This is a genomic window from Kitasatospora sp. NPDC059827 (assembly GCF_042731675.1).
Taxonomy (GTDB): Bacteria; Actinomycetota; Actinomycetes; order Streptomycetales; family Streptomycetaceae; genus Kitasatospora.
Map to the genome: position 1 here is coordinate 23,902 of NZ_JBHWIV010000032.1, position 57,671 is coordinate 81,572.

Genomic DNA, 57,671 nt, shown 5'->3' on the forward strand with positions numbered 1-57,671 from the left:
GACCAACCCACCCTCCCGAGAGCCCACCCCCGAACCAAAGCCCCGCGCAGCGGCCCCCGCCACTCGGCGCCCCCGCCACCCCCCGCTCGGCGGGGTCCCCGCAGCCGTTCGCGTCCCGGAGCCGGATTGTCACCCGGGCGGAGTAGGCGCAGGCTGGCAGGAGGGCCAGGGAAGCGGCCCGCCCCGGTCGGCCGCGGAACAGATGACGGCCGCCGGTCAGGCACGAGGGGCAGGGCAATGGCACGCGGGAAGCTCTGGGGCTACGTCGCGTCGGGGGCCCGGGCGCTCGGCGCGCTCGGCGGCGCGAACGGCGCGGGCGGCGCCGAACGCAAGGGCGGCGGGGGCACTGCGGAGGGGCTCGGCCCGTATCCGCCGATCTCGATGGCCGGCCCCCGGCCGCTGTCCCGTACGGAGCTGGACCGGCTGAGCTGGACCGGCCGCCAGGCCGGGTGCGAGCCCCAGGCGCGGCACGTGCAGGTCTCCGAGGTGGTGCGCCGGGTGGTGCGCGGCGGCGGCCGGGCGGCGGCCGTCACGCTGCGGCTGGCGCCGGGCCTGCCGGTGGTGGCCGGGGACGCCCGCCGGATGGAGGCCGCGATCGCCGGGCTGCTGGACCACGCGATCCGGCGCAGCCCGCTGGGCGGCCGGGTGCTGGTCCGCGCGGACGTCAAGCGCTCGGGCCCGTCGGCACCGCGCACCGCAACCGGGCGCACCGCAACCAGCCACGGCGCGACCGGACACGGCACAGCCGGACACGGCCGGGAGCGAGTGGAGATACGAATATCCGATCGCGGTTCGTACGAGCCGCCCGAGGCCCGCGAGTGGCTGCTGGCGGGCGTGCGGAGCACCGGACCGGTGGGACCGGCGCTGCACAGCCTGGTGCTGGCGGCCGGCGGCCGGCTCGCGGTGGAGCCGACCCCCGGTGGCGGCATGACCGTCGTCCTGCTGCTCGGGGTCGCCTACGACTGAGCCACGCCCCGGCCACCGCTCCGGCGACCGCCCCGACCGCCCCCAGGCGCCCACCGCACGGCGAACGGCGCGCTCCGAACCTAGACTTGCCCCATGCCCCGGCTCAACGACCAGGTCAGGGAGCTGCTCCAGGAGTACGCCGACCTGATCAACATCACCGGCGGGGACGCCTTCCGGGCCCGCGCCTACGAGAAGGCCGCCCGGGCCGTCGGCGGCCACCCCGAGGACCTGGCCGGTCTGGACGTCAAGGGGCTCCAGCAGATCCCCGGCGTCGGCAGGTCCACCGCCGAGAAGATCGCCGAATACCTCGCCGACGGGAAGATCTCCGCGCTGGAGGCCCTGCGCGCCGAGATCCCGTCCGGCGTACGGGAGATGATGGCCGTCCCCAGCGTCGACCCCAAGCGTGCCCTCTCCCTCTACCGGGACCTCGGGATCGGCTCGGTGGACGAACTCGCCGACGCGATCCGCGCCGACCGGCTGTCCGGTGTGGCGGGCTTCGGCGAGCGCAGCGGCGAGAAGATCCTGCACGGCATCGAGCTGATGCGGCAGTCCGGCGGCCGCACCCTGCTCGACGCCGCCACCGAGCTGGCCGAGCAGTTGGTCGAAGCGCTGTCCGCCGTTCCCGGCTGCACCCGCTGCACGTACGCGGGTTCGCTGCGCCGGATGCGCGAGACGGTGGGCGACATCGACGTGCTGGCGACCGCCGCCGACTCGGCCCCGCTGATGGCCGCCCTCACCGAACTCCCGTACGTGGCCGAGGTGATCGGCAGCGGGCCGACCAAGACCTCGGTCCGCACCACCGGGGGGATCCAGGTGGACCTGCGGGTCGTGCCCGAGGAGGACTGGGGCGCCGCGCTGGTCTACTTCACCGGGTCGAAGGCGCACAACATCAAGCTGCGCACGAGGGCGGTTCGGGCCGGCCTCAAGCTCTCCGAGTACGGGCTGTTCGAGGCCGCCGGCGACACCGGCAAGGGCCCGGAGAACGGAAAGGGCCCGGAGAACGGAAAGACTCCGAGGAAGAAGGACGAGGGCGCAAAGGTGGTGTCCGCGACCGAGGAGGAGGTGTACGCCGCGCTCGGGCTGCCCTGGATCCCGCCGCCGCTGCGCGAGGACCGGGGCGAGATCGAGGCCGCGCTGAACGGTGAACTCCCGGAGCTGATCCAGGAGTCGGACCTGCGCGGCGACCTCCACACCCACACCGACCTGACCGACGGCCTGGCCACCCTCACCGAGATGGTCGACACGGCGGCGGCCCGCGGCTACTCCTACTACGCCGTCACCGACCACGCGCCGGACCTGGTGATGCAGCGGATGACGGACGAGAAGATGCTGGCCCAGCGCGAGGAGCTGCGCCGACTCGCCGACCGTCACAAGAAGTTGCGCCTGCTGCACGGCACCGAGCTGAACATCGGCCCGGACGGCGGGGTGGACTGGCCGCCCGAGTTCCTGGCCGGCTTCGACGTCTGCGTGGCCTCCGTCCACTCGCACTTCACCCTGGACCGCGCCGCCCAGACCCGCCGGCTGGTCCGGGCCTGCGAGAACCCGTACGTCCACGTCATCGGCCACCTCACCACCCGGCGGATCGGCCGGCGCGGGCCGATCGACGTCGACCTGGACGCGGTGTTCGCGGCCGCCGCCCGCACCGGCACCGCGATCGAGATCAACAGCTCCCCGCAGCGGCTCGACCTGCGGGACGAGGACGTGCTGCGGGCCAAACGGCACGGTGTGCGCTTCGCGATCGACAGCGACGCCCACGCCACCGGCCAGCTCGGCTACCCGCGCTTCGGCATCGGCACGGCGCAGCGCGGGTGGCTCACCGTCGACGACGTGGTCAACGCCTGGACGTGGCAACGGTTGAAGCACTTCCTCCGCAAGGACGCACTACGGAAGTAGTGCCCCGCACTACGACCGTAGTTGCCGAGCCCTCGGCGCACCGCCCGCACACCCCCGCCCTCACACCCCCCGAGTGATGCCCCCGGTCGAAGCCCCCGGCGAGGCCAGCACCCGCGCCGCGCTGCGGTGCCCGAGCCCGGCCGCCAGGTGGAGGTCCCCGGTGTCCAGGAACCCGGCCAGGAAGCCCGCCGCGAAGGCGTCCCCGGCCCCGGTGAGGTCCCGCACCTCGGCGACCGGCGGCACCGGCACGGTGAACAGCCCGTCCCCCGGCACGTCCACGGTGGTCGGCTCCGCGCCCGCCTTGGTGACCACCGTCGAGGCCGCCAGCCGGGCCCGCTCCGGCCCGGGCAGGCCGTCCACCAGCAGCCCGAGGTAGGCGGACTCGGAGCGGTTGGCGAACACGAAGGTGGGCGCCAACTCGGCCAGCAGGGCGAGGAAGCGCTCCCGCCCGTACTGCTCCAGCATCCCGGTGGAGGAGGCGTCCACCGAGGTGGTGCCGCCCGCCTCCCGGACCCGGTCGAGCGCGTCAACCGCCGTCCGGCCGACCGGCTCGCCGTCGAAGGAGTAGGCGGGCACGTGCAGGTGGGTCAGTCCGCCCAACCAGTCGTCCGGGACGCGTTCCAGCAGCTTGGCGGCGCCGCGGTCGGGCAGCATGGTCCGTTCGCCGTCGCGGTCGATCAGCACCACGATGCTGCCGGTCCGACCGTGCCGCTGCACCCGGACGTCCACGCCGTGGCCGCCGAGTTCGGCCACGACGCCGTCCCCGATGGCGTCCGCGCCGACGCAGCCGAGGAAGCGGGCCGGGTACTGTCCGGCGGCGAAGCAGGCGACGTTGGCCGCGCTGCCGCCGCGCCGCCGGAAGACCTGGGCGCCGGAGTCGGTGCCGTGGCGCAGCGGCCCGTCGACCCAGACCACGATGTCCTCGACGAGGTCGCCGAGCACCCCGAGCACGGGTCAGGCCCCGGCGGTCGCGGCGGCGGACCCGTCGGCCCGATCAGCCCCACCAGACCTACCGGCCCCACCAGCCCCACCACCCAGGGCTGCCAGCGCCGCCGCGATCTCCCCGCCGAGGCGGACGTTGCCGCGGTAGACCTCGACGTTGACCTCCAGGCTGCGCCCGCCGGTGTCGCGCTGGATGTGGTCGAGCAGGAACGGGGTGGAGGCGTTGCCGGTGATGCCCCGGCGCTCGGCCTCGGCCCAGGCCCGGGCCAGGATGCCGTCCAGCTCCTCCGGCGGCAGCTGCTTGGCCGGGTCGACCGGGTTGGCGATCAGCACGGCCTGCGGCAGGTCGAGCCGGTCGCGGGCGTCGATCACCGCGGCCGCCTCCGCGGCGGACTGCACGGCGAAGTTGATCTCGTGGCCGGAGTCGGTGACGTAGAAGCCGGGGTACTTGGTGGTTCGGTAGCCGATGACCGGGATGTTGAGGGTCTCGAAGCGCTCCAGGGTGGCCCGGATGTCGAGGATGGACTTCACTCCGGCGCTGATCACGGTGACCGGGGTGGCGGCCAGGGTGGTCATGTCGGCGGACTCGTCGAAGCTCTCGGCGGCACCGAAGTGGACGCCGCCGAGGCCACCGGTGGAGAAGACCCGTACGCCCGCGCGGTGGGCGAGGAAGGCGGTGGCGGCGACGGTGGTGCCGCCGTGCCGGCCGAGCGCGGCGACCACCGGCAGGTCGCGCAGGCTGACCTTGTCCAGGCCGTCGGTGGCGGCGAGTTCGGTGATCTGCTCGGTGCTCAGGCCGACGGTGGGGACGCCCGCGTGCACGCCGATGGTGGCGGGGACGACGCCCGCCGCCCGCAGCTGCTGCTCGGCCTCCAGCGCGACCGCCAGGTTGCGGGGTCGCGGCAGGCCGTGGGTGAAGATCGTCGACTCCAGGGCGACCACGGGCCGGCCGTCGGCGACGGCCCGGGCGACCTCCTCGGAGATCTGGATGGCGGGGGTGCTGGCGGGCTGTCCGGTCATGGCGGGAGCTTCCTGTGAGATGCCACTGCGGTGGGGCAACGTGACGCTCAGCGTATGGACGGTTCGGATCGGAAACCAGAATGAGTCCTGGGGTTTCCGATAGCTGGTCAGCTATTGGTTCGCACTAGGATGACCCGCATGGGCTTCACCTTGCGGCAGCTGGAGGTCTTCCTGACCGTCGCCGAGACGCTGCACTTCGGCCGGGCCGCCGAGCGGCTGCACATCTCGCAGCCGACGGTCAGCCAGGAGGTCGCCCGACTGGAGCGGACGGTCGGCGTCGAGCTGTTCGACCGCAGCCGCCGCTCGGTCGCGCTGACCGAGGCGGGCGAGGTGATGGCGACCGAGAGCGCGAGACTGCTGGAGCAGGCCGGCGCGATGCTGGCCCGGGTCCGGCTGCACGAGGAGTCCCGGCTGGGGACGGCCCGGATCGTCGCCTCCCCGAGCGTGGCGAACCGGCTGCTGCCCGCCGTGGTCAGCCGGGCCGAACAGGAGCTGCCCGCGCTCGACACCGCCGAACTCGCCGTCGACACCGGCCAGGTCTCCGCCACCCTGGCCGGCGAACTCGCCGACATCGGACTCGGCCGCTTCCTGGAGGACGTCCCCGGCTACCGGCTGGAGCGGATCGCCGACGAGCCGGTCCGGGTCGCCCTCGGCCGGGACCACCCGCTGGCCGCCCGGACGACCCTGCGGCTGGCCGAACTGCGCGACCTACCCCTGCTGTTGTGGCCGCGCGAACAGCACCCCCGGTACTACGACCACGTGCTCGGCCTGTGCGCGGAGCACGGCGTCGACCCGCCGGTGCTGGTCAGCCCGCCACGGATCGTCGGCTCGCGGCTCTACCTGCTCGCCCGCAACCGCGCCTTCTCCCTGGTGCCCGGCTCGATGACCGGCCACCTCACCGAGGACGTGGCCACCGTGCGGCTGGACGGCCGGGCCACCCTGCCGCTGGAGATGCAGTGGCGCACGGACGACCGCCGCCCCCCGCTGGCGACGCTGCGCAACCTGATCCGCCAGGAGGCCGCGGCCCTGGAGGAGTGGTAGCGGCAACGGCCCGCCCACGGTCCGGGAGGGCGGACCGACGCCCCGCCGGAGGGCCCGAAAGCGACTCTTGACGGTCACATGCCAGCGCCGGAAGGATGCCCGGATCACCCACTCGGCCCGTCGCGCGCCGACGGGCCGCCCGACCCCGGGGACCCACCTTGGCCCTGTTCCCCCGGCGCTCCCCGCGCCACCTGCTGCGCCGCCTCGCCGGACTGCTCGGCGCCACCGCCCTCACCCTCGCCGGCACCCTGACCGCCGCCGCCCCGGCCCACGCCGACTTCGGCAGCGACTACCACGACCCGGTCACCGCCACCAAGCCGCTCACCCGCCCCGACACCCGCTCCTGCACCGTCGAGGTGATGCACGACCGGGAGTTCCGCAACGGCTACGGCAACCCGCCCGACACCCCGTACACCGCCACCCTCACCCCGCCCGCCGACTGCGCCGGCCCCTGGTCCGCCGTGGTCCTGGACCTCCACGGGCAGGTCGCCGGGCGGCAGTTCGACCGGATGTTCAGCGTCCGCGTCGGCGGTGTCGAGGTCCTGCTGTCCTCCACCCCGGAGCCGTCCCCGGACGGCATCCAGTGGAACGTCGAACGCGATCTCACCCGCTACGCCCCGCTGTTCGCGGCCGGACCGCAGCCGTTCTCGCTCGACCTCGCCAACGTCACCGATGCCACCTACACCGGCGTCTACAAGGTCTCGGTCGGCCTGACCTTCTACACCGCGAACGACCGCTGGCCCGCCGCCCACGGCGCCGACCAGGTCCTCACCACCGGCCCGTTCTCGCTCACCCAGGCCGCCCCGGGCACCGCCGAGGACCTCACCTTCCCGCAGAACCTGCAACGGCTGACCGCCGAGGTGTACGCGCGGGGCGGCGGCGCCTGCGAGGAGTTCGCCTACGCCTCCGCGCCGGACGCCTTCGTCACCGCGAACCCGTCGATCGGCGCCTGCGGCAAGGGCCCGTTCCGCGAACTGAGGCTGACCGTGGACGGCCGGGTGGCCGGCGCCGTCTGGCCGTACCCGGTGATCTACACCGGTGGTTGGGACCCGCTGCTGTGGCGGCCGGTCCCCGGTGTCTTCGCCTTCGACCTGCCCGCCTACCGGCTCGACCTCACCCCGTACGTCGGTCTGCTGCTCGACGGGCGCCCGCACAGCGTCGGCATCGCGGTGAACGCCTCCGAGGCGCAGAGCAACGACGTCTGGACCGGCCAGGTCAACCTGTTCGCCGAGGTCGACCACGACACCGCCCGCACCTCCGGGCAGCTCACCGACTACCGGGTCGCCCCCGAGGCCGCCGTCACCACCCGGCTCACCGACCACGGCGGCGGCAGCGGCGACTGGACCGTCACCGCCGCCCGGCACGACCTGGCCCGCGGCTGGGTGCAGACCTCGCACGGCCGGATCACCACCGAGGTCCGCGACGACCTCGCGTTCAGCTCCGCCCAGCAACTGCGCGACAGCGGCAACGACGTGACGCTGCACAACGGCACCGACCTCACCCGCACCACCGCCACCTGGGGCGGCGGACCGCACCGCACCACCACCGTGCACGAGGGCGAACCGCTGGACGTCACCTACAAGGTGACCCACGACGCGGCCGGGAACACCGACCAGAACACCGCGATGGACCTCGGCTACCACCGCGAGGCCACCACCGCGACCGGCGGCCACGTCACCGGGCGCAGCACCGTGGACCACACCCTGCGGCCCACCGCGACCCGCCACGACGGCGACCGCACCGTCCGGACCGGCAGCAGCACCGAGGACTACCGCAGCACCGGACCGGACGGGCCGTACCACCGGACGCTGAGCTTCGTCGACGGGTGGCCGAAGCCCTGAGGCACTCCCCCCGAGGCCCCTGGGGCCCCCGGAGGCACGACTTGCGAAATTCGCCCGATTTCGGACTGTTCACCCCTGGTGCACGGCTCGTAGGAAGCGCATGATGGGAGGTGGACCTGCGAGGTAGCTGAAGGAAGTTCGACCGCAGGAGGCAGTGGCGACAGGTCGAGACGGATCAGGGTCTGCCGCTGGTACTACCTCGGTCGACGATCGAACTACCGGCCGGAGGACGTGATGTCCGGAGGCCACCCCCACCTCGCAGGTTCCACGCGTCCACGGAGCATCCCCTCGGCCCCGTGGACGCGCCCTCGCGCGCTGCCGCCCTCGCGCCCTGCCGCGCGCTACCGCGGCACCGGGTACCCCATCTCCCAGGCGTGCACGGCGATCCCGACCCGGTTGGGCACGCCCAGCTTGCGCTGGATGCTGGCCACGTGGGTCTTCACCGTCCCCGCGGAGATGAACAGTTCGGCCGCGATGTCGGCGTTGGTGCGGCCCGCCGCGACATGACCGGCGATCTCCACCTCCCGTTCGGTCAGCGGCACCGCCACCCCCGCCGCGGCCGGACGCGCGGGCCGCCGCGGCGCCGTCACGTGCTGGAGCAGCCGCACCGTGACCGACGGGCTGATCAGGCTCTCCCCGTCCGCCGCCGCCCGTACCGCCTCGGCCAGCAGGGCCGGGCCGGAGCGCTTCAACAGGAACCCGGAAGCGCCGTGCCGCAGCGCCGGGTAGACGTACTCGTCCAGGTCGAAGGTGGTCAGCACCACCACCCGCACCGATCCGGACAGCCGCCTGGTCACCTCCAGCCCGTCCAGCCGCGGCATCCGGATGTCCACCAGGGCGACGTCCGGCCGCAGTTGGGCCGCCAGCTCCAGTGCGGCGACGCCGTCCACGGCCTCGCCCACCACCTCGATGTCCGGCTGGGCGTCGAGGATCCGGCGCACACCGCGCCGGACGGCCTCCTGGTCGTCCGCGACCAACACCCGGATCACCCGCGGGCACTCACCGTTCGCACTCGTCACACCGGGCAGTCTCCCGCACCGACCGGCGGGCGGGAAAGGCCGGGAGAGGCCGGGAGAACCTGGTAGACGGCGGGAAGGACGGGAGGGCGGGAGAGGGCGCCGGGAAAGTTCACGCGGCCGGTCCGGCGCGGTTCACCTCCGCCCGGTGAAGCTGACCGCCATGAACGCTTCCAGTGGACGTCCGCCCGTCACCCCCTCCGTCAGCCGGCGCGGGCTCCTGGCCGGGGCGACCGGCCTGAGCCTCGGCGGCGCCGTCTCCCTCTCCGGCGTCGCGGCCACCCCCGCCGCCGCCTCCCCGCTGCTGTGGGAGCGGCCGGAGCGCTCCGGCGCGCCGCGGGTCGGCGGGCTGCACCTGCAGTTCGGCTCGGACGCCTCGCGCGAGGTCACGGTCTCCTGGCACACCACCGCGTCCGTCTCCAACCCCCGGGTGATGTACGGGACTTCGCACGGCGGCTTCGGGCGCACCGAGCAGGCCGAGACCCGCACCTACCGGGACGCCAACTCCGGTACCGAGGTCCAGGTGCACCACGCCCGGATCGGCGACCTGCACCCCGACACGGACTACGTCTACGCGGCCGTCCACGACGGCGCCACCCCCGAACTCGGCACCGTCCGCACCGCCCCGCGCGGCCGGGCCGCCTTCACCTTCACCAGCTTCGGCGACCAGGGCACCCCGACCCTCGGTAAGCAGACCGCCAACGGCTACGCCAACGACAACCTCGGCAGCCCGGCCGCGGGCGACACCACCGCCGGGGTCGAGCGGGTCGCCCCGCTGTTCCACCTGCTCAACGGGGACCTCTGCTACGCCAACCTCTCCACCGACCGGGTCCGCACCTGGTCCGACTGGTTCGAGAACAACACCCGCTCGGCCCGCCACCGCCCCTGGATGCCCGCCGCCGGCAACCACGAGAACGAGAAGGGCAACGGCCCGATCGGCTACGGCGCCTACCAGGCCTACTTCGACCTCCCGGACTCCGACGCCGACGACGAACTACGCGGCCTCTGGTACGCGTTCACCGCCGGCTCGGTGCGCGTCATCAGCCTCAACAACGACGACGTCGCCTACCAGGACGGCGGCAACAGCTATGTGCACGGCTACTCCGGCGGCGCCCAGCAGCGCTGGCTGGAGCGGGAGTTGATCGCCGCCAACGCCGACCCGGGGATCGACTGGATCGTGGTCTGCATGCACCAGGTGGTGATCTCCACCGCCGACAAGTTCAACGGCGCCGACCTCGGCGTCCGCGAGGCCTGGGTGCCGCTGTTCGACAAGTACGGTGTCGACCTGGTGGTCTGCGGCCACGAGCACCACTACGAGCGCTCCCACCCGATCCGCGGCCAGCAGCCCACCGACACCCGCACCCCGATCCCGGTCGCCACCGGCACCGAGACCGTCGACACCACCAAGGGCACCGTCCACATGGTCATCGGCGGCGGCGGCACCTCCGCCCCCTCCAACCACCTCTTCTTCACCCCGCCCAAGGCCCGGGTGATCACCGGCGTCGGCCCGGTCGACCAGGCCACCGGCAAGCGGCCCCCGGTCTACGTGATCGAGGACGCCCCCTGGTCCGCCTTCCGCGACGCCCAGAACCCGTACGGCTTCGCCGCCTTCGAGGTCGACCCGGGCGAGCGCGGCGGCCGCACCAGCATCGCCGTCACGTACTACTCCGTGAGCGGCCCGTACGGCGACCTCGTCCCGGTCGACCGCTTCACCCTCACCCGCCCGCGCGGCCTGCGCGGCGGCGGCCGGGGGCGCTGACCCCCGCCCACGCCCGGGGGCGCGGGTCGGCGCCCCCGGGCCCCCGGGGGCGCCCGGGCACCCCCGGACACCCCCGGGCACTCCTAGATGTGGGTCCACCCGCCGTTCGCGAAGAGTCCGAGCGGGCCCGCGAGGAGCAGGGCGGCGAATGCCGTCCCCACCCGGCCGCGGTTGCGCCGACCGGTGAGCAGCAGCATGACACCGGACGGGAAGGCGAAGACGAACACCGGCAACGGGAGCAGCAGCATCGGCACCGAGCACACGGCCTGGACGCCGAGCTGCAACCAGCCGACCGTGAGGCAGGCACGCCGGAAGCCCGGCTCGCGCGGTACGGCCAGGGGCAGCACCGTCATCCCGAGGAATCCGACGTACAGGCCCCAGAACCAGGCGTTGCCGTCCCCCCACCACACCCCGCCGACGGCCCACGGCATCCAGGCGACACCGGCCAGCGCGACGAGGACGCGCCCACTCCTCCGGACCCGACCGCGGACCAGGGTGGCACGCGGCCCCCTCGGCCGGTCGGTGAACGCGGCCTCGGCCGCGAAACCGGGCTGCGCCGGCAGTGACTCGCTCATCCCTACCCCCGTGAGAACGATCCCGCGAACGATTTGAACGTGTTCAACATAGCGCGCCGACCGTCACCCGGAAAGCCGGGGGGCACCCCCGCGTCACCGCCCCGGCAGGGTGCAGCACACCTCCCAGCCCGAGGGACCGGACGGGCCGGCGGTCAGGGCGCCCCCGTGGGCGGCGGCCCGGGCCGTCAGGCCCGCCAGGCCGGTGCCGCCCGCGCCCGGGCGGCGGCGCAGCCGGGGCCGTCGGGCGGCCGGCCCGCCGGTGTCGCCGACGGTCACCCGTACCGCCCGGCCGTCCGACTCGGCGGCCACCCGGACCGTCACCGCGGTGGCCTGCGGAGCATGCCGGCGGACGTTGGTCAGGGCCTCCAGGACGACGGCGTACGCGGTGGCCCCGGCCTCGACGGCGAGCAGTCCGACGGCCTCCGGGGCGAGCTCCACGGTGGCGCGCGGGCCACCCGTCGTACCGAAGCGCTCCACCAGCTCCGGCAGGTCGGCCAGGCCGACCCGGCGGGTGGTTCCGGCCGCCGCCCGGCCTTCGCGCAGCGCCCCGACCATCTCGTCCATCGAGTCCAGCGCCCGCAGCCCCGCCTCCTCCAGGCGGCGCAACAGGGCGGCCGTCTCCTCCGCTTCCTGGCCCGGGAGCCGGCCGGCCTGGGCCTCCAGCACGATGCCGGTGATCTCGTGGGCGACGAAGTCGTGCAGCCCGCGGGCGACGTCCAGCCGCTGCTCGCGCCGCGCCCGCTCGACGGCGCGCTCCCGCCGGACGTCCAGCACCCGCAGGTAGAGGCCCGCCCCGGCCACCCCGAGCACCGGCAGCAGCGAGAACAGCACGCCGCCCACCGGCCCGGCCGCACCGCCCTGCGGCATCCGGAGCACGAACCGCAACGGGAGCAGCACGGCCGCGAGGGAGACCAGCCCGCCGACCGGCCAGGCCCGGCGCTCGGGCAACCGGCGGACGGCCCGGTACAGCACGCCCAGGAGCGCGAGCCACTCCAGCGGCAGCCAGAACGCGGGCAGCCGGTACGACCCCGGGTAGCCCAGGTCGACCAGCAGCGAGACCCCGGCCGCGCCGGCCGCCGCGGCGGCGAGCGTGACGCGGCCGAGCGGCCAGGGCAGCAGCGCCACCGCGGCTGCGAACGCGGCCGTCAGGGCGAGCAGCAGGGCCGCCCCGCGGTCCCCCGGATGGGCGAGCACGACGGGCGCGAGCAGCAGCAGAGCGGTGGCGACGGCGGGCCAACGGCGGCGCCGGGCGGGGCGGGACTGACGGTCGGTGCGCACTCCGCCGAGCCTACGGGCCGCTCTTCCGGGGGAGGCCCGCTCCTCCCCGCGCAGGAGGCGACTCCCCTCCGCAGCGGGAGGTCAGGGCGGCCCGGACGGGACAGACTCGATGCCGTCGGAACAACCCCCGCAGCGGAGGACGGATCACCGTGGATCTCCGAGCGCCAGGGCGCGGTAGCGTTCATCCGCACGACCGGCCCGGCCCTCTGGAGAAGCAGATGCACCCCGACCGCCCGATCCCGACCGGGCCGACCGAAGCCGGCGCGGGGTTCAACGACCCTACCGGGGAGGGCCGTTGAACCCCGCGCCCGAACAGCCGCAAACCGCACAGCCACAGCCCGAACAGCCTCGGCCCGACCGACCGCAGGCCGACCGGCAGCAGTCCGACTACGCCCGACTCGCCGTCCTCGGGCCGTACTTCGCCCTCGACACCACCCCCGACACCGACCCCGCCGGCCCCCCGCCGCCCGGCTTCCGCCCGCTGCCGGAGCTGTACGGCACCGGCCCGGACGCGCCACTCGCCGCCCGGATCCGGGTGGTGGCGCAGCGCCTGGGCACGGCCGAACTCCGGGTCGCCGCCTCGATCCTGCACCTCGGCCTGGCCGCCCGCTTCTGGTCGGTGGGCATCGGCTCGGCCGTCCTGCTGGGGACGGTCCCGACCCTGGACCACGCCTGGGTGCGGATCCCGGACCAGGGACCGATCCACCTCTGGACGCCGCCGGAACCGGTCCGCCCGGAGCCCGGGGACCTCGTCGATCAGCTCCACCGGTCCGTCCTGATCGGGCAGTTGGAGCCACTGGCCGCAGCAGTGCGCGCCGCCGTGCCGCTCTCGGCACGCCTGCTGCGCGGCAACGCGGCCTCCGCGCTGGCCGGGACGCTCCGGGTACTGAGCCCCCGGGCGTCGCTGCCGGCCCGGGAGTTGGTCACGCGGCTGCTGGACCGTCCACCACTGGCGGGCTCCGGCACGCTGCACACCGGCCCGCGCGGGGCCGCGTTCCGACGGACGAGCTGCTGCCTCTACTACCGGACCGCACCGGGCGCCGGGCTCTGCGGGGACTGCTGCTTCACCCGCCCGCCGGCCCGGCGCGGGCCGCAGGAAGCGGCCTGAGGCCCGCGCCCGGCTTGTCCGGAGCCGGGTGCGGGCCACTTGTTCCCCACCCGGTTCCGATGCCCTCGCACCGGGTGAAGTCCCTTCGGGCGGACGGTCCTCAGACCGCGACCGCCGCCTCCATCTCCTCCTCGGCCTCGGCCGCCGCCTCGGCCCGCGCCGCCACCGCGCGGCGCCCGCGGCCCTCGTACACCGCCGCGGCGGCCAGGGCCGCCCCGCCCAGCAGCAGCCAGACCACCAGGGTCAGCACGTGCCCGCCGAGGCCGGCGCCGCCGTCGAAGTACAGGAGGTCCCGCGCGCCCTCCAGGTAGCCGGCTCCGGTCCAGAAGCCGTGCAGGGCCCCGAAGAACCCGTTCTGCAGTTCGGGCCGGTAGATGCCGCCGGAGGAGGTGAAGTTGAGCATCACGAACAGCACCATCAGGGCCAGCGTGGTCCACTTCTTCAAGAAGCTGTGCAGGCCGATGCCGATCAGCACGATGCCTGCGGAGTAGAGCCAGCCGAGCGCCCAGACGGCGGCGTAGTCGTGATCGACCACGTGGAAGAGCGGACCGGCGGTGGCGATCCCGATCACACTGACCACCAGCGAGACGGCCGCGCCCACCAGGGCCCGGATCCGCATCGGCAGCCCGGCGCCGGCCGCGCCGATCACCGCGACGCTGGCATAGGAACCGATGCTCAGCGCGACCAGCAGGAAGAACAGGCCCTGGCCGGTCGGGTCGCCCTCGGCGGGGGTGGTGAGGTCGGTGACGTGCAGCGGGACGCCCTGCCGGTCCGTGACGTTGGTGAACACCGCCGTGGCGGCCACCACCGAGGTGTCGGAGTTGCCCTTGGCCACGATCAGCTCCGGGTTCCGGGCGTCCGGGACGAAGGCGCCGACCAGGCCGCGGTCGCGCAGCAGCTGCTCGGCGGCGGAGCGGTCGGCGACGGTCCGCACGTCCAGCGCGGCACCGGCCTTGCCCTGGATGGTCTGCGCCAGCCCCTGGGCCTGCGGTCCGGCGCCGACCACGGCGACCTTGAGGTGGTGGGGCTCGGGCTGGTGGAAGGCGCCCTGGTAGGCGAGGGCCATGCCGAGGCACATCAGCAGCGGGGTGAGCAGGTGGACGGCGAGGTGCTTGAGCGCGTGCCCCGGGGTGGGCGCCGCGGTGGGGGTCTGGGGTGTGCTCATGGCGTTCGTACCGTCCTCCGGCGATCTCTTCGACGATGGTGGCAAATACAACCAATGCAGGTGGTAAATGCAACCATCTATGGATGTAGCTTACAACCATTTGACGTCGATCGGAAGCCGCCCGGAAGCCGGGCCGCCCGGAGCACGCCCCCGACGGCCCGACGACCGGCAACCGACAACCCGGCTCAGCCCGGCTCAGCCCCGCTCAGCCCAGCTCGAACACCCCGTACGAGAAGCCCTCGGCCCGCAGCTCACCGTCCACGAACCGCACCCCCTGCACCTCCAGCGGCCGCACCGCACCCCCGCCCGGGAGGCCCGCCGGCCGGACCACCCCCGGCTCCCGACGCGGGTTCACCGCCACCAGGTACCGCCCGGACCGCACGTACACCAGCGGGTACCCGGCCTGCCGCACCTCCACCCCGCCGGCGGCGCCCAGCCCGGGATGGGCGCGGCGCAACGCGATCAGGCGCCGGACGGTGTGCAGCAGCGAGGTCGGGTCGGCGCGCTGGGAGAGCACGTCCGGGCGGTGCGGGTCAGGGTCCGGCGGCAGGTAGCACCGCTCGGGCGCGGCCGTCGAGAATCCGGCCGACGGACCCGGCGTCCACTGCATCGGGGTCCGCGACCCCGCCCGGTTGAAGCGCGGGCCGAGCACGCTGCCCTCGACGTCCGGCAGTCCCGGCAGGTAGCGCATGCCGATCTCGTCCCCGTAGTACACGGCGGGCAGGGTCGGCCAGGTGAGCAGGAAGGCGAAGGCGGGGGCGAGTTGCTCCCCGGAGCGCGGGGCGGTGGCCAGCCGGGAGAAGTCGTGGTTGGCGGTGGGCAGCACGATGTGCCCGTTGCCCTCGGTGAGTTCGGCGGCGGAGCGCCAGGCGTCCAGGAAGGTCTGCGGGGTGCCGCGCCCCTCGGCCTCGAAGTAGCACGGGCCCTGGTGCCAGAACTCCTCGACCGTCCCGCCGCCGTTGTTCCACAGCGAGCGCAGGGGCAGGCCGTGGTCGTCCCCGCCGAAGTGCAGGAAGAAGTCGGCGTGGAACCCGGCCGCGACGGCGGCGGCCGGTTCGCCCCACTCCGCGAGCAGCGCGGCCTCGGGGTGGGCGCGGTCCAGCCAGTCGCGCAGCTCGGTCCAGAGCTTGGCGGTCTCCACCCGGCCCGGGTCGTCCTTGACCAGCGAGTACGCCATGTCCACCCGGAAGCCGGCCACGCCGAGGCCCAGCCAGTGCGCCATGATGTCGCGCAGTGCCGCCCGGTTGGCGCGCGGGCCCTCGGCGTCCACCGGCTGCCGCCAGGGCTCCGACGAACTCGTGCGCGCGTAGCCGAAGTTGAGGGCGGGCTGACAGTCGAAGAAGTTCGGCCGGTACCAGCCCGGCCGGCTCCCGGGCGAGGCGACGAAGCCGTCCACCGGCCGGTCGGACCAGATGTAGCGCTGGTCGGCCGGGTCCTCCGCGGAGGCCAGGAACCAGGGGTGGCGGTCGGAGGTGTGCCCGGCGACCAGGTCCAGCAGGATCCGGATGCCCTTGCCGCGCGCGGCCTCGACCAGCGCGACCAGGTCCTCGGTGCGGCCGTAACGCGGGGCCGGGGTGAGGTAGTCGGTGACGTCGTACCCGGCGTCGCGGAACGGCGAGGCGAAGCAGGGGTTGAGCCAGACGGTGTCCACTCCCAGCCAGGCGAGGTGGTCGAGGTGCTCGGTGATGCCGGCGAAGTCGCCGATGCCGTCGCCGTCGGAGTCCGCGAAGGACTGCGGGTAGATCTGGTAGAGGACGGCGTCGGCCAACCAGTCGGGGCCGGGGCGGGTCGAGGTCATGGGGCGGGTCCTCCTGTCGGGTCCGGGGGCCGCCCGGGCCGGGGGCCGAGGGGCCCGGGGTGGGCCGGGTGCCACCGATTCTCGTCCGATCCCGGCCGTCCCGACAGCCCGCCGCGCACCTTCACCGAACCGCCGCCGGACCGAACCGCACCGCACCGCCGCCGGACCAGCGCGACGCGGGGCCGGCGCCGCGCCGCGCGAACCCCACTCCCCGGAAAGCCGCTACGCCCCCGCCGCGCAGGCCAGGGTGAACGCCCGGGCCCGCCTGGTGATCTCCGCCCAGTCCCCCGCCTCCACCACCGCCGGCGGCACCACATCCGTCCCCGCGCACACCGCGAGCGCCCCCTGCGCCAGGAACTCGGCCGCGTTGCCCGCGTTCACCCCGCCCGAGGCCACCAACGGCACGTCGGGGTACGGGCCGCGCAGGTCCTTGAAGTAGCCCGGGCCGAACGACCGGGCCGGGAAGATCTTGACGGCGGCCGCCCCCAGGTCGACCGCCCGGGCCACCTCGGTCGGGGTCAGCGCCCCCAGCACCACCGGCACCCCGCGCGCCCGTCCGACCTCGGCGACCTCGGGCCGGCAGCCGGGGGTGACCAGGAAGGAGGCCCCGGCGTCGATCCCCCGCCCGGCCTGCTCGGCGGTCAGCACCGTGCCCACCCCGACCCGCCACCCCGCCGCCGAGGCACGTTCCAGATGGTCCGTCACATGCGGTGTGGTGTAGGTGAATTCGGTGAAGTTGATGCCGCCTTCGGCGAGTGCGGCGCACAGCGCGGCGGCGTCCGGGATCCGGGGTGCGCGGACCACCGCGATCACCGGGTCGTTCCGCAACTCGGAGAGCGCGTTCACGGCGTTCGTGCTGTTCACAGCATTCGTGGCGTTCATCGGGCCAACATTCATCGGGCCAGCGTTCATCGGGCCAGCGTTCATCGGGCCTGCGTTCATCGGGCCTGCGTTCCTCGATCGGTGCGGCGCAGGGCGCGCCCGGGCCGGGCGCCGGTGGTGCGACCCTGCCGGACGACGGCGGTGCCGTTGACGTACACGTACTCGATCCCCTCGGCGGGCAGCCGGGGTTGCTCGAAGGTGGCGGTGTCCCGGACCCGTTCGGGGTCCAGCAGCACCAGGTCGGCGTGGTGGCCGGGGGCGATCCGGCCGCGCCGGTCCAGCCCCAGTCTGGCGGCGGGCCGGCCGGTCATCCGGGTGATCGCCTGTTCCAGGGTGAGCACGCCCAACTCCCTTCCGTAGTGGCCGAGGTAGCGCGGGAAGGTGCCCCAGGCGCGCGGGTGCGGCCGGGCCCCGACGAGCAGGCCGTCACTGCCCGCGGTGTGGGCGGGGTGGCGCATCACCGCCCGGACGTTCTCCTCGTGCCCGACGTGCTGGAGGACGGTGGTGGCCAACTCGTCGCGGCGCAGCAGGTCGAGGAAGACCTCCGTCCCGCCGGTCCCCCGCTCGGCGGCCAGGTCGGCGACCGTCCGGCCGACCGTCGGCGCGAGGTCGGCCGAGCGGACGCCGGAGATCTGGACGGTCGCCCAGTCGGCGACCACGCCGTGGCAGCCGTCGCTGCCGGTCCGCTCCATCGCGTACCGGATCCGCTCGCACGCGGCCGGGTCGGCGAGCCGCGCCAGGGTGGCGCCGGGGCCGCCCTCAGTGGCCCAACTCGGCAGCAGGGCGGCCAGGGTGGTGGAGCCGGGCAGGTAGGGGTAGCTGTCCAGGGTGAGGTCGACGCCGTCCGCGAGCGCCTGGTCGACCAGTTCCAGGAACTCGCCAGCCCGGCCCCGGTTGACGCCGAAGTTCATCGTGGCGTGGGTCAGGTGCAGCGCGCAGCCGGACCGCCGGGCGATCTCCACCATCTCCGCGTAGCCCTCCAACGCACCCTTCCCGTACGAGCGTTGGTGCGGCGCGTGGAAGCCGCCGTAGGCCGCGACCACGGTGCACAGCGCGGCCAGCTCGGCGGTGTCCGCGTACATCCCGGGGGTGTAGCTGAGACCGCTGGACATGCCGACCGCGCCGTGCAGCAGGCCCTGCGCCAACACCTGCCGCATCCGGTCGAGTTCGGCCGGGGTGGGCGGGCGGTTGTCCCAGCCCATGGCGAGCATCCGCAGCGAGCCGTGCGGGACCAGGTAGCAGGCGTTGACGGCGACCCGGGTGCGGTCGATCCGGTCCAGGTACCCGCCGACGTCGCGCCAGTCCCAGTCGAAGCCCGCCGGATCGCCGTTCCATCCGGCCAGTTGCCGGCGCAGCGCGGGCAGGGTGGTGTCGTCCACCGGGGCGTAGGACAGGCCGTCCTGGCCGAGCACCTCGCAGGTGACGCCCTGGGTGACCTTGGCCGGGTGCTCGGGTTCGAGCAGCAGGGCGAGGTCGGAGTGGGCGTGCATGTCGATGAAGCCGGGGGCGAGCACCAGGCCGTCGGCGTCCACCACGGTGCCCCCGTCGAGGCCGGCGCCGATCTCGGTGATCACGCCGTCGGCGATCCGCACGTCCGCCCGGTAGCGGTCGGCGCCCGTCCCGTCGACGACCGTGACCCCCTTGAAGACGGTCGCCCCCGGGAAGGCGGTGGTTCTCTCCCCCGCCGTCATCAGAAGAACGTCCTGATCAGCCCGGTGACCTTCGGCTCGGCCGCGTCCGCGCAGTCCAGCACCGGGATCGCGGTCCACTTGTCGAAGGCCGTGCACGGGTGCGAGACGCCGAGCCGCAGCACCGCGCCGATCGGTGCGAGGTCGCCCGCGTCGCGGAGGAAGGCGTGCTGGTCGTTGAGGGCGGTGATCCGGGCGGCCGTGCCGGTCAACGCCGCACCGCCACGCACCAGTTGCGGCTCGGGCAGCCCCTCGTCGAAGGGCAGGTCGCGCTTGCCCGCGTCCAGCAGCGCGAGTTGGGGCTCGGGCCGGGAGGCCACCCGGGCCCAGCCGTGCAGCGCACCGCGGAACGGGGTCGGCCCGCCGCCCCGGGCGAGCGGGGAGATGCCCCGGTAGAAGCCGTCGTCGTGGGCGATGTACGCACCCGAGCGGAGCACCACCAGCGCCTCCGGCAGGGCGGCCAACTCCTCGACCACCAGGTCGAAGTAGGCGCTTCCGCCGGCCGACACCACCGGTGGCGCGCCGTCCGGGTAGGCCCCGGCGAGCCGGCCGTGCAGTTCGCCGAGCGCGTTCAGGTAGCCGCGGACGGCGGCCAGTCCTTCGGCGGTGGCGTCGTGCGCGAGGGCGCCCTCGTACCCGCCGACGCCGGCCAGCCGCAGGGTGGGGGCGCGCAGCACGGCGGCGGCGACCTCGACGGCGGCGTCCACGCCGCGCACGCCGGTCCGCCCGCCCGGGCCGCCGAGTTCGACCAGCACCTCGACCGGCCGCTCGGCCCCGGCGGCGCGCAGCGCCTCGTCCATCAGCCGTACGCCCTCGGTGGAGTCGGTCCAGCAGAGGAAGCCGAAGCCCGGGTCGGCGGTCAGCTCGGCGGCGAGCCAGGCGAGTCCGGCCGGGTCGAGCAGGGTGTTGGCGAGCAGGATCCGCTGGACGCCGAAGGCGCGGGCGACCCGCACCTGGGGCAGGTTGGCGAGGGTGATCCCGTGGCTGCCGGCGGCGAGTTGGGCCTGCCAGAGCTGGGGCGCCATGGTGGTCTTGCCGTGCGGGGCGAGCGCGACGCCCGCCTCGGCGCACCAGTCGGCCATGGTACGGACGTTGTGGTCGAGCGCGGCGCCGTCGAGGGTGAGCAGCGGGGTACCGAGCGAGGAGAGGGTCGGCCCGGTGGCGAGCCAGTCGCGCGTGGTGCGACCCCAGCTCTCCGGCGGGGCGGCCTTGAACCGCCAGTCGAGGGTCTCGTCGGCCAGTGCCGCGACCGCCCCCTCGGCGATGCCGGGCCCGTCCGCGCCGCTCGCGAAGGCGCCACTGCCCGCGAGGGTGCCACTGCCCGCGAAAGTCTGCTCCACCGTCTTCCTCCATCCGCCATGTTGCAACATGTGCAACGAGGGTTGCACATGTTGGCAACACGGTTCTAGCATCGGCGCCGGATCACGGTCAACGGAGTCGAACCCCACCGTCAGAGGTCGACACACCGCCGCCGCAGACGAGGAGCCCAGCAGATGCCGCCACAGGACCACCCGGGGCCCGACCGCCCCGGCCCTCCCCCGACGGCCGTGTGCGTGGGCGAGTCGATGGCCGTACTCCTGCCCGACCGCCCCGGCCCGCTGGAGTCCGTGGACACCTTCCGGCTGTCCGTCGGCGGCGCCGAGTCCAACGTGGCCGGGGCCCTGGCCGCGCTCGGCGTGCCGACCGCCTGGATCAGCCGAGTCGGCGACGACGGCTTCGGCCGCCGCCTGCTCGCCGAGGTCGCCGCCCGCGGCGTGGACGTCTCCGGCGTCACCGTCGACCCGCACCGCCCGACCGGCCTCTACCTCAAGGAGGTCGGCGGCACCACCGGCCACCGGCACGACCTCGGCCCCGGCCGCAGCCGGCTGCACTACCACCGGCGCGGCTCCGCGGCCGCCGCCCTCTCCCCCGCGCTGCTCACCGACCCGGCCGCCGCCGGCCTGCTGGCCGGCGCCCGCCTGCTGCACCTGTCCGGCATCACCGCCGCGCTCTCCGACGACTGCCTGGCCCTGCTGCGCGCGCTGCTCGCCGACCGCCGCCCGGGGCGGCTGGTCAGCTTCGACCTCAACTGGCGCCCCGCGCTCTGGCGGGACCGCGACCCGGCCGTGCTGCCGCCGCTGCTGGACGCCGCCGACCTGCTGCTGCTCGGCGCCGACGAGGCCCGGGCCGCCTTCGGCACCGACGAGCCCGCCGCGCTGCGCCGCCGCTTCCCCGCACCCGCCACCGTGGTGATCAAGGACGCCGCCCGGCTGGTCACCGCGCTGGACCGGGACGGCACGGCCGTCGCCGAACCGGCCCTGACCGTCGAGGTGGTGGAGGCGACCGGCGCGGGCGACGCCTTCGCCGCCGGCTACCTGGCCGGCACCCTCCACGCCCTGGACCAGCGCCGTCGGCTGCGGCTGGGCCACCTGAGCGCGGCCTGCGCGCTGACCGCGCACGGCGACCAGGCCGAACTGCCGCCGGCCCCGGTGCTGACCGCCCTGCTCGACGCCTCCCCCGCCGACTGGGCCGCCACCCGGGTCAGCGCCGAGGGCATCGACTCCCCGGCCCTGCCCGCCGCCCGCCCCTGGCTGCGGACCGGCGCGGACGCACTGGCCCTGACACCGGCCCAGGAGGAGGCGCGGGCGGCGACCCAGGCGGTGGCCGGGACGGCCGCCGGGGCGCGCGCCGACCGGGCCCGGGCACAATGAGCACCGACCCCCGCCACCCGACCGGAGCACGAGCCCGATGAGTCAGACCGTCACCCGCGCCCTGCGCATCCTCGCCGAGCTCGGCGAGGGCGAGCGCTCCCTCGACCAGTTGGCCGAGGTCCTCGGCGTGCACAAGACCACCGTGCTCCGGCTGCTCCAGAGTCTGGAGGAGGAACGGTTCGTCTACCGCGACGCGGCCTACCGCTACCACCTCGGCGCCGGCCTGTTCGCCCTGTCCGGCCTCGCCCTGGAGCAGCGCGGCATCCGCCGGATCGCCGCCCCGCACCTCGCCGAGCTGAACTCCGCCACCGGCCAGACCGTGCACCTGGCGGCCTACGAGGGCGGTGAGGTGGTCTACATCGACAAGTTCGACTCCCGCCACCCGGTCAGGATGTACTCCCGGATCGGCCTGCGCGCCGCCCTGCACAGCGCCGCCGTCTCCAAAGTCCTGCTGGCCGATCTCCCGCTGCCCGAGCGCCGCCGGGTGGTGGCCGGGATCGACTTCACCCCGCACACCGAACGCACCCTCACCACGCCCGAGGCGCTGCTCGCCGAGCTGGAGAAGGTCGCGGCCCAGGGCTGGGCGCAGGACCACGCCGAGCACGAGGCCTTCATCAACTGCGTCGCCGCCCCGATCCGGGACGCCAGCGGCCGGGTGGTCGCCGCCGCCTCCATCTCCGTCCCGGACGTCCTCCTCCCGTACGAGCAGGTGCTGGACCTGCTCCCGCAGCTGCTCGCGACCGCCCGGGCCGTTTCGGCCGACTGCGGCCGCCCCGACCACAACTGACGAACCGTCACCGAACCTTCCCCGATCGCAAGGAGTCCCGACCCCGATGTCCTCCGACAAGACCGAGATCCGCACCGACGGCGCCCCTGCCCCGGCCTGGATGTTCTCCCAGGGCGTCCGCAAGGGCCCGATCCTCCAGGTCTCCGGCCAGGGCCCGCAGGATCCGGCGACCGGCGAGTACCTCCACCACGGCGACGTGAAGGCGCAGACCCGCCGCACCCTGGAGAACGTCAAGGCCATCGTCGAGGCCGGCGGCGCCACCATCGAGGACGTGGTGATGTTCCGCGTCTACCTCACCAAGCGCGCCGACTTCCCGCTGATGAACGAGGTCTACGCCGAGTTCATCGAGGAGAACGTCAAGCCCGGCGGGGTGAAGCCGTGCCGCACCACGATCTTCGTCGAACTGCCGCAGGAGCCGATGCTGGTGGAGATCGACGCCCAGGCCGTCATCGCCTGACCACTTGGCGGCCCGACCGCCTGACGGCCTGAGCGCCCGAGCGCCCGACCCGCCGCCGCGACACCCCGAGGGCCCGGACGCCACCCACGCGTCCGGGCCCTCGGCGCATCCGCACCCCGCCACGCCACCACCCGCCCGCTTGCCCACTTGCCACACCCCCAGGGGGACATTAGGTTAGCCTCACCTAACCAACAGGAGGTCCGTTCATGAGCATCACCGCCGGTGACGCCGAGGTGCCCGAGCCCACCACCGCCGAGCGGGTCCGCAGCCTGCTCAACGCGACCTCCTCGCTCACCGTCCGCGCCCTCGGCGAGCACCACGACCTGGACACCCCGGTCTCCGTCCACGGCTCCCGGCTGCGCCTGCGCGCCCCGCTGGACGCCCCGCTCGTCGCGGCCCTCGCCGCCACCACCGACGGACTGGCCGTCGTGCTCGACGTCACCGACGTCTCCCCCGTGGCGGTCCGCGACCGCATCCGCGGCCGACTCACCCTGGCCGGCCGGCTGCACCTGGCCCACCTCGCCGACGACGGCCTCAGCGTCCACCTGCGGGTCGACGTCGCCCACGCCGTCCTCGCCACCCCGTACGGCACCGGCGCGCTCACCGCCGCCGACCTCTCCCTCGCCGCCCCCGACCCGCTGGCCCGTCACGAGGCCGCCCTGCTCACCCACCTGGCCGACGACCACGCCGACGCCCTCGACCTGCTCACCCGGCTGCTCGACCCGGCACTGCTCACCCACGGCCCGGCCGTCCGCCCGCTCGCCCTGGACCGCCACGGCCTGGTGCTGCGCCTGGACCACTCGCACGGCCACCGCGACGTCCGCCTGGTCTTCCCCGAACCCGCCCGCGACACCGAGGACTTCGGCCACCGGATGCACGACCTGATGGCCGCCGCCGAACACGGCCTCCCGGCCCGCCGCCCCTGACCGCCGCAGTCGGCGCAGTCGGCGCAGTCGGCGTCCGCCCCCGAACTCCCCACCCCCCTCGGCGCGTTCGGCCGAGCACCGAGGGCTCGAAAACGACGCACGGAAAACGGCAGCGGCCGGACCGGCCGTACGAGAGGTTGTCCCGTACGGCCGGGCCGGCCTTGGGCGTGTCCCGCGCCCAGGTCCACCGGTGCGGCGATCACCCGGTCGAGCGGTCACCCGACATGACCATCCCGGGCGTCGATTCGCCCCGCACCAGCGGTGGTTCACACGTTCCTGCGGAAGGACCCGGAGAGTCAGAGCGCGACGCCGTGCGCCCGCAGGTAGGCGACCGGGTCGATGTCCGAGCCGTACTCGGAACCGGTACGGATCTCGAAGTGCAGGTGCGGGCCGGTCACGTTGCCGGTCGCACCGGAGAGGCCGAGCTGCTGGCCGGCGGTGACGGTCTGACCGACGCTCACGCCGATCGAGGACAGGTGCGCGTACTGGGCGTACTTGCCGTCGGCGAGCTTGATCTCGACCTCGTTGCCGTAGGCGCCGTCGCTGCCGGCCTTCACCACGACACCGTTGGCGACGGCGCGCAGCGGGGTGCCGGTGGAGGCGACGAAGTCCTGGCCGGTGTGGTGGCCGGAGGCCCACATCGAGCCGGCCACGCCGTAGGCCTCGCCCAGCACGGGGTTGGCGAGCGGGGCGACGTAGCCGGAGGTGGCGGCGACCGGGGCGGCGGTCACGGCCTGGGCCGGGGCGGCGGTCTGAACCTGGGTCTGCACCTGGGCGCCGGGCTTGGCGGCCTCGGTCCGGACCTGCACCTGGGAGTCCGCGGCAGCGGAGGCGTCCTGGGTGACCGGAGCGGCGGACTTCGCCGGAGCGGCGGGCTTCGCCGGGGCAGCGGGCTTCGCCGGGGCGGCGGCGTGACCGGCGAGGGCCAGCTGCTGACCGGGGAAGATCAGGTTCGGGTCGGCGCCGACCACCGAGCGGTTCTGCTCGTACAGCGCGTGCCAGCCGCCCTCGACGTTCTTGGCGTCGGCGATCTTCGACAGGGTGTCACCGCTGACGACGCGGTAGCTCTGCTGGGCGGCCGGGGCGGCAGCCGGAGCGGCGGCCCGGGAAGCGGCCGGGGCGGTGGTGGCCGCCGGGGCGGTGTGCGCCTGGGCGCTCATCGCGGTCACGAGCGGCAGGACGAACGAGGCCCCGGTGACGGCGGTGGCGATGCCGATGCGGGCGGCACGGGGCAGGGCGATACGACGAGCCTGTGCAGGCATGGAATTTTCCTCTCCGACGCCTGCGAGGTGAGCTGTCGGGTTCGGGCTGGAGTTGCCCGGCCGCATGTGCGGCTTCACCCCAAGCCGGCCCTGGTGGTCCGCGCCCGAAAAGGCGCGAACTCCGGTCCGGCGACTTACCTGTGGGTCCCCCGCTCCTGCCGTACAGAGTTCGGTGCGAGCCACCGGGCAGCGGCAGGACTCGGCGTTCCACCCGGTGGATCCGTCCGGACTGGCCGGGCGGTCGCTGAACTAAAACTCATCCGTTCGGGTGAAGCAATGTCGATCTCTTGAATCGGCAACAACCCCCGCGGCCCCGTCACCCTCCGAATGATCCCTTGCACACTCCGTGCACGATCCATTCACCCGGTGCCACTGATCCACCACCCTGCGCCGCCGGTACCACCCCCGTGCGACCGTCCGTTCACGCACCGCCACCGACCGACACACCACCCGGTGACCCTTGTCACGTGCGCCCCGGCGGGCGCAGGATTCGGCCCGTGGCCACCTCTCAAGCCGGCACTCTGCGCCTGGGCACCGCGCAGGGCCGCTGGGTACTCCTCGCGACAGTGCTCGGCTCCAGCATGGCGATGCTCGACGGCACCGTCGTCAACGTCGCCCTGCCCCGGATCGGCGCCGACCTCGGCGCCTCCCTCGCCTCCCTGCAATGGACCCTGAACGCCTATCTGCTCACCCTGGCCGGCCTGATCCTGCTCGGCGGCGCCCTCGGCGACCGCTACGGACGGCGCCGGGTCTTCCTGATCGGCGTGGTCTGGTTCGCCGTCGCCTCCGCGGCCTGCGCCGCGGCCCCGACCATCCATGTGCTGATCGCCGCCCGTGCCGTCCAGGGCATCGGCGGCGCGCTGCTCACCCCGGGCTCGCTCGCCATGCTCCAGGCGGTCTTCCACCCGGACGACCGCTCGGCGGCGGTCGGCCTCTGGTCCGGCCTGGGCGGGGTGTCGGCGGCCGTCGGCCCCTTCCTCGGCGGCTGGCTGGTGGACGGCCCGGGCTGGCGCTGGATCTTCCTGCTGAACCTGCCGCTGGCCGCGGCCGTAATCGCGGTGACCTCCCGTTACGTCCCGGAGAGCCGGGACGAGTCCGCCACCGGCCGCTTCGACGTACCCGGCGCCCTGCTCGCCGCCCTCGCGCTCGGCGCCGTCACCTACGCGCTCACCGCCGCCGGGGAGGGACTGTCCGCCGTCGTCTGGGTCACCGGTGCGATCGGCCTGCTGCTGGCCGCCGCCTTCGTGGCCGTCGAGCGGCGCACGCCCGACCCGATGCTGCCGCTCGGCCTGTTCTCCTCCCGGCTGTTCACCGCCGTGAACCTGGTCACCCTCTGCGTCTACGCGGCCTTCAGCGGGGTGTTCTTCCTGCTGGTGGTGCAGCTGCAGATCGTCTCGGGCTTCTCCCCGCTGGTCTCCGGCTTCGCCCTGGTGCCGATCACGGTGCTGATGCTGACCCTGTCCGCACGCGCCGGGCGGCTCGGCAAGCGGATCGGCCCGCGCGTCCCGCTCACCGTCGGCCCGCTGCTGTGCGCCGCCGGGGTGCTGCTGATGCTGCGCACCGGCCCCGGCTCCTCCTACTGGGCGGACGTGCTGCCCGCGGTCGCGGTGATGGGCTCCGGGATGACGCTGCTGGTCGCCCCGCTGACCGCCACCGTGCTGGCCGCCGTCGAGGTGCGGCACGCGGGCATCGCCAGCGGCGTCAACAACGCCGCCGCCCGCGCGGCCGGCCTGCTCGCGGTCGCCGCCCTGCCGGCCCTGGCCGGACTGAGCGGCGACGCCTACCGGGTGCCCTCCGCGGTGGACTCCGCCTTCCACACCGCGATGCTGATCTGCGCGGGGCTGCTGGTCGCCGGCGGGCTGATCGCCTTCGCCACCGTCCGGGGCAACGTGCTGGCGCCGGAGGAGGAGCACCCGGTGGCCGAGCCGAACTGCGACTGGCCGTGCGCCACCACCACCCCGCCGCTCGACCCGGGCCGCCCCCGGACGCACGAGGGCCCCGCCACCGGATCGGCGGCAGGGCCCTCGTCGGACAGCTGACGCTACGTCAGAGGATGTCGCCGGGGGCGTACTTGGCCGCCTCCGGGTAGGCCGCCGCGACGGCCTCCACCTGGCGGACGACCTCGGCGACCTGCGCCCCGGCCGCACCGGTGAAGGACAGCCGGTCGGCGAGCAGCGCGTCCAGCCCGGCCCGGTCCAGCGGGATCCGCTCGTCGGCGGCGAGACGGTCCAGCAGCTCGTTCTCCCGGGCACCGGCGCGCATCGCCAGCGCCGAGGCGACGGCGTGCTCCTTGATGACCTCGTGGCCGGTCTCCCGGCCGACGCCCGCACGCACCGCGCCCATCAGCACCTTGGTCGTGGCCAGGAACGGCAGGTAGCGGTCCAGCTCGGCCTCGACCACGGCCGGGAAGGCGCCGAACTCGTCCAGGACGGTGAGGAAGGTCTCCAGCAGGCCGTCGAAGGCGAAGAAGGCGTCCGGCAGCGCGACCCGGCGCACCACGGAGCAGGAGACGTCGCCCTCGTTCCACTGGTCGCCGGCCAGCTCGCCGGTCATCGACGCGTAACCGCGCAGGATGACGGCCAGGCCGTTGACGCGCTCGCAGGAGCGGGTGTTCATCTTGTGCGGCATCGCGGAGGAGCCGACCTGGCCCTCCTTGAAGCCCTCCGTGACCAGCTCGTGGCCGGCCATCAGGCGGATGGTCTTGGCCAGGCTGGACGGCGCGGCGGCCAGCTGGACGAGGGCGGTGAGCACCTCGAAGTCCAGCGAGCGCGGGTAGACCTGGCCGACGCTGGTCAGCACGTGGTCGAAGCCGAGGTGGCCGGCGACCCGGCGCTCCAGCTCCGCCAGCTTCTCGGTGTCGCCGCCGAGCAGGTCCAGCATGTCCTGGGCGGTGCCGACCGGGCCCTTGATCCCGCGCAGCGGGTAGCGGGCGATCAGCTCCTCCAGACGGCGGAAGGCGACCAGCAGCTCGTCGGTGATCGACGCGAAGCGCTTGCCCAGGGTGGTGGCCTGCGCGGCCACGTTGTGCGACCGGCCGGCCATGACCAGCTCGGAGTGCTGGGCGGACAGCTTGGCCAGGCGCACCAGGACGGCGACCGTACGGTCCCGGACGTGCTCCAGGGACTGGCGGATCTGCAGCTGCTCGACGTTCTCGGTCAGGTCCCGGGACGTCATGCCCTTGTGGATCTGCTCGTGGCCGGCGAGCTCGCTGAACTCCTCGATCCGCGCCTTCACGTCGTGGCGGGTGACCCGCTCACGGGCGGCGATCGAGCCGAGGTCGACCTGGTCGACCACCCGCTCGTAGTCGGCGACGGCATTCGCGGGCACCTCGACGCCGAGGTCCTGCTGGGCCTTCAGGACGGCGAGCCACAGGTGGCGCTCGAGGACCACCTTGTGCTCGGGGGACCACAGCTGGGCCAGGGTCGCCGAGGCGTACCGGGAGGCCAGGACATTGGGGATCTGGGGCTTCGCGCTCACGCTTCGCAAGCCTAACAGCCGAGGTCACGCCGAACGTCGGCGGATGGCGCGAGGCCGCACCGACCCGGCCGGCGGGCCCGACGGGCGGGCCCTGCGGTCGCTACTGAGGCGCGGCGCCCGTCCGGCCGGTCAGCACCGGGAGGACCTGCCCGCAGATCGAGTGCAGGGCGATCCGCTGCTCGTCGGTCATCGCCGAGAAGGCCTGGTGGGTGCGGGCCATCTCGCCGCGGATCCGGTTGAGGATCTCCCGGCCCTCGGCCGTGATCACCACGATCTTCACCCGGCGGTCACCGGCGGCCGCCTCCCGGTTGGCCAGGCCCAGCGTCTCCAGCCGGTCCACGATCCCGGTCACGTTCGACGCGTCGCAGCCCAGTCGCCCGGCCAGCGCGCGCATCGGCACCGGCTCCTGCACCGAGCCCAGCGCCTTGGCCTGGGAGGAGGACAGCCCGTGCCGGGCCGCGGCCGCCGCGAAGTCCTGGAAGTACGCGGCACCGACGGCGGCCAACGCCTCCATCAGCTCGGCGTTGGTCGGTACGGTCGTCGTCGAGATCGAACCCATGGGGTCAGCGTACGGCCGAGTGCTTCACTAACTCAAGCTTTGACCACGGCAAACGTCGGCGAGCCGCCTCACAGTACCCCCGTTCGGGGCACAAGGGACACGAGGGACAGGAGGCACAGGCCCGGACCGGCAGGATCAGAGCACCAGCTGGTCGAACAGCCGCCGCAGCTCGACCTCCGGGTCCGCGGTCAGCCCGGTGTGCACCGGCCCCGGCTGGACGACCGCGCTGCGCGGCGCCGTCAGCCAGCGGAACCGCTGCCCGGGGCTGTCCGAGGCCGCCGGACCGGCCTGCGGCCCGCCCAGGCAGACCGCCTCGATCCCCTGCAACGCCCGGCGCACCCCCTGCACGTCCGCGACCGGGTCCAGCGCCAGCAGCCGGGCCTGGTCCAGGTGGGTCCGCGCGGCCAGGTGGGCGCTCTGCCGGCAGTACAGCAGCACCCCGACGTTCACGCACTCACCCCGCTCGACCCGCGGCACCGCCCGGATCACGGCGTACTCGTAGTCGTGCAGCTCCACGACGGCCGGCAGCGCGGCCGACAGCGGCCCGGTCATGCGGACACCTCCGGCAGCCAGTCCCGCGGACCGGCCAGTCGCCCGGTCAGCTGGGCGCGGTACGCGGCGCGTACGTCCTCGGGCGAGTCGAAGCCGAACTCGTCCACCAGCCACACCTCGGGAATCTGCGCCACCGCCGCCTCGACGGCCTCCTCCGCGATCGGCGCGAGTGCCTTGTCGGCCGCCGCCAGGTCCGGCCGGGCGCGCAGCAGCGCGTGGTCGGAGGCGTCGTACGGGCGGCGCACCCAGGCCGCGGCGCCGGGCCAGTTGTGGTGGAAGATCAGGCTCGCGCCGTGGTCGATCAGGCGCAGCCCGCCGGTCGCCACCAGCAGGTTGGGGTTGCGCCAGGACCGGTCGACGTTGCCGATCAGCGCGTCGAACCAGAGCACCTGCCCGGCCAGTTCCGGGTCCACCTCGAAGCAGAGCGGGTCGAAGTTCAGCGCCCCGCTGACGAAGGCCATCCCGAGGTTGGTCCCGCCGCTGGCCCGCATCTGGTCCTGGACCTGGTGGTCCGGCTCGCTGCGTGCGAGCACCGGATCCAGGTCGACGGTCACCAGCTCCGGCACCGGCAGCCCCAGCCGCCGCCCCAGCTCGCCGGCCAGCACCTCCGCGACCAGCGCCTTCCGGCCCTGCGCGGCGCCGACCCATTTCAGCGCGTACAGCCGCCGGTCGTCGGCCTCGACCAGGCCCGGCATCGAGCCGCCTTCTCGCAGTGGCGTCACGTACCGGATCGCCGTCACCTCGGGGAGCACGCCCGACAGCTTATCGGTGCCCCGCCCCGCCCCGGCCCCGACAGGAACCCCTCTTCAGGAACCCCTCTTCCCCCTCCTCCCCCCTGCGCCCCATCCCGGTGGCAGCCCCCGCTGCTCCGTGCGAGTGTGGCGGACAGTAATGGGGGCCTTCCGGTACGACCTGTACGGCAAAGGGATGAGCGATGGAACGACCTCGGATCCTGATCGTGGGCGGCGGCTTCGCAGGCCTGGAGTGCGCCCGCCGCCTCGAACGCAAGCTCTCGCCGTCGGAGGCCGAGATCACGCTGGTCACGCCGTTCAGCTACCAGCTCTACCTCCCCCTCCTCCCCCACGTCGCGGCCGGCGTCCTCACCCCCCAGTCCGTGGCGGTCTCCCTGCGCCGGAGCCTGCGCCGCACCCACATCGTCCCCGGCGGCGCCATCGGCGTGGACCCGGCCTCCCGGGTGTGCGTGGTCCGCAAGATCACCGACGAGGTGGTCGCGCAGAAGTACGACGTCCTGGTGCTCGCCCCCGGCAGCGTCACCCGCACCTTCGACATCCCCGGCCTGACCGACTACGCCCGCGGCATGAAGACGCTCGCCGAGGCGGCCTACGTCCGCGACCACGTGATCGCCCAACTCGACCTGGCCTCGGCCACCCTGGACCAGCGGGAGCGCGAGTCCCGGCTGCAGTTCGTGGTCGTCGGCGGCGGCTACGCGGGCACCGAGACGGCCGCCTGCCTGCAGCGCCTCACCACCGCCGCCGCCCGCCGCTACCCGCGCCTGGACGCCCAGCAGATCAAGTGGCACCTGATCGACATCGCCCCCAAGCTGATGCCCGAACTGGGCGACGCCCTCGGCACGGCGGCCCTGGAGGTGCTGCGCGGCCGCGGCATCGAGGTGTCGCTCGGCGTGTCGGTGGCCGAGGTCGGCGCCGAGACGGTCAAGTTCACCGACGGCCGGGTGATCCCCTGCCGCACCCTGATCTGGACGGCCGGGGTGGCCGCGAGCCCGCTGATCGCCACCCTGGACGCGGAGACGGTCCGCGGCCGGCTCGCGGTGACGGCGGAGATGCGGGTGCCGCAGTTCGAGGGCGTGTTCGCGCTCGGCGACGCGGCCGCCGTCCCCGACCTGGCCAAGGGCGACGGCGCGGTCTGCCCGCCGACCGCCCAGCACTCGGCCCGCCAGGGCCGCGCGGTGGCCGACAACGTGATCGCCTCGCTGCGCAGCCAGCCGCTGGAGCCGTACTACCACAAGGACCTCGGCCTGGTGGTCGACCTCGGCGGCAAGGACGCGGTCTCCAAGCCGGTGGGTGTCGAACTGCGCGGTGTTCCGGCCCAGTTGGTGGCCCGCAGCTACCACCTGATGGCGATGCGCACCAATGCGGCGAAGTTCCGGGTGGGGGCGAACTGGCTGCTCAACGCGACCGCCGGGGACGACTTCGTCCGCACCGGCTTCCTGGCCCGCCAGCCCGCCCGACTGCAGGACTTCGAGTACACCGACGCCTATCTGACGAAGGATCAGGTACGCGCCCACGCCCAGTCCCTACTCGCCAAGGGCTGAACCCGAAAGCCGAGCCGAGCGCCGAGCCGAGCGCCGCACCGCCGCCCCCGCCCGCACACTCCGGGCGAGGGGCGGCGGCACGTCCGCCTCACTCCGCCGTCAGGTACATCCCGCTCGCGTCCCGCCCGGCCGTGTTGTTGCACGCGTAGTTGCCGGTCGGCCGGGTCCACAGCTGCCCCAGACACGCGCCCAGCGCCTGCTGCCCGTAGTAGTTCGGGTGCATCGACTCCTGGACCGCGCCCTGGCTGGTGTTGAGACCGCCGTCCAGGAAGCGCGCCCACTCGCTGGTGGTCGCGGACGGGCCGGAGCCCGCGCTCGGCTGCTGCGCGGAGGTGGAGCACACCTCACGGCCCTGGAGCATGTTGGAGAGGTCCAGGAACTGCGCCCCCTTGGTGGCCGCGACCCCCGCCAGCGCCTTGGAGATCTGCGGCACCATCGAGTCGCGCGCCCAGTCGGCGTCGCCGTCCCAGAACGGGCAGCCGCCGGTGTCCGACCGGCTCCAGCCGCTCTCCGGGTAGCGCATCTCGGCGCTGCGCGGGATCGGCGAGGGGTACGACTGGAGCACCAGCCGGTAGTCGGAGCGCGCGTAGCCCGCGTTGGTCATGACGGCCCGGATCTCGTCGATCGCCTTGCTCACCCCGGCCATCGCGGTGGGCATCTTGGAGTCGATCTGGGACTGCGCCGAGCTGTGGCAGTAGGAGTACCAGACCAGGTAGTCCTGCACGCAGTTGGAGATGATCCCGGAGAAGCCGAGGTCGTTCCCGCCGATCGACAGCGTGATCAGCTTGACGTTGTTCTGGGCGGCCACGGTGGCGAGTTGGTCGGCCTGCGGGGCCTCGCCCTTGAGGGACTGCCCGCCGTTGGAGGCGCGGAAGACGTTGCCGGTGACGGCGCCCGAGCAGGCCAGGTCGACCTGCTTCTGGGCGACGCCCTGGGCGCCGAGCACCTCGGCGACGTCGGAGCGGTCGCACCCGCTGGCCGCCGTCGCGCCGTAGACCAGCGAGGGGTCGTACGAACTGCCGTTCCAGGCCCGGTCGGTGCCGGTCCGGTTCCCGCTGGAGTCGGCCGAGTTGCCCTTCCAGCGGCCGGCCTCGCCGGAGATGTAGCTGTCGCCGAGCGTGACGCTCGCGGTCGGTCCGCCCGGCGCGGCGGCCGGCGCGGCCGGGGCCGCCGAGGCGGGCGCGGCGAGGGCCAGCCCCGCCAGGGTCAGCGGCAGGGCGGCGGCTGCGGTGAGCAGCCGACGGCCGAGTCCAGGGGTGCTGCTGGTGCTGCTCGAACTGTTTTCGGGCACGGCGGAACTCCTGCGGCTCGGTCTCCCCGCGCGATGGGGACGGGAAGACGCGTACGTGAGGGAAGGCCGCCGGCGCCGGTGGCGCACGAAAGATGGCATGGCCGCGCCGGTTACCGCTAGGTACGTGCAGCAGGTTTCCCGCTTTGTTACCGACGGGTTCAGACCAGCCGGGTGTCGGCACCGCCCGTTCCCAGAACCGCCGCCAGATCGTTGGCCAGGTCTCTTGCGCCCGCCCGGTCGAGTCCCGCGACGGTGAACCGCAGCCCGGGCGGCGACTGGATCCGGTACCGCGCCCCGGGCGCCGCGACCCAGCCGCGCTGCACCAGGGCCGCCAGCGCCGAGGTCTCGTCCGGCACCGGCACCCAGACGTTCAGCCCGCTCGCCCCGTGCGCCTCGATGCCGCGCGCCGCCAGCTCCGCCAGCAGCGCGTCCCGCCGCTCCCGGTAGGCGGCGGCCACGCGCGCGGCCGGCGCCGCGTCGGCGCGCCACAGCTCGGCGACGGTGCGCTGCAGCAGATGGCTGACCCAGCCCGCGCCGAGCCGCAGCCGCCCGGCGACCCGACCGACCGTCTCCTCGTCGCCGACCATCACCGACACCCGCAGGTCCGGCCCGTACGCCTTGGCCGCCGAACGCACCACCGCCCAGTGCCGCGGCCCCGCGCCGACCAGCGGCCGGTACGGCTGGTCGACCATGCCGTGCCCGTGGTCGTCCTCGATCAGCAGCACCCCGGGGTGCTCGGCCAGCACGGCCCGCAGCGCCGCGGCCCGCGCCTCGCCGAGCGCCGCACCGGTCGGGTTCTGCGCCCGACTGGTCACCACCACCGCGCGGGCCCCGTCGGCCAGTGCCGCGGCCAGCGCCTCCGGCAGCGGCCCCTCGTCGTCCAGCCGTACGGGCAGGGGGCGCAGCCCCATCGCGGGCAGCAGGTCGAGCAGGCTGCCCCAGCCCGGGTCCTCGACCGCCACCGCGTCGCCGGGGCGCAGCCAGGCGCCGAGCGTGCGCTCGATGGTGTCCAGCGCGCCGGAGGCGACGGCGATCGGGCCGCCGGGCAGTCCGTCGGCCTCGAAGGAGCTGCGGGCGAGTTCGAGCAGCCCGGGGTCGATCCGCGCCTGCCCGTACAGCACGGGTCCGGTCCGGGCGACCGCGGCCGCGAGGGCGGGGGCGAGGTCGGGCAGCAGCGCCGGGTCGGGGTTGCCGGTGGAGAGGTCGCGGGCGCGTTCGGGCACCGGGATGCGGATCTGGTCGCGGGGGGTGAGCGCGGGCCGGGGCAGGATCCGGCTGCCCTTGCGGCCGGCCGTCTCGATCACGCCCCGGTCGCGCAGCAGCCGGTAGGCGGCGGCCACCGTGTTGGGGTTGACGCCGAGCTCGACGGCGAGGTCGCGCAGCGGGGGGAGCGGGGTTCCGGGCGCGAGCTGTCCGCTGCTCACGCCCTGTTCGATGTGGGCCGCGATTTCGCTGGCGCGTCGCCCTTTCAGCGGATAGTCTCCTAGCACAAACCAGATTATGCACTAGTACATAGGGGTTGTCATGTCGACCACGCCGACGAACACCGAGGGCACCGACTACGCCCGGACCCCACGCACCACCCCCACCCGCTACAAGGACCGCGCCACCTGGGAACGCGAGGCGATCCACGCCATCCTCGACGAGGCCTACCTCTGCCACCTCGGCTTCGTCGTCGACGGCGCCCCGGTCGTCCTGCCCACGGTCTTCGCCCGGGTCGGCAGCCGGCTCTACGTCCACGGCTCCACCGGCAGCCGCCCGCTGCGCGGCGCCGCCGACGACCAGGGCCTCCAGGTGTGCCTCACGGTCACCCACGTCGACGCCCTGGTGCTGACCAAGTCCGCGTTCAACCACTCGGTGAACTTCCGCTCGGTGGTCGCCCACGGCACCGCGTACCAGGTCACCGACCCCGAGGAGCTGGACGTCGCGCTGGCCGCCATCGTCGACCAGGTCGTCCCCGGCCGCTCCGGCGAGATCCGCCCGGCCAACCCCAAGGAGCTCGCCGCCACCGCCGTGCTCCGGCTGGAGCTGGACGAGGTCTCGGCGAAGACCCGCTCGGACGGCGCCGCCGACGACCCGGCCGACGCCGACCTGCCGTACTGGTCCGGCACCGTCCCGGTCAGCACCGCCTACGGCGCCCCCGAGCCGCACGACCCGAACGTCCCGCTGCCCGCGCACATGCGCCGCTACCCCCGCTGAGGAAGGCCGTCCGATGCTGATCAGGTCCTGGGACCGGGGCGACGAGGAGGAGTGGCGCGCCTGGCTGGCCGAGGGTCGCGACTTCGGCCTGCTCGCCGCCAACGGCGGCCCCGACGAGGGCCCGGTGCTCGTCCCCACCCACTTCCTGCTGGACGAGGAGGGCGGCGAGATCCTGCTCCACCTCGCCACGCCCAACCCGCTGCTGGCCGCCGTCCGCGCCGACCCGAACGTCACCCTGGCGGTCACCGACGGCTACGCCTTCGCGCCCGGCCACTGGCGCGGCGAGCCCGGCACTCCCACCAGCTACTACGCCTCGGTGCACTTCCACTGCACCGCCGAGGTGGTGGAGTCCGCCGAGGGCAAGGCGGAGATCCTCAACCGCCAGCTGGCGCACTTCCAGCCGGAGACCCCTGAGGTCCGGGTGGTCCCCGGCCGGACGGAGTTCGGCCGGCTGCTGCCCGGCCTGCGCGGGCTCCGTCTGACGGTCCGCGAGGTGCGCGCCAAGTTCAAGTACGACGACAAGAAGCCGGCCGCCGAGCAGCACGCGATCGCCGGGCGGCTCGCCGAGCGCGCGGACGCCCCGGCGCTCCGCCGGGACCAGGACGCCGCCGCCCGCACCCAGCTGCTGCGGCGTCACCGCCGACGTCAGGAGCGGCTCCAGGAGCGGCGCACGGCCACCGCGCGCGCCGCCGACTGACCCCGTTTCACCCGATCGGTCCCCAACTCGGGCGGGTCGGCCGCCGCGCTGCTCGAATGTGAGACGAGTCCTGCCCAGCCGTCGGGGCGGGCCCGTCCACCCGGGGAGCGCGCGTGTCCACAGTCCATCACCAGCGGGCCTCCGGCGAGGCCCACCTCGGGCACGTGATCTTCATCTCGGCGGCCGCCGCGATGGGCGGCTTCCTGTTCGGCTACGACAGCGCCGTAATCAACGGCGCCGTGACGGGCATCCAGAAGCACTTCGCGGTGGGCCACGGCACCACCGCCTTCGTGGTGGCCATCGCGCTGCTCGGCTCGGCCGCCGGCGCGGTGGTCGCCGGCCGGCTGGCCGACCACTTCGGCCGGGTGCGCACCATGCTGCTGGCCGCCGTGCTGTTCGCGGCCAGCGGCGTCGGCTCGATGTTCCCGCCGAACATCGAGGCCCTCGCGAGCTGGCGCGTGGTCGGCGGCGTCGCGATCGGCATCGCCTCGGTGATCGCGCCGACCTACATCGCCGAGGTCGCGCCGACCGCCTACCGCGGCCGGCTCGCCTCCTTCCAGCAGATGGCGATCGTGCTCGGCATCACCGTCTCGCAGCTCGCCAACTACGCGCTCAACCAGGCCGCCGGCGGCGAGTCCACCGGCCACCTCGGCGGCATCCAGGCCTGGCAGTGGATGCTCGGCGTCGAGACCATCCCGGCCCTGGTGTACGGGCTGATGGCACTCTCCATCCCGGAGTCGCCGCGCTTCCTGATCGCCGACCACCGCGAGGAGCAGGCCCGCAAGGTGCTGGTCGAGGTCGAGGGCGAGGACGTCGACCTGGACGCCCGGGTCGCCGAGATCCGCGCGGTGCTGGAATCCGCCCACAAGCCCCGGCTCAAGGACCTGCTCGGCGGCCGCTTCGGCCTGCTGCCGATCGTCTGGGTCGGCATCGGCGCCTCGGTGTTCCAGCAGTTCGTCGGCATCAACGTGATCTTCTACTACTCGTCCCTGCTCTGGCAGTCGGTCGGCATCAACGAGTCCAACTCGCTGCTGATCAGCCTCTCCACCTCGATCGTCAACGTGATCGGCACGGTGATCGCGATGACCCTGGTGGACCGGATCGGCCGCAAGCCGCTGGCCCTGGCCGGCTCGATCGGCATGGCGGCCGCGCTGGGCACCGCCGCCTGGGCGTTCTCCTACCGGCACGGCACCGGCGACACCGCGACCCTGGACAACACCCACGCCACCGTCGCCCTGGTCGCCGCCCACGTGTTCGTGCTCTGCTTCGCCTTCTCCTGGGGCGTGGTGGTCTGGGTGCTGCTCGGCGAGATGTTCCCCAACCGGATCCGGGCGCTGGCCCTGTCGGTCGCGGCCTCGGCCCAGTGGATCGCCAACTGGGCGATCACGGTCAGCTTCCCGGACCTCGCCGACTGGAACCTCTCCGCGACGTACGTCATCTACGCGGCCTTCGCGCTGCTCTCCATCCCGTTCGTGGCCTTCTGCATCAAGGAGACCAAGGGCCGCGCCCTGGAGGAGATGGGCTGACCGGCCGCACCCTCCCGCTCCCCCGCCGCAGACGGCCCGACCCACCGAACGACCCAGCTCCCGAACGGCCCGACCCCCGAACGGCCCAGCCCCCGACCGGCCCGACCCACCGAGAGGAAGCCATGCCCGACCACGGCGGCCCCCGGCAGAACGTCAGCTTCCCGAGCAACGGCCGCACCGCGCACGGGTACCTGGCCCGCCCTCCGCAGGGCGTCGGACCGGGCCTGGTGGTGGTGCAGGAGTGGTGGGGGCTCACCTCGCACGTCGCGGACATGGCCGACCGCTTCGCCGCCGAGGGCTTCACCGTGCTGGCCCCCGATCTCTTCGGCGGCACCACCACCCACGACGGCGCCGAGGCGGCCCGGCTCAAGCGCGAACTCCCGGTCGAGCGGGCCGTCGAGGACCTCTCCGGCGCCGTCGGCCACCTGCTCGCGCTGGACGGCGTGGTCGGCGACGCGGTCGGCGCCGTCGGCTTCTGCATGGGCGGCGGCTTCGCCCTGATGCTGGCGGCCCGGGCCGGCGACGCGGTGGCCGCCGCGGTCCCCTTCTACGGCCTCCCGGCGGACCCCGACTTCGACTACCGCGGCCTGACCGCCCACGTCCTCGGCCACTTCGGCGAACTCGACGGCTCGATCCCGATGGCCGCCGTGGACGAGGCGGCCACCCGGATCGGCGAGGCCACCGACGTCCGCCCCGAGATCCACTTCTACCCGGCCGGGCACGCCTTCATGAACGACGAGAACCCGCTGGGCACCTACGACGCCCTCCAGGCCCGGATCGCCTGGCGCCGCACCGTCACCTTCCTCTGGGGCCACCTGGGCTGACGCCCCGCCCCACCGGCCCCGCCCCACCCGCCGGCGCCCGCCCCCACCGGTTCGGGTGCGAAATCCGGATGACACCGGTACGAACTCCGACCATAGTCACCCGGGTGCCGACCCCACTCCCCCGCCGCCCCACCTGGGCGAGCCGCAACTTCCGCATCCAGACCGCCGCCACCGTGATCAGCGGCCTCGGCAACGCCGGCGCCCCCATCGCCACCGCCTTCGCCGTCCTCGGCAACGGCGGCGGCGCCACCGAGGTGGGCTACGTCACCGCCGCGCGGCTGCTGCCCACCGTGCTGTTCCTGCTGGTCGGCGGCACCCTCGCCGACCGGCTCCCGCGCCACCACGTGATGGTCGCCGCCAACCTGTTCAGCGCCGCCTCCCAGGCCGTGCTGGCCGCCCTGGTGCTGGCCGGGAACGTCCAGCTGTGGCAGCTGCTGGTGCTCTCCGCCGCCGGCGGCGCCGGCTACGCCCTCTACTCCCCCGCGGCCGGCGGCATGATCATGCAGGCCGTCCCCCAGGAGCACGCCGCCCGCGCCTTCGCGGTCTTCCGGATGGGCCTGAACGCCTCCCAGATCGGCGGCGCCGCCCTCGGCGGGGCGCTCACCGCCGCCGTCGGCCCCGGCTGGGTGCTGGCCCTGGACGCCCTCTGCTTCCTGGTCGCCGCCTCCCTGCGCTTCTTCCTGGAGCCCGAGTCCGCGCCCGCCCCCTCCGGCGGCGGCATGCTGCGCGACCTGCGCGAGGGCTGGCGGGAGTTCGCCTCCCGCCGCTGGCTGTGGGTGATCGTGCTGCAGTTCGCCGTGGTGGTGGCCTGCATCAACACCGTCGAGGCGGTGTACGGGCCGACGGTGGCCGACGAACGCCTGGGCGGCGCGGGCGCCTGGGGCCTGGCGATGTCCGCGTACGGCGTCGGCCTGGTCGTCACCGGCCTGCTGATGGCCCGTTGGCGTCCCCGCCGGATCCTGCTGGTCGGCAACTGGGGCGTGTTCCTGTTCGGCGCCCCGGCCCTCGCCCTGGCCGCCGGCGCCCCGCTGCCGCTGCTGATCGCCGCGATGTTCCTGTCCGGGGTCGGCGTCACGGTCTTCGGCGTCAACTGGATGGTCGTGCTCCAGCAGGAGATCCCGGAGGAGATGTTCTCCCGGGTCTCCGCGTACGACGAGCTCGGCTCCTACTCACTGGCCCCGGTCGGCACCGCGCTGGCCGGCCCGGCCGCGGCCGCGCTCGGCCTCTCCGGCGCGCTGTGGGCCTGCGCGGCGCTGTGCCTGCTGCTGAGCGCCGTCGTCCTGATCGACCCGCAGATCCGCCGGCTCTCCCGCCGCGACCCGCAGGGAAGCACCCCGGACGCACCGGTGCCCGCCGGCGAACCCGCGCCCGCGCCGTGAGCGCCCTGTGCGCCCCGCGTGCGCCCGTCGGAAAGCAACCATCGGGGCCGACGGTTCGTCCGACCGGGTAGGAAGATCCATCCACTTGGGGGCCCACCGGTGCCGAAGCCACTGCTGTTCCTGGACGTCGACGGGGTGCTGAACCCGGTCTGCCCGCCTCCGGACGCCGGGTTCGACACCCACACCCTGCTCGGCTACGCCGTCCTGCTCTCCGCCGAGCACGGCGCCTGGCTGCGCGAACTCGCCGGGACGTACGAGCTGGTCTGGGCCACCACCTGGGAGGAGCACGCCAACACCCACATCGCCCCGGCGATCGGCCTGGACCCGCTCCCCTTCGTCCGCTTCACCGACTACGTCCCGCAACCCGGCGACCCGCACGTCCCGTTGATGCAGCTGTTCTCCGCCCGCAAGTGGGCGCCGCTGCTGCGCTACGCCAAGGGCCGCCCGTTCGCCTGGGTGGACGACGTCATCCCGTCCCGGCTGGTCCGCCGCTCGCTGTGGCGCCGGGACCGCCTGCTGCTGCCGATCGATCCCGGCCGGGGCCTGGAGCGCCGGCACGTCGACCGGCTGCTCGCCCGCCCGCCGCGCAGCCAGGCCCTGCCGGGATCACCGGTCAGGGGGTCGGCAGCCAGCTGACGTGCCCGGCGAGCAGCGCGTACCCGACGAAGGCCACCGTGTCGATCAGCGCGTGCGCCGCCACCAGCGGCATCACCCGCCCCCAGCGCCGGTACAGCAGGCAGAACACCGCCCCCATCACCATGTTGCCGACCAGCCCGCCGACCCCCTGGTACAGGTGGTACGAGCCGCGCAGCACCGAGCTGGCCACCACCACCGCCGGCCAGGACCATCCCCGCTGCCCCAGCCGGCGCAGCAGGTAGCCGAGGACGACGACCTCCTCCAGGATCGCGTTCTGCCAGGCCGACAGCACCAGCACCGGCACCCGCCACCACACGTCCGGCAGTCCGGAGGGCGCCACCGTCAGGTTGTACCCGGCCGCCTGCGAGGCCAGGTACAGCACCAGCCCGGAGCCGCCGATCGCCGCCGCGACGGCCGCGCCCCGGCCCAGGTCGCGCAGCTTCTCCCGCAGGTCGAAGCCCAGCACCCGCAGCGAGGCGCCCTCGCGCACCAGCAGGTAGCCGACCAGCACCACCGGCATCAGCCCGCGCCCGATGTAGTACAGCTGCCAGACCAGGTCCAGCCAGGGCCGCCCGGGCGCGCGCGAGCCGTTCAGGGTGGCGACCTGCTGCCCGAGCTGGAGCGGTTCGGTGAGCGAGCCCGCGAAGCTGATCAGCGCGCTGATCCCGCTGGCCCCGAGCGAGAGGCCGAGGACGACCAGCAGTTCCACGCCGAGCAGGCGTCGGTCGGGCCGCACGGTCTCCGGCACGGTCGGGCGGGTCGTCACGGGTGCTCCAGCGGACGGACGGTCGCTCCGGTCGTCGGCCGACGACCGGGGCGATCATCCTGACACAGCGGCGGGCTCAGCCCACCGGCCAGGTGTGCACCGGTTCGCCGCCGCGCATGTGCTCGGCGTAGCGCCTGGTCATCGCGGCGAGCGCGGCCGGGCGGTCCATGCCGTACTGCTCGCGCAGCCGGTGGAAGGTGGCGCTCTGCCAGGAGGCGCCGTTGGTGCGGCGCAGGCAGCGCTGCTCGATGATCCCCAGGTAGCGGTCCCGGTCGGCGGGCTCCACGCCCCACTCGTCCAGCCCCTGGTAGGCCATCGGCAGCAGCTCGTTGAGCACCAGGTCGACCGCCGACACCGTCTGCAGCCCGCCGCCGCGGCCGGCCCGGCCGGGGCGCGGCCACTGGAACACCGCGTCGATGCCGTACCGGGCGCCCTGGCGGAAGTTCTCGTCCGCCCGCTCGAACGGCAGCCGGGTCCAGACCGGCCGGGGCTGCTCGGCGAGCACCCGCACCAGCCCGTAGTAGAAGGCGGCGTTGGCCAGCGTGTCGGCCACCGTCGGCCCGGCCGGCAGCGCCCGGTTCTCCACCCGCAGGTGCGCGACCCCGCCGGAGACGTCGTACACCGGGCGGTTCCAGCGGTAGATGGTGCCGTTGTGCAGCCGCATCTCGGCGAGCCTGGGCGCGCCGCCGGAGGCCAGCACCTTGAGCGGGTCCTCGTCGTCGCAGATCGGCAGCAGCGCCGGGAAGTAGCGCAGGTTCTCCTCGAACAGGTCGTACGCCGAGTCCACCCAGCGCTCGCCGAACCAGGTGATCGGGCGCACGCCCTGGGCCTTGAGCTCCGCCGAACGGGTGTCGCAGGCCTGCTGGAAGAGCACCGGACGGGTCTCCCGCCACAGCTCCCGCCCGAACAGGAAGGGGGAGTTGGCGCCGAGCGCGAGCTGCGGCCCGCAGATCGCCTGGGCGGCGTTCCACACCGAGGAGAACCGCTCCGGGGTCACCTGGAGGTGCAGTTGCAGCGAGGTCGCGGCGGCCTCGGCGACCATCGTGATGGACTCCAGCTGGAGGTGCTCGACGCCCTCGATGTCCAGCGCGATGTCCTCCCCCCGGGCGGCCAGAATCTGGTCGCTGAGCAGGCTGTAGCGCTGGTTGTGGCTCATCGCGTCCAGCCCGGTGTGGTCGTTCTCCAGGGTCGGCAGGATGCCCACCATGACGATCCGGGCGCCGGCCTCGGCCGCCTGCCGGTCGGCGTACCGCAGCCCGGTGTCGATCTCCTCGCGCAGTTCCTCGAAGACGTGTCCGCAGAGCCGGTGCGGCACGATGTTGACCTCGATGTTGAACTGGCCCAGTTCGGTCTGGAAGTCGCTGGACCCGATCGCACTCAGCACCTGGGCGTTGCGCATGACCGGCAGGCCCTGTTCGTCGGCCAGGTTGAGCTCGATCTCCAGCCCCATCACGGCCCGCGGCCGGTCGAAGCGGTCCTCGCGCAGCATCCGCCCGAGCGCGTCGAGGCAGGCCTGGAGCTTGAGCCGGTACTGCTGCCGGTCCGCCAGATCCGCCCGTGTCGCCACGACCTTCTCGCCCACGGTCCCCTCCTCCTGAGACACCCGGCCGGTCGACCGTGCCAGCATCATGCCCACCTCGAAGATCGATACCCGAATGCTTGTACTGGCTTGCATTGCAAGGCATCTGACGGGAATTCAGGTCATCTGCAGACTTGCCCGCCGCCACCGCCTGTGATAAACAGATCACCCTGCGCATTTGTTCGATGAAGCCGCTGAGTTCGCACTGCGCTCCGGCCGGTCCGCTCCCGCCCCGAGTCCCTCGTCGACGGCGGAGACCGCGCCGGCGCCGCGATCCTGCACAACCGGACAAGGCCGGCCCCCGTCACCGTGGACGCACCGAGCCGCGCCGGTATGCCGCACTCGCACGCCGATCTCGCTTGGAGAGGCGGACCCCGCCATGACCCTGCAGACCCCCCAGCCCCCACCGAGTGCCCTGCGCGCGGTCCTGGGCGCGCTCGACTCGGAGACCGCGCTGCGCCAGCCCGCCGCCGCCGCGCTGCGTCACCCGACCGGTCCACTGCTCCCCGCGCACCCGCTCGCGGTGCACGTCCTGGACGGCCCGCGCCCCGAGCTCCCCGCCGCCCGGCGCACCGGCTGGCGCTTCCTGATCAAGGACGGCCCCGACGTGGCCGCCGCCGCCGAGGTGGTGCAGAGCCCCGAGGGCCACACCTTCTCCCACTTCACCGCCGGCCCGTACCTCTCCTCCACCGTCCGGGCGCTGCGCGAGGCCTGGCAGCTCGCCCAGGGCTCCCGCTCCCGCCGCCAGCCCCGGCTGCTCACCTTCCCCGGCCAGTACGCCACCGCGCTCTGGCTGCACAGCCCCGACGCCGGCCCGTCCGCCGACCTGCTGATCCCGCTGGCCCCGGCCCCGCTCGGCGTCACCGCGCACCGCGCCTACCCGGCCGCCGAACTGCTCCCGCTGCTCGCCCGCGCCCCGCTGGCCGGATCCCTGCTGCTCGGCTCGCCCTGAGGACGCGCACCGCACCGGCCGTCGGGCACCGCGCCCGGCGGCCCTTCGCCGCGCCCGCCCCGCCCGCCGCCCTCACCCGAACGGCCACTACCCGGACGGGCCATCCGCCATGGCCCTCTCGGGCCATGCCCCGACTGGCCCACCGGTGCGCGATTTCTCCCCGGCCCCACCTGAACGGGTGATCTCTGCCCCGGAGTTGTGGCGCATGTCACGAAATTGCTGCGCGCGCGTCCGCAGATGCCGACACTGGGAACCAGCGTGGAAGGACCCCCTGTCCTACCCACTTGAGTGCTGGCCAAACCTGACCGGCACGCGGACAGGATCCGACCACCACGGCGGCCCCGGACGGCTCGACCTCCGGGGACCGCACCACGGGGAGGATCGCAGAGCGAAGCGAGGGTACGCGTATGTGCCAGCACCGTCCTGAGTGCCCGACGGCCGAGTCCGAGGACCGCGAAGCGGCCGAGCCGGTGGCCTGCCACCCGGAGCAGGGCTGGAGCCTGCTCTGCAACGGCGTCCTCCTGTTCGAGGACACCGGAGAACTGCTGCCCGACGGCCGGGTGATCGCCCCGCGCCGCCCGGTCGCCCACGCGGCCTGAGCCCGCGCCGGCCTGCGCCGCCCGCGCCGCCCGCGCCGCCACGGCCCGAGCCCACGCGGCAACCCGTCCGACACCCGCACAGCGCACAAGGGCAGGGCCCCGGCAGAAACGTTCTGCCGGGGCCCTGCCTCGTGCCTGCGCGGTCGATCAGACGCCGTACTCGTCCAGCGGCGGGCAGGAGCAGACCAGGTTGCGGTCGCCGTACGCGCCGTCGATCCGGCTCACCGGCGGCCAGTACTTGTCCGCCGGGTTCACGCCCGCCGGGAAGACCGCCTCCTGCCGCGAGTAGCCGTGCGCCCAGTCGCCGGCCAGCACGGCGGCGGTGTGCGGGGCGTTGCGCAGCGGGTTGTCGTCGGCCGCCCACTCGCCCGAGCCGACCTTGTCGATCTCGCCGCGGATCTCGATCATCGCGTCGCAGAACCGGTCGATCTCGTGCAGGTCCTCGGACTCGGTCGGCTCGATCATCAGCGTGCCGGCCACCGGGAAGGACATCGTCGGCGCGTGGAAGCCGTAGTCGATCAGGCGCTTGGCGATGTCGTCCACCGTCACGCCCGTCTCCTTGGTCAGCGGGCGCAGGTCGATGATGCACTCGTGCGCGACCAGCCCGCCCGGGCCGGTGTAGAGCACCGGGAAGTGCGGCGCGAGGCGCTTGGCGATGTAGTTGGCGTTCAGCACGGCGACCTGGGTCGCGTGCTTGAGGCCCTCGCCGCCCATCAGCCGGACGTACGCCCAGGAGATCGGCAGGATCGCCGCCGAGCCCCACGGCGCGGCCGAGATCGGGCCGACGCCGGTGGCCGGGCCGGCCTCCTCCTGGAGCGGGTGGTTCGGCAGGTACGGCGCCAGGTGGGCGCGCACCGCGACCGGGCCGACGCCCGGGCCGCCGCCGCCGTGCGGGATGCAGAAGGTCTTGTGCAGGTTCAGGTGCGAGACGTCCGCGCCGAACTTGCCCGGCTTGGCCAGGCCGACCAGGGCGTTCAGGTTGGCGCCGTCGACGTACACCTGGCCGCCGGCCTCGTGCACCAGGGCGCAGATGTCGGTGATCTGGGTCTCGTACACGCCGTGGGTCGACGGGTAGGTGACCATCAGCACCGACAGGTTGTCACGGTGCTGCTCGATCTTGGCCTTGAGGTCCTCGACGTCCACGTCGCCGTCGACCAGGGTCTTCACCACGACCACGCGCATGCCGGCCATCACCGCGGAGGCGGCGTTGGTGCCGTGCGCCGAGGACGGGATCAGGCAGACGTCGCGCTGGGCGTCACCGTTGGCGTGGTGGTAGGCGCGGACGGCCAGCAGGCCGGCCAGCTCGCCCTGGGAGCCGGCGTTCGGCTGGATCGAGACGGCGTCGTAGCCGGTGACCTCGACGAGCTGCTGCTCCAGCTGGCGGATCAGGGTCAGGTAGCCCGCGGCCTGGTCGACCGGCGCGAAGGGGTGCAGCTGGCCGAACTCCGGCCAGGTCACCGCCTCCATCTCGGTGGTGGCGTTGAGCTTCATGGTGCAGGAGCCCAGCGGGATCATGCCACGGTCCAGCGCGTAGTCCCGGTCCGACAGGCGGCGCAGGTAGCGCAGCATGGCGGTCTCCGAGCGGTGGCTGTGGAAGACCGGGTGGGTCAGGTACTCGTCCTCGCGCAGCAGCGCGGCCGGCAGCGCGTCGGCGGCCTCGGCGACCTCGACCGCGGGGACGCCGAACGCGGCCCAGACGCCGGCCAGGTGCTCGCGGGTGGTGGTCTCGTCGGCGGAGACCGAGATCCGGTCCTCGCCGTCCTGGAACACGTTGATGCCGTTGGCGCGGGCGGCGGCGGCGATCTCGGCGGCGCGGCCCGGGACGACGGCGGTGACGGTGTCGAAGAACTCGCCGTGCAGCAGCTCGACGCCGCCGGCCCGCAGGCCCTCGGCGAGGGCGGCGGCGTAGCGGTGGGTGCGGCGGGCGATGTCGGCCAGGCCGTCCGGGCCGTGGTAGACGGCGTACATCGAGGCCATCACGGCGAGCAGCACCTGGGCGGTGCAGATGTTGCTGGTGGCCTTCTCGCGGCGGATGTGCTGCTCGCGGGTCTGCAGGGCCAGGCGGTAGGCGCGGTTGCCGTCGGCGTCGACGGAGACGCCGACCAGGCGGCCGGGCAGCGAGCGGGCGTACTCGGCGCGCACCGAGAGGTAGCCGGCGTGCGGGCCGCCGAAGCCCATCGGGACGCCGAAGCGCTGCGAGGTGCCGCAGGCGATGTCGGCGCCCAGCGCGCCCGGGGACTTGAGCAGGGTCAGCGCCAGGAGGTCGGCGGCGACGGCGACGATCGCGCCCAGGCCGTGCGCCTGCTCGATCACCGCGGTGAGGTCGCGGACCACACCGGTGGCGCCCGGGTACTGCAGCAGCACGCCGAAGACGCCGCGCTCGGCGATCTCGGCCGGGATGCCCTCGGACAGGTCGGCGACGACGACCTCGACGCCGGTCGGCACGGCGCGGGTGTTGATCACCGCGACGGTCTGCGGCAGGGTCTCGGCGTCGACCAGGAAGACGCCGCCCTTGACCTTGGTGACGCGGCGGGCCAGGGCCATCGCCTCGGCGGCCGCGGTGCCCTCGTCCAGCAGCGAGGAGCCGGAGGTGGGCAGACCGGTCAGGTCGGAGACCAGGGTCTGGAAGTTGAGCAGGGCCTCCAGGCGGCCCTGCGAGATCTCCGGCTGGTACGGGGTGTACGCGGTGTACCAGGCCGGGTTCTCCATGACGTTGCGCAGGATCACCGGCGGGGTGAAGGTGCCGTAGTAGCCCAGGCCGATCATCGGCTGGAGCACCTGGTTGCGGCCGGCCAGCTCGCGCAGCTCGGCGAGGACCTGCGCCTCGCTGCGGCCGGCGGGCAGGTCCAGGGCGGTGATGGAGCGGATCGCCTCGGGAACGGCGGTGGCGGCGAGCTCGTCCAGCGAGCCGTAGCCGACGGAGGCCAGCATCTTCTCCTGCGCGGCGGCGTCGGGGCCGATGTGGCGGTTCTCGAAGGGGCTGGCCAGCTCAAGCTCGGTGAGGGTCGAGGCGCTGGTGGGGCGTCCCGCGTTCGGCTGGGCGTTCATGGTGGTCGAGGCCTCCTGGTCACGGACCGGCGGGGGTACGCACGCCGGCCGGTCGCGCCGCTGCGGACAGCGGACCGACCTGGGCGGGCGGACCCGAAAGGCCTCCCCCTCTGTCATCGGGACCTGAGAGCTTCGCCCGCACGCCGCGCGATGGCGCGCCGTCGGCTTGCACCGTCGGTGAGGGTGGTGATCGTCGGCTCCCGCGCCGGCGGTCCTGCCCTGCTTTCCAGAGTGACCTATCCCGCACGGTACGGATGCCTGAGAGATTCCGGGGAGGAGTTGCTCCTTCGGCGCCCCGACCAGCGGTTTTCACTGTCGGGGACTCTCCCGAGCGGGCTCGGCGGTCGCGGCCCAGGGTACCAGCGGGAGGGCTTCCGATCACGGGTGCGTCCGGTCACTCCGGGTCTACGCGCGTCCCCCGGACGGCCCAGCGCGAAGCCCGTCCGGCGCACCCCGGTCGCGCGCGTCCGATTGATGGCTTTTGGTGTGAAGTGGCGGACGGGACGGGTGCTCCGGCCGTCTCACCTGCGGGAGTTCCGCAGGCGCAGCGCTTGGAGGAAAGAGTGCAGACCGACATCGACCCCAGGGACCTCATCGGCCACAAGGCGGTCGACCGCAACGGGGACAAGATCGGCACGGTGGACGAGGTGTACCTGGACGACGCCACCGGGCATCCGGAGTGGGCGGCCGTCCGCACCGGCATCTTCGGCCGGGACGCCTTCGTCCCGCTCACCACGAGCGAGTTCTCCGGCGAGGAGCTCCGGGTGCCGTACGACAAGTCGCTGGTGAAGGACTCGCCGGACTTCGGCGTGGGCCAGCACCTGTCGCCGGCCCAGGAGCTCCAGCTCTACCGCTACTACGGCCTCGACACCCCCGTGGACGGCCGTCCGGCCGCCGCTGAGCCCGCCCGGGACGACCGGCCGGACCTCGACTTCGGCACCACCACGGCCGCCGCGGCCGCCAAGCCGACCGCCTTCCACTCCCCCGACCCCGCCCCGGCCGCGACCGCGACCGCGACGGGCACGACCACCATGACCAGCGCCGGCACGACCCACACCAGCACCGACACCGCCACGGAGGCCCACGTGCGGACCCTCAGCACCCCCGCACCGATCGCCAACGGCACCGTCCTGGCGCCGGCCGCCGCCCACCTGGCCGAGCCGAAGCCGCAGCCCGCCGCGACCACCCCGGCCGCGAACGGCACCGCCGCCTCCTCCGCCCCCAGCGGCCCGGTCGAGATCACCTGCCGCGAGGAGCGGCTGGACATCACCACCGAGTGGCACGTGCTGGGCACCGCGAAGCTGCGCAAGTACGTGACCAGCGAGCAGGTCGAGCGCCGCGTCCCGGTGGTCCGCGAGCGGGTCCGGGTGGAGCGGATGCCGGTCAGCGACGCCGAGCTGGCCTCGCTGACCGAGAAGGAGATCGACGAGGCGGTCGAGGAGGTCACCCTCCGCGAGGAGCGGCCGGTGGTCCGCAAGTACCTCGCCCCGATCGAGCGAGTCCGCCTGGTGGTGGAGCGCTACACGGAGGAGGAGGTGGTCCGGGACGAGCTCCGCCGCGAGCACGTCGAGGTCCACGACGACACGGCCGCCACCGCGCCGGGCGGGGCGGGCGAGGCGGGTGAGGCGCTCGTCCACGCGGCCGACGGCTCCCGGCCCGCCGCCCTGCGCCCGCTGGCCTGACCTCCCCGTTCTCCGCCCGTTCCACGAGGGCCCCGGACTCCGGTCCGGGGCCCTCGTGTTGCGCCGCAGTTCCCCACTTTGCCAAACCTTAACCACTCGATATTTGACATCATGAACTATCCACCCGCACAGTTACTTGAGTTCATTCACTATGTACGGGAGGAAGCAACCGTGAGTGAGGCACCACAGCCCACCACTGCGGCCGAGAAGCAGAGCAACGCCCGGGTCCTGCCGGCCCTCATCCTGGCGATGCTGTCCTTCAGCGTGGTGCAGACCGCGGTCGTCCCGATCCTGCCGTCGCTGGCCAAGGAACTGGACGTCTCCGGGTCGAACATCACCTGGCTGATGACCGCCAACCTGCTGTCCGCGGCCGTGCTGACTCCCCTGCTGGGCCGCTTCGGCGACCTCCGGGGCCGCAAGCCCATGCTGCTGATCTCGCTGGCCGGCCTGATCGCCGGTTCGGCACTGGCCGTCTGCACCCACTCCTTCACCTGGCTGATCGTCGCCCGCGTCCTCCAGGGCGCCGGCGGTGGCGTGATGCCGCTGGCGATCAGCATCGTCCGTGACGAGCTGCCCAAGCAGAAGGTGACCGGCGGCGTCGCCGCCATCAGCGCCTCGATGGGCGTCGGCTCCGGCCTCGGCCTGGTCGCGACCGGCCTGCTGCTGGAGCACTGGAACTACAAGTCGATCTTCTGGATGGGCCTGGCCTTCGGCCTGCTCGCCATCGCCCTGGTCGCCTTCCGGGTCCCGACCGACCCGGTGACCGACAAGGAGGGCGGCGCCGACCCGCTCGGCGCGCTCACCCTGGCCGGCTGGCTCTCCGCCCTGCTGGTCGCGGTCAGCCAGGGCAACCACTGGGGCTGGACCTCCACCAAGACCCTCGGCCTGTTCGCCGTCGCCGCGGTGGTCGCCCTGATCTGGGGCGTCATCGAGACCAAGGTCGCCCACCCGCTGGTGGACCTCAAGATGATGGGCCGCCCGGCCGTCGCCTTCACCAACCTGGCCGGCCTGCTGATCGGCTTCGGCATGTACGGCTCGTTCATGGTCATCAGCAACTTCGCCCAGACCCCGGAGAAGCTGGCCCACTACGGCTTCACCGCGACCGTACTGCACGCCGGCGTGATGCTGCTGCCGTCCGCGATCGGCTCGATGGTCGCCGCCCCGATCGGCGCCCTGATGATCGCCCGCCGCGGCCCGCGCCTGCCGCTGGTCCTCGGTGGCGTCCTCGGCGCGATCGCGATGGCCTACCTGGCCCTGCGGCACAGCGCCGAAGGCGACATCTACACCGCCTCCGCGATCTTCGGCCTCGGCATCGGCCTCGCCTTCGCCGCGATGCCCGCCTTCATCAACGGCGCCGTCCCGGTCGAGCAGAGCGGCATCGCCAACGGCATGAACTCCGTGCTGCGCACCGTCGGTGGCGCGATCGGCACCGCCGTGATGACCGCCATCCTGACCGGCGACACCATGAAGCTCCCGATCAAGATCCCGGTGCTGCTGCCCACCCTGGACGCCTACAAGCACGCGTTCTGGGTCACGGCCGTCGTCTGCGTCATCGCCGGCGTCGTCCCCTTCCTGATCCGCACCACCAAGCCGGCCGTCACCGTCGCCGGCGGCGCGGCCCGGCAGGACTCCAGCCCCGAGCTGGCCAAAACCGACGCCTGACGAGGCGTCCGGCCCGCGCGTTCAGGGACAGGACGCGCGGGCCCGGGCCTCCGCCCGGTCGCGAGGGCATCGCGACCGTCCGGGGCCCGGCACGGTATGCGGCCCCACCCGGTACTACCGGGTGGGGCCGTTCCGCGTTCCCGGGCCGCTACCAGCGCCCGCCCGCCTCGGGCACCGCCCCTCAGCCCCCTACGCCTCAGCCCCGTCCGCGTCCGGCTCCTCCGGCTGCCGCAGCGGCAGCGGCCGGGCCGGCTCCAGCGCCGGATCGTCCACCGCGAAGGTCCGCACCCGGCCCGGCCCGCTCCACGGCGTCTCGAACCGCACCGTCACCCGCCCCACTCCGCTGCCCTGGACCCACCCCGGCCCCAGCTCGGCGTGCCGGACGTCCTGTCCGGGCATCCAGCGCCGCACCACGACCTCCTCCGGCTCCTCCTCGGCCACCGCCGCCTCGGCCACCTCGGCGTGCTCCGCCGCCTCCTCCCGCAGCGCCTGCGCGAAGAGGTCCTCCTGGGTGTAGTCGGCCAGTTGGGCCACGCCGACTCCGAGCAGCCGCACCCCGCCGGTGATGTCCACCTGCTCGGCGAGGCGCCGGGCCGTCGCCGTGATCACCGCCGCGTCGTCGGTGGGCCCGCCCAGGGTCTCGGAGCGGGTCAGCGTCGAGAAGTCGAACCGCCGCACCTTGAGCACCACCGTCCGGCCGGAGCGCCCGGCCGAGCGCAGCCGCCGGACGCAGCGCCCGGCGAGCGCCTCCACCTCCCGCAGCACCCGGTCCCGATCGGCCAGGTCCACCTCGTAGGTGTCCTCCACCGAGACGGACTTGGCGTCCTGGTCGGCCACCACCGGCCGGTCGTCCAGCCCTGTCGACATGTGGAAGATCCCGGTGCCGTGCGCCCGCCCGAGCAGCTGGACCAGCTCCGCCTCCCCCGCCTCCGCGAGGTCCGCCACCGTGCTCAACCCGGCCCGGCGCAGCACCTGCTCGGTGGCCGGCCCGATCCCGGGCAGCGCCCGGACCGGCATCGGGCCGAGCACGGCCCGCTCCTGCCCCGGCTCGACCAGCACCAGCCCGTCCGGCTTGGCCTGCTCGGAGGCGATCTTCGCCATCAGCTTGGAGCCCGCCGCCCCCACCGAGCCGGTCAGTCCGGTGAGCCGCTGGATGTCCGCCCTGAGGTCCTCCGCCAGGGCCAGCACCAGCCGCTCCCCGGTCTCGTGGTCCGCCTCCGACAGCACCGGGCCGTACGGACCGGCCATCAGGTCGACGAAGGCCTCGTCCAGGCTCAACGGCTGCACCAGCGGCGACAGTTGGCGCAGCAGCCCCATCACGATCTCGCTGTTCTGCCGGTATGCCTCGAACCGCCCGGACAGGAAGGCCGCGTTGGGGCACAGCCGCCGCGCCTGGGCCATCGGCATCGCCGAGTGCACCCCGAACCGCCGCGCCTCGTACGAGGCCGTGGAGACCACCCCGCGCCCGCCGAGCCCGCCGACGACCACCGGCTTCCCGCGCAGGCTCGGCTTGGCCGCCTGCTCCACCGCCGCGAAGAAGGCGTCCATGTCGAGGTGGATGATGCTCGGCAGAGATCGCACCCGCCGATCATCGCGCACGGGTCCGACAGTGCGTACGAACCCGGCCGAGGTCCCGGCCGGCGCCCGGCGCCCGCCCCCCGGCTACTGCTTCGCGGCCTCCGCCAGCGCCTTCGGGATGCCGTCCTCCTTGGGCCCGAGGAACGCCGGGTCCGGCCGCAGCCAGACGTTCACGGCCGCCTTGCCCGCCCCGGCGACCTCCCGCAGCCCGCCGTACAGCCAGGTGGTGTCGTGCAGTTCCGGCACGCCGACCGCGTACGAGCGGATCCCCGCCGCCTCGCACAGCGCCAGCGCCCGACGGACGTGGAAGTCCTGGCTGACCAGCACCGCGCGGTCCACCCCGAAGATCCGGTGCGCCCTGGTGCAGGAGTTCCAGGTGTCGAAGCCCGCGTAGTCCCGCACCACCCGGTCCCCGGGGACTCCGTGCTCGGTCAGGTAGCGGTACATCGCGTCCGGCTCGTCGTACTCGATCCGCCCGTTGTCCCCGGTCACCAGGATGGCCTTGACCTTGCCCTCCCGGTACAGGTCCAGTGCCGCCACCAGCCGGTGCTCCAGGTACGGCGACGGCTTGCCCTGGTCCAGCCCGGCGCCGAAGACCACCGCCACCGGAGCCGAGGGCGCGCTCTCCACGGTGCCCACCCGGTCCCCCGCCCCGACCCACAGCCAGGCGCTGGGCGCCAGCGCGAGCGAGCAGAGCAGCGTCGTCGCCTGGAAGACCCTGCGCTGCGTACGGCGCTCCCGCAGCCGCGCCCGCACCCCGCCGGCCCGACGCCGCAGCAACTCCGATATCCCGGTGCCGACCTTCACGTGCCCCTCCCTCGATCGTTTCACCAGGCAACACGACGAGGCCGTGGGCCGGAACGGTTCCCCGCTCCGGCCCACGGCCCCGTGGAAAGTGCTGCCGGTCAGACCGCCCGGTTGCGTCGCTGCGCCAGTTCGTCCGCCGGATCGTCACCGACCAGCGTCTCACCGGTGTCGGTCCGCTCCGCGTGCAGCCGCCCGAGGGTCAGCTCCAGCTCCCGCCAGACCGCTCCGACCGCGATGCCGAACACCCCCTGACCGCCCTTCAACAGGTCAACCACGTGCTGCGGCGTGGTGCACTCGTACACCGTCGCACCGTCGGACATCAGCGTCAGCCCGGCCAGGTCGGCCTGCTCGGCGGCCTGCAGATGGGCGACGGCCACCCGGATGTTCTGCAGCGAGACGCCGGCGTCGAGCAGCCGCTTGACGATCTTCAACAGCAGCACGTCGCGGAAGCTGTAGAGCCGCTGACTGGGCGCCGGGTACGCGGTGCGGACGCTGGGCTCCAACAACCCGGTGCGGGCCCAGTAGTCCAGCTGGCGGTACGTGATGCCGGCCGCCGCACAGGCCGTCGGGCCGCGGAAGCCGACCAGTTCGGACGTCGGGGCCAGCCGCTCGATCGCGGGCTGGCCCGGCTGCACGGCCGGGAACCTGCTCATCCTGGGCAGGTCCGACACGGTGCGAGCGGTGCGCGGCACGTGCACGGAGCACAGGCCTCCCACGGCCGCGTCATCGCCGGTGCTGCTCATGCCTACCTCCGTCCACTCGTGCTGCGGGCAACCGACTGCGGGCATCGGCCACCCGGACAGCCACTCCTGACGGTAGGCAGTCCCCTATGACCCGTCAACGATCGCCACGCCGGGCCAGACAAACCACATCACTCAGGAGAGTGGTTTTTCGTGCCCCTAGTGTGGGTAGGTGGACGGATTTTGGCAAAACGGCATGCAAAAGGGCTGACCAGCCCCGTCCGCCGTTCGCCCTACTGCGGGCCGCCGCCCCCGAAGTCCTCGGGCGACACCTGGTCGAGGAACTCGCGGAACTTCTCGACCTCGTCCTCCTGCTCGTCCGGGATCGCGATGCCCGCCTCCGCGAGCACCTCCTCGCTCCCGTAGATCGGCGTGCCGGTGCGCAGGGCCAGCGCTATCGCGTCGGACGGCCGGGCGCTCACCTCGACCCCGCCGGTGAAGACCAGCTCGGCGTAGAACACGCCCTCCCGCAGGTCGGTGATCCGGACCTCGGTGAGCTGCTGGCCGAGCGCTTCCAGGACGTCCTTGAACAGGTCGTGCGTCAGCGGGCGCACCGGAGTCATGCCCTGCTGGGCGAAGGCGATCGCGGTCGCCTCGCCGGGGCCGATCCAGATCGGCAGGTATCGATCTCCCCCGACCTCCCGAAGCAGCACGATCGGCTGGTTGGAAGGCATCTCCACCCGGACACCCACGACGTCGAGCTCATTCACACAGGCAACCCTATGGCTCCGACCCCGGATATGAAAGCGCAGGGCCGACGCCGCTGGTCAGCGCGGTGCACCGGGCCCGCGGCGGGCGTCCCCACGGCCTAGGACCGGGGCCGCAGACCGGCCTGGACCATGGCCGCGTGCAGCCGTACGGACAGCGTGGCCAGCTCCCGCGCGGTGGCCTCCGCGTGCGCCCGGGTCTGCGGGTTCCGGTGCCGGCGCAGCGGCGCCACCACCTGCTCCACCAAGGCGATCTCGCGGTCCGCCGCCGCCTTCATCGCCCTCAGGTGCCTCGGCTCCAGCCCGTACCGGCCGAGTTCGGCCACCAGCCGGGCCACCTGGAGCGCCTCCCCGTCGTACCCGCCGTCCGGGCCCGGCAGGACCAGCCCGTACGCCTCCCACTCGGCCAGCTCGGGCTCCCCCGCCCCGGCGGCGGCCAGCAGTTCGGCCCGCCCCAGCCGGACCCCGGAGGCGACCTCGGCCGAGGCCACCAGCTCGCGGTCGGCCTCCTCCAGCGGGCCGGGCCGGGCGTCGGCGGCCGGCAGCGCGGGCGGGGCCTCACCGCGCTCGATCGCGTCCAGGTGCTCGCGGATCACCCGCAGCGGCAGGTAGTGGTCCCGCTGCATCCGCAGGACGTAGGCCAGCCGCTCCACGTCGGCGGGGCTGAACTTGCGGTACCCCGAGGGGGTGCGCTGCGGCTCGACCAGCCCCTCCGCCTCCAGGAAGCGGATCTTGGAGATGGTCACCTCGGGGAAGTCGTCGCGCAGGAAGGCCAGCACCGCGCCGATGCTCAGCAGTTCGTCACCGCCGCGCCGACGGCCGGCGGGCCGGTCCGGACGGACCGGCTGCCTGGGGGCCGCGACCACCCCGCGCCCGCCGCGGTCCGCCTGCGGACCGGACGACGACGCAGGGTTGGCCGCCCCGAGAGAAGAGGAAGGAGTATTCGTATTCACTCGGGCTCCCGCCGACGTTGGTTTCAGTACCCCCGGTTGTGGCCGGCGAAGAACACCAGCCGGTACTTCCCGATCTGCACCTCGTCGCCGTTGTTCAGCGGCACCTCGTCGATCCGCTCCCGGTTGACGTAGGTGCCGTTCAGGCTGCCCACGTCCGCGACGCTGAATCCGGCCGGGGTGCGGCGGAACTCCACGTGGCGGCGGGAGACCGTGACGTCGTCCAGGAAGATGTCACCCTGCGGGTGACGCCCCGCCGTGGTGACGTCCGAGTCCAGCAGGAACCGGCTGCCCGAGTTCGGACCGCGCTGGACGATCAGCAGCGCCGAGCCCGGCGGCAGCGCGTCGATCGCCGACAGCACCTCGGCCGACAGCGCCGGCGTGGTACCGGTGCCGGTGGTGGCGGAGGGGTCGTAGGACTCCAGCCCGGAGATCGAGATCGTCGAGGTGGTCTCCGCCGCCCCCTCCGGCAGCAGGCCGCCGCGCAGCGCCGTACCGCAGTTGGAACAGAAGCGGGCCGCGGCCGGGTTCTGGTTGCCGCACCTGGGGCACGGAGTGGGGCCAGCCATGTTCACAGCCTCCTGGCGCGGCACACCCGACGGGTTGTGCCCGGCGTACGGGTCCGGGGCAAACCCTCCACCAGAGGTTGAGGGTCCTGACGGGAAACCTATGCGCGGGTCGCCGGAGGGGTCAACCGACGCGCCGTAGCCCGCCGGATTCCCGGCGTACTGCGCGGCACCGTCCCGGTACAGCTGCTGACCGGCGTACTGGCCGGCCTCGGGGGCGGGGCGCATGCCCGGCACCGCGGGCTCGTCCTCCGACCGGCGGTGCCGGGCGGTCGGCGCCTCGACGGCGGCCGCGTCGCGGCCCTTGTTGCGACCGAACAACTTCGAGAAGAAACTCACGGGCGAATCCCCTTGCGTGTGACAGACCCGCCCGCGGGGCAGGGTGAGAACCTCGGACAGGCTGCGGGCCCGGTTGCGGCTCGGGCCTGCTGGAGTGGTACTCCGACGTGTGGTGTTGCGGTTGGTGCTACGGAGCGTACTGGTGCGAACCAGTCTCCCCCACGCGACGACGACACCCCGCACCGGGTGCCGCGGGCCCGTGACGGGCCGTTCGTCGAGCGCCCCGTCACTTCGAAGCCGGCTTGGCGTACTGCGGCGTCTTCAGATCCACCAGGGCGTCCACGACCACCTTCTGCTGCTGGGTGATCGTCGCCCGCGCCTGGTGGCTCTCCAGGGTGCGCACGACGCCCCCCGGGATGTTCAGCGCGGGCGTCAGGTCCTGCGGGTTCCCCACGACGGTGAACCGATAGGGCTGCGAGACCTTCTTCCCGTCGATCTGCACCCCACCGCCCGACAGGTCGGTGAAGTAGGTGTTGACCACCACGCGCACATCGTTGATCTGAATCGCCTCCGCCCCCGCCGCTCGAAGTTCCTGCAGGGTGTCCAGCAGCATATCCGCCTTCACCTGCCCTTGGGGGTCATCGACCGTGAGGACGATGCCCGGACCAGTGGCTTTGACCGTACCGGCCAGCACACCCAGTTCGGTCATCTTCTTCCTGGTCTGCTCCTGGGCCTCCTTGGCCTGGTTGGAGCTGTTCTCCAACTTGCCCAGGGACTGCTCGAGCTCGGCCTTCTCCTGTTGCAGACGCTGCTGACGGCTGTCCAGTTCGTCGAGGATCCGGACCAGGTCCTCCTGGCGGGCCCCGCGCAGCTGGTTGTGGTGGTCGTTGGTCGACCGCACCTGGATCGCCAGCCCCAGCCCGAGCGAGAACAGCAACAGCGCCACCACCAGTTGCCCGCGCGACAGTCGCGGCGGCCAGACCGCCGCCTTCAACCGCCGCCGACCGGCGTTCCGGTCCCCGGCGGGCGGCTCCTCGGCGGCCTCCGACTCCTCGCCGGCCTCCGGCCCCTTAACGGCGGCCTCCGGCTCGGCGGCTTCCGACGGTTCGTCGGCCCCGGCCTCGGCCTCGGCGGGCGCCTTCGTCAGCCGCACCGGCGGCGCCGGCGAGGCGGACACGATCTCAAGCTCAGCCTCAGCGTCAGACTTCTCCGACTCCCCGGCAGCTCCG

Annotated in this window: 49 protein-coding genes and 2 riboswitches (1 of these 51 running past the window's edge); of the genes, 22 read left to right on the forward strand and 27 right to left on the reverse strand. The window is 73.8% G+C overall.

The annotated features are described in order from the left end of the window. Positions 1-237: 237 nt before the first annotated feature. Entirely contained in the window at positions 238-966 is a 729-nt protein-coding gene (locus ACFV8H_RS21180; RefSeq protein ID WP_380402024.1) for a hypothetical protein, read from the forward strand. 93 nt (positions 967-1,059) lie between these two features. Next, positions 1,060-2,859, forward strand: coding sequence for a helix-hairpin-helix domain-containing protein (locus ACFV8H_RS21185; protein WP_380402027.1), 1,800 nt, complete (start codon positions 1,060-1,062; stop codon positions 2,857-2,859). 60 nt (positions 2,860-2,919) lie between these two features. Here the strand turns inward: ACFV8H_RS21185 and ACFV8H_RS21190 are convergent, their stop codons facing one another. Together ACFV8H_RS21190 and ACFV8H_RS21195 are read right to left on the reverse strand one after the other, a co-directional pair. Continuing rightward, positions 2,920-3,810, reverse strand: coding sequence for a carbohydrate kinase family protein (locus ACFV8H_RS21190; RefSeq protein ID WP_380402030.1), 891 nt, complete (start codon positions 3,808-3,810; stop codon positions 2,920-2,922). Positions 3,811-3,813: 3 nt separating this feature from the next. Further along, a complete protein-coding gene (locus ACFV8H_RS21195) occupies positions 3,814-4,821 on the reverse strand; it encodes a pseudouridine-5'-phosphate glycosidase (protein ID WP_380402033.1) in 1,008 nt (335 codons plus the stop codon). Between the two features lie 138 nt (positions 4,822-4,959). Here ACFV8H_RS21195 and ACFV8H_RS21200 point away from each other — a divergent pair, with 138 nt between their 5' ends. Next, a complete protein-coding gene (locus ACFV8H_RS21200) occupies positions 4,960-5,862 on the forward strand; it encodes a LysR family transcriptional regulator (protein ID WP_380402036.1) in 903 nt (300 codons plus the stop codon). A gap of 158 nt (positions 5,863-6,020) precedes the next feature. Continuing rightward, the gene (locus tag ACFV8H_RS21205; protein ID WP_380402039.1) at positions 6,021-7,703 is read left to right on the forward strand and encodes a peptide-N4-asparagine amidase; all 1,683 of its coding nucleotides are present in this window, start codon (positions 6,021-6,023) and stop codon (positions 7,701-7,703) included. A 341-nt stretch (positions 7,704-8,044) separates the two neighbouring features. Here ACFV8H_RS21205 and ACFV8H_RS21210 read toward each other — a convergent pair whose 3' ends face one another. Continuing rightward, positions 8,045-8,722: a response regulator gene (locus tag ACFV8H_RS21210; RefSeq protein WP_380402042.1), complete on the reverse strand. Its 678-nt coding sequence runs from the start codon at positions 8,720-8,722 to the stop codon at positions 8,045-8,047. 160 nt (positions 8,723-8,882) lie between these two features. Between ACFV8H_RS21210 and ACFV8H_RS21215 the strand changes: the two genes are divergently transcribed. After that, positions 8,883-10,478, forward strand: coding sequence for a purple acid phosphatase family protein (locus ACFV8H_RS21215; protein ID WP_380402045.1), 1,596 nt, complete (start codon positions 8,883-8,885; stop codon positions 10,476-10,478). Between the two features lie 83 nt (positions 10,479-10,561). On the opposite strand, the gene ACFV8H_RS21220 is transcribed toward ACFV8H_RS21215, so the two are convergent. Continuing rightward, positions 10,562-11,053 carry a hypothetical protein gene (locus ACFV8H_RS21220; RefSeq protein WP_380402048.1) on the reverse strand — a complete coding sequence of 164 codons (492 nt, stop codon included), beginning with the start codon at positions 11,051-11,053 and terminating at the stop codon, positions 10,562-10,564. 93 nt (positions 11,054-11,146) lie between these two features. Further along, positions 11,147-12,331 (reverse strand): sensor histidine kinase, encoded by a 1,185-nt coding sequence (locus ACFV8H_RS21225; RefSeq protein WP_380402050.1) that lies wholly within the window; start codon positions 12,329-12,331, stop codon positions 11,147-11,149. Positions 12,332-12,626: 295 nt separating this feature from the next. Between ACFV8H_RS21225 and ACFV8H_RS21230 the strand changes: the two genes are divergently transcribed. Beyond that, positions 12,627-13,439, forward strand: coding sequence for a (2Fe-2S)-binding protein (locus tag ACFV8H_RS21230; RefSeq protein WP_380402053.1), 813 nt, complete (start codon positions 12,627-12,629; stop codon positions 13,437-13,439). Positions 13,440-13,539: 100 nt separating this feature from the next. Here the strand turns inward: ACFV8H_RS21230 and ACFV8H_RS21235 are convergent, their stop codons facing one another. The 5 genes from ACFV8H_RS21235 to ACFV8H_RS21255 form a co-directional block, all read right to left on the reverse strand. Beyond that, complete coding sequence (locus tag ACFV8H_RS21235) at positions 13,540-14,604, reverse strand: hypothetical protein (protein WP_380402056.1); 1,065 nt, start codon at positions 14,602-14,604, stop codon at positions 13,540-13,542. Between the two features lie 205 nt (positions 14,605-14,809). Continuing rightward, entirely contained in the window at positions 14,810-16,402 is a 1,593-nt protein-coding gene (locus tag ACFV8H_RS21240) for an alpha-amylase family glycosyl hydrolase (protein ID WP_380402059.1), read from the reverse strand. A 222-nt stretch (positions 16,403-16,624) separates the two neighbouring features. After that, positions 16,625-17,284: a bifunctional 4-hydroxy-2-oxoglutarate aldolase/2-dehydro-3-deoxy-phosphogluconate aldolase gene (locus tag ACFV8H_RS21245; RefSeq protein WP_380402062.1), complete on the reverse strand. Its 660-nt coding sequence runs from the start codon at positions 17,282-17,284 to the stop codon at positions 16,625-16,627. Between the two features lie 56 nt (positions 17,285-17,340). Further along, positions 17,341-18,975: an amidohydrolase family protein gene (locus ACFV8H_RS21250; protein ID WP_380402065.1), complete on the reverse strand. Its 1,635-nt coding sequence runs from the start codon at positions 18,973-18,975 to the stop codon at positions 17,341-17,343. After that, positions 18,975-20,312 carry an amino acid deaminase gene (locus tag ACFV8H_RS21255; RefSeq protein WP_380402068.1) on the reverse strand — a complete coding sequence of 446 codons (1,338 nt, stop codon included), beginning with the start codon at positions 20,310-20,312 and terminating at the stop codon, positions 18,975-18,977. The genes ACFV8H_RS21250 and ACFV8H_RS21255 overlap by 1 nt, the downstream gene beginning before the upstream one ends. A gap of 153 nt (positions 20,313-20,465) precedes the next feature. Here ACFV8H_RS21255 and ACFV8H_RS21260 point away from each other — a divergent pair, with 153 nt between their 5' ends. The 4 genes from ACFV8H_RS21260 to ACFV8H_RS21275 all read left to right on the forward strand — a co-directional run bounded on the left by ACFV8H_RS21260 (position 20,466) and on the right by ACFV8H_RS21275 (position 23,832). Further along, positions 20,466-21,662: a sugar kinase gene (locus ACFV8H_RS21260; RefSeq protein ID WP_380402071.1), complete on the forward strand. Its 1,197-nt coding sequence runs from the start codon at positions 20,466-20,468 to the stop codon at positions 21,660-21,662. A 37-nt stretch (positions 21,663-21,699) separates the two neighbouring features. Then, positions 21,700-22,449: an IclR family transcriptional regulator gene (locus ACFV8H_RS21265; RefSeq protein WP_375893627.1), complete on the forward strand. Its 750-nt coding sequence runs from the start codon at positions 21,700-21,702 to the stop codon at positions 22,447-22,449. Positions 22,450-22,495: 46 nt separating this feature from the next. After that, complete coding sequence (locus tag ACFV8H_RS21270; protein WP_380402074.1) at positions 22,496-22,906, forward strand: RidA family protein; 411 nt, start codon at positions 22,496-22,498, stop codon at positions 22,904-22,906. A 206-nt stretch (positions 22,907-23,112) separates the two neighbouring features. After that, positions 23,113-23,832: a DUF2470 domain-containing protein gene (locus ACFV8H_RS21275; protein WP_380402077.1), complete on the forward strand. Its 720-nt coding sequence runs from the start codon at positions 23,113-23,115 to the stop codon at positions 23,830-23,832. A gap of 296 nt (positions 23,833-24,128) precedes the next feature. Here ACFV8H_RS21275 and ACFV8H_RS21280 read toward each other — a convergent pair whose 3' ends face one another. Further along, the gene (locus ACFV8H_RS21280; RefSeq protein WP_380402080.1) at positions 24,129-25,094 is read right to left on the reverse strand and encodes a peptidoglycan DD-metalloendopeptidase family protein; all 966 of its coding nucleotides are present in this window, start codon (positions 25,092-25,094) and stop codon (positions 24,129-24,131) included. Positions 25,095-25,096: 2 nt separating this feature from the next. After that, positions 25,097-25,279, reverse strand: a riboswitch (cyclic di-AMP (ydaO/yuaA leader). 312 nt (positions 25,280-25,591) lie between these two features. On the opposite strand from ACFV8H_RS21280, the gene ACFV8H_RS21285 reads away from it, so the two are divergent. Next, complete coding sequence (locus ACFV8H_RS21285) at positions 25,592-27,133, forward strand: MFS transporter (RefSeq protein WP_380402083.1); 1,542 nt, start codon at positions 25,592-25,594, stop codon at positions 27,131-27,133. Between the two features lie 7 nt (positions 27,134-27,140). On the opposite strand, the gene purB is transcribed toward ACFV8H_RS21285, so the two are convergent. From purB to ACFV8H_RS21305, 4 genes are all read right to left on the reverse strand, one after another. Continuing rightward, positions 27,141-28,571: an adenylosuccinate lyase gene (gene purB, locus ACFV8H_RS21290; RefSeq protein ID WP_380402086.1), complete on the reverse strand. Its 1,431-nt coding sequence runs from the start codon at positions 28,569-28,571 to the stop codon at positions 27,141-27,143. Between the two features lie 100 nt (positions 28,572-28,671). Next, positions 28,672-29,130 (reverse strand): MarR family winged helix-turn-helix transcriptional regulator, encoded by a 459-nt coding sequence (locus ACFV8H_RS21295; protein WP_380402088.1) that lies wholly within the window; start codon positions 29,128-29,130, stop codon positions 28,672-28,674. Between the two features lie 135 nt (positions 29,131-29,265). Further along, complete coding sequence (locus ACFV8H_RS21300) at positions 29,266-29,682, reverse strand: DUF3037 domain-containing protein (RefSeq protein WP_375893616.1); 417 nt, start codon at positions 29,680-29,682, stop codon at positions 29,266-29,268. Continuing rightward, positions 29,679-30,434: a HipA family kinase gene (locus ACFV8H_RS21305; protein WP_375893615.1), complete on the reverse strand. Its 756-nt coding sequence runs from the start codon at positions 30,432-30,434 to the stop codon at positions 29,679-29,681. Before ACFV8H_RS21305 ends, ACFV8H_RS21300 begins: the two co-directional genes overlap by 4 nt. Positions 30,435-30,616: 182 nt before the next feature. On the opposite strand from ACFV8H_RS21305, the gene ACFV8H_RS21310 reads away from it, so the two are divergent. Then, positions 30,617-31,975, forward strand: a complete 1,359-nt coding sequence (locus ACFV8H_RS21310; RefSeq protein ID WP_380402091.1) for an NAD(P)/FAD-dependent oxidoreductase — start codon at positions 30,617-30,619, stop codon at positions 31,973-31,975. An 88-nt stretch (positions 31,976-32,063) separates the two neighbouring features. On the opposite strand, the gene ACFV8H_RS21315 is transcribed toward ACFV8H_RS21310, so the two are convergent. Both ACFV8H_RS21315 and ACFV8H_RS21320 read right to left on the reverse strand, forming a co-directional pair. Then, positions 32,064-33,266 carry a GDSL-type esterase/lipase family protein gene (locus ACFV8H_RS21315; protein WP_380402094.1) on the reverse strand — a complete coding sequence of 401 codons (1,203 nt, stop codon included), beginning with the start codon at positions 33,264-33,266 and terminating at the stop codon, positions 32,064-32,066. Between the two features lie 158 nt (positions 33,267-33,424). After that, positions 33,425-34,756, reverse strand: a complete 1,332-nt coding sequence (locus ACFV8H_RS21320; RefSeq protein WP_380402096.1) for an aminotransferase class I/II-fold pyridoxal phosphate-dependent enzyme — start codon at positions 34,754-34,756, stop codon at positions 33,425-33,427. A gap of 34 nt (positions 34,757-34,790) precedes the next feature. Between ACFV8H_RS21320 and ACFV8H_RS21325 the strand changes: the two genes are divergently transcribed. The 6 genes from ACFV8H_RS21325 (at position 34,791) to ACFV8H_RS21350 (ending at position 40,527) form a co-directional block, all read left to right on the forward strand. Further along, positions 34,791-35,465: a pyridoxamine 5'-phosphate oxidase family protein gene (locus tag ACFV8H_RS21325; protein ID WP_380402099.1), complete on the forward strand. Its 675-nt coding sequence runs from the start codon at positions 34,791-34,793 to the stop codon at positions 35,463-35,465. Positions 35,466-35,478: 13 nt separating this feature from the next. Further along, entirely contained in the window at positions 35,479-36,162 is a 684-nt protein-coding gene (locus tag ACFV8H_RS21330) for an FMN-binding negative transcriptional regulator (RefSeq protein ID WP_380402101.1), read from the forward strand. Positions 36,163-36,275: 113 nt separating this feature from the next. Beyond that, positions 36,276-37,688: a sugar porter family MFS transporter gene (locus ACFV8H_RS21335; RefSeq protein WP_375893604.1), complete on the forward strand. Its 1,413-nt coding sequence runs from the start codon at positions 36,276-36,278 to the stop codon at positions 37,686-37,688. A gap of 122 nt (positions 37,689-37,810) precedes the next feature. Then, the gene (locus ACFV8H_RS21340) at positions 37,811-38,512 is read left to right on the forward strand and encodes a dienelactone hydrolase family protein (protein ID WP_380402104.1); all 702 of its coding nucleotides are present in this window, start codon (positions 37,811-37,813) and stop codon (positions 38,510-38,512) included. Positions 38,513-38,616: 104 nt separating this feature from the next. Next, on the forward strand, positions 38,617-39,891 hold the full coding sequence (locus ACFV8H_RS21345; RefSeq protein WP_380402107.1) for an MFS transporter: 1,275 nt from the start codon (positions 38,617-38,619) through the stop codon (positions 39,889-39,891). Positions 39,892-39,990: 99 nt separating this feature from the next. Then, positions 39,991-40,527 carry an HAD domain-containing protein gene (locus ACFV8H_RS21350; RefSeq protein WP_380402109.1) on the forward strand — a complete coding sequence of 179 codons (537 nt, stop codon included), beginning with the start codon at positions 39,991-39,993 and terminating at the stop codon, positions 40,525-40,527. Here the strand turns inward: ACFV8H_RS21350 and ACFV8H_RS21355 are convergent. Together ACFV8H_RS21355 and ACFV8H_RS21360 are read right to left on the reverse strand one after the other, a co-directional pair. Then, positions 40,505-41,293: a CPBP family intramembrane glutamic endopeptidase gene (locus ACFV8H_RS21355; protein WP_380402112.1), complete on the reverse strand. Its 789-nt coding sequence runs from the start codon at positions 41,291-41,293 to the stop codon at positions 40,505-40,507. The genes ACFV8H_RS21350 and ACFV8H_RS21355 overlap by 23 nt on opposite strands. Positions 41,294-41,369: 76 nt before the next feature. Then, complete coding sequence (locus tag ACFV8H_RS21360; protein WP_380402114.1) at positions 41,370-42,875, reverse strand: glutamate--cysteine ligase; 1,506 nt, start codon at positions 42,873-42,875, stop codon at positions 41,370-41,372. A 376-nt stretch (positions 42,876-43,251) separates the two neighbouring features. On the opposite strand from ACFV8H_RS21360, the gene ACFV8H_RS21365 reads away from it, so the two are divergent. Continuing rightward, a complete protein-coding gene (locus tag ACFV8H_RS21365) occupies positions 43,252-43,824 on the forward strand; it encodes a hypothetical protein (protein WP_380402117.1) in 573 nt (190 codons plus the stop codon). A gap of 407 nt (positions 43,825-44,231) precedes the next feature. Beyond that, positions 44,232-44,423 (forward strand): DUF5999 family protein, encoded by a 192-nt coding sequence (locus ACFV8H_RS21370; protein ID WP_360242315.1) that lies wholly within the window; start codon positions 44,232-44,234, stop codon positions 44,421-44,423. A 147-nt stretch (positions 44,424-44,570) separates the two neighbouring features. On the opposite strand, the gene gcvP is transcribed toward ACFV8H_RS21370, so the two are convergent. After that, complete coding sequence (gcvP, locus tag ACFV8H_RS21375) at positions 44,571-47,471, reverse strand: aminomethyl-transferring glycine dehydrogenase (protein WP_380402120.1); 2,901 nt, start codon at positions 47,469-47,471, stop codon at positions 44,571-44,573. A 236-nt stretch (positions 47,472-47,707) separates the two neighbouring features. Next, positions 47,708-47,811: riboswitch (glycine riboswitch) on the reverse strand. Between the two features lie 223 nt (positions 47,812-48,034). Between gcvP and ACFV8H_RS21380 the strand changes: the two genes are divergently transcribed. Next, the gene (locus tag ACFV8H_RS21380) at positions 48,035-49,153 is read left to right on the forward strand and encodes a PRC and DUF2382 domain-containing protein (protein ID WP_380402123.1); all 1,119 of its coding nucleotides are present in this window, start codon (positions 48,035-48,037) and stop codon (positions 49,151-49,153) included. 171 nt (positions 49,154-49,324) lie between these two features. After that, positions 49,325-50,815, forward strand: coding sequence for an MFS transporter (locus tag ACFV8H_RS21385; RefSeq protein ID WP_380402126.1), 1,491 nt, complete (start codon positions 49,325-49,327; stop codon positions 50,813-50,815). A 189-nt stretch (positions 50,816-51,004) separates the two neighbouring features. On the opposite strand, the gene ACFV8H_RS21390 is transcribed toward ACFV8H_RS21385, so the two are convergent. The 7 genes from ACFV8H_RS21390 to ACFV8H_RS21420 all read right to left on the reverse strand — a co-directional run. After that, on the reverse strand, positions 51,005-52,396 hold the full coding sequence (locus tag ACFV8H_RS21390) for a DNA polymerase IV (RefSeq protein ID WP_380402129.1): 1,392 nt from the start codon (positions 52,394-52,396) through the stop codon (positions 51,005-51,007). A gap of 81 nt (positions 52,397-52,477) precedes the next feature. Then, on the reverse strand, positions 52,478-53,200 hold the full coding sequence (locus ACFV8H_RS21395; protein WP_375893585.1) for a vancomycin high temperature exclusion protein: 723 nt from the start codon (positions 53,198-53,200) through the stop codon (positions 52,478-52,480). 98 nt (positions 53,201-53,298) lie between these two features. Next, a complete protein-coding gene (locus ACFV8H_RS21400) occupies positions 53,299-53,943 on the reverse strand; it encodes a MerR family transcriptional regulator (protein ID WP_380402132.1) in 645 nt (214 codons plus the stop codon). 230 nt (positions 53,944-54,173) lie between these two features. Then, on the reverse strand, positions 54,174-54,650 hold the full coding sequence (locus tag ACFV8H_RS21405) for a bifunctional nuclease family protein (protein WP_375893581.1): 477 nt from the start codon (positions 54,648-54,650) through the stop codon (positions 54,174-54,176). Between the two features lie 98 nt (positions 54,651-54,748). Further along, a complete protein-coding gene (locus ACFV8H_RS21410; protein ID WP_380402150.1) occupies positions 54,749-55,441 on the reverse strand; it encodes a MerR family transcriptional regulator in 693 nt (230 codons plus the stop codon). Positions 55,442-55,623: 182 nt separating this feature from the next. Continuing rightward, positions 55,624-56,166: an FHA domain-containing protein gene (locus tag ACFV8H_RS21415; protein WP_360242294.1), complete on the reverse strand. Its 543-nt coding sequence runs from the start codon at positions 56,164-56,166 to the stop codon at positions 55,624-55,626. A 562-nt stretch (positions 56,167-56,728) separates the two neighbouring features. Beyond that, positions 56,729-57,671 carry the 3' portion of a DUF881 domain-containing protein gene (locus tag ACFV8H_RS21420; RefSeq protein ID WP_380402136.1) on the reverse strand. 176 nt of this gene lie beyond the right edge of the window, so the window shows 943 of its 1,119 coding nt (coding positions 177-1,119); the start codon falls outside the window, past its right edge; it ends in the stop codon at positions 56,729-56,731.

Bases quoted from the DNA above. Each gene is read 5' to 3' on its own strand.
- ACFV8H_RS21180 (WP_380402024.1), top strand. From the start codon at position 238: ATGGCACGCGGGAAGCTCTGGGGCTACGTCGCGTCGGGGGCCCGGGCG.
- ACFV8H_RS21185 (WP_380402027.1), top strand. From the start codon at position 1,060: ATGCCCCGGCTCAACGACCAGGTCAGGGAGCTGCTCCAGGAGTACGCC.
- ACFV8H_RS21195 (WP_380402033.1), bottom strand. From the start codon at position 4,821: ATGACCGGACAGCCCGCCAGCACCCCCGCCATCCAGATCTCCGAGGAG.
- ACFV8H_RS21200 (WP_380402036.1), top strand. From the start codon at position 4,960: ATGGGCTTCACCTTGCGGCAGCTGGAGGTCTTCCTGACCGTCGCCGAG.
- ACFV8H_RS21215 (WP_380402045.1), top strand. From the start codon at position 8,883: ATGAACGCTTCCAGTGGACGTCCGCCCGTCACCCCCTCCGTCAGCCGG.
- ACFV8H_RS21220 (WP_380402048.1), bottom strand. From the start codon at position 11,053: ATGAGCGAGTCACTGCCGGCGCAGCCCGGTTTCGCGGCCGAGGCCGCG.
- ACFV8H_RS21235 (WP_380402056.1), bottom strand. From the start codon at position 14,604: ATGAGCACACCCCAGACCCCCACCGCGGCGCCCACCCCGGGGCACGCG.
- ACFV8H_RS21240 (WP_380402059.1), bottom strand. From the start codon at position 16,402: ATGACCTCGACCCGCCCCGGCCCCGACTGGTTGGCCGACGCCGTCCTC.
- ACFV8H_RS21245 (WP_380402062.1), bottom strand. From the start codon at position 17,284: ATGAACGCCACGAATGCTGTGAACAGCACGAACGCCGTGAACGCGCTC.
- ACFV8H_RS21250 (WP_380402065.1), bottom strand. From the start codon at position 18,975: ATGACGGCGGGGGAGAGAACCACCGCCTTCCCGGGGGCGACCGTCTTC.
- ACFV8H_RS21260 (WP_380402071.1), top strand. From the start codon at position 20,466: ATGCCGCCACAGGACCACCCGGGGCCCGACCGCCCCGGCCCTCCCCCG.
- ACFV8H_RS21265 (WP_375893627.1), top strand. From the start codon at position 21,700: ATGAGTCAGACCGTCACCCGCGCCCTGCGCATCCTCGCCGAGCTCGGC.
- ACFV8H_RS21270 (WP_380402074.1), top strand. From the start codon at position 22,496: ATGTCCTCCGACAAGACCGAGATCCGCACCGACGGCGCCCCTGCCCCG.
- ACFV8H_RS21275 (WP_380402077.1), top strand. From the start codon at position 23,113: ATGAGCATCACCGCCGGTGACGCCGAGGTGCCCGAGCCCACCACCGCC.
- ACFV8H_RS21280 (WP_380402080.1), bottom strand. From the start codon at position 25,094: ATGCCTGCACAGGCTCGTCGTATCGCCCTGCCCCGTGCCGCCCGCATC.
- ACFV8H_RS21295 (WP_380402088.1), bottom strand. From the start codon at position 29,130: ATGGGTTCGATCTCGACGACGACCGTACCGACCAACGCCGAGCTGATG.
- ACFV8H_RS21300 (WP_375893616.1), bottom strand. From the start codon at position 29,682: ATGACCGGGCCGCTGTCGGCCGCGCTGCCGGCCGTCGTGGAGCTGCAC.
- ACFV8H_RS21310 (WP_380402091.1), top strand. From the start codon at position 30,617: ATGGAACGACCTCGGATCCTGATCGTGGGCGGCGGCTTCGCAGGCCTG.
- ACFV8H_RS21325 (WP_380402099.1), top strand. From the start codon at position 34,791: ATGTCGACCACGCCGACGAACACCGAGGGCACCGACTACGCCCGGACC.
- ACFV8H_RS21330 (WP_380402101.1), top strand. From the start codon at position 35,479: ATGCTGATCAGGTCCTGGGACCGGGGCGACGAGGAGGAGTGGCGCGCC.
- ACFV8H_RS21340 (WP_380402104.1), top strand. From the start codon at position 37,811: ATGCCCGACCACGGCGGCCCCCGGCAGAACGTCAGCTTCCCGAGCAAC.
- ACFV8H_RS21365 (WP_380402117.1), top strand. From the start codon at position 43,252: ATGACCCTGCAGACCCCCCAGCCCCCACCGAGTGCCCTGCGCGCGGTC.
- ACFV8H_RS21370 (WP_360242315.1), top strand. From the start codon at position 44,232: ATGTGCCAGCACCGTCCTGAGTGCCCGACGGCCGAGTCCGAGGACCGC.
- gcvP (WP_380402120.1), bottom strand. From the start codon at position 47,471: ATGAACGCCCAGCCGAACGCGGGACGCCCCACCAGCGCCTCGACCCTC.
- ACFV8H_RS21400 (WP_380402132.1), bottom strand. From the start codon at position 53,943: ATGAGCAGCACCGGCGATGACGCGGCCGTGGGAGGCCTGTGCTCCGTG.
- ACFV8H_RS21415 (WP_360242294.1), bottom strand. From the start codon at position 56,166: ATGGCTGGCCCCACTCCGTGCCCCAGGTGCGGCAACCAGAACCCGGCC.